Origin of the sequence: Pasteurella bettyae CCUG 2042 (assembly GCF_000262245.1) — a bacterium.
Taxonomy (GTDB): Bacteria; Pseudomonadota; Gammaproteobacteria; order Enterobacterales; family Pasteurellaceae; genus Basfia; species Basfia bettyae.
In genome coordinates this window covers 57,672-115,342 of sequence record NZ_AJSX01000047.1, presented here as the reverse complement: position 1 = coordinate 115,342, position 57,671 = coordinate 57,672, and the positions used below count along the sequence as shown (strand labels likewise).

Sequence of the window (57,671 nt, the reverse complement as noted above, 5' to 3'; positions counted from 1 at the left end):
TGAACTTGGAAGTGTTAATTCTTCTTTCTTTAAAAATAAAATTACTCGCCAATCTTTATTTATGCAAACTACGTTTGCTGTGCTTGGTCATTTAAGTAAAGCGAAAGGACGTATTACCGAAGACGATATTCAACTTGCTTCTAATTTAATGGCTCAAATGCAATTAGATAGCGCCCAACGTCAGCTTGCTCAAGAAGCCTTTAATCGAGGTAAAAGCATTGATTTTCCTGTTCGACAAGTGATTCGTGAGTTTCGTATTGGTTGTGGTCAGCGTGCTGATTTATTGCGAATGTTCCTCAGTGTTCAAGTACAGGCAGCATTTGCTGATGATCATCTGCACGATAATGAGAAAGAAATTTTATTTGTCATTGCTGAAGAGTTAGGCATTTCAAGACTCCAATTTGAACAAATGTTAGCGATGGAAATGGCTGCACGTCAATTCACTCGAAATGGTGGCTTCTACCGTCAACAACAATATCAATATGAACAAGCTGGTGGTCAACAATATCAACAGCAAGGAAATTATCATAATTCTTACCGCACTTCTTCAGGCCCCACAATTGAAGATGCTTATAAAGTATTAGGGGTAAATTCTACAGACGATCAACAGACCGTAAAACGAGCTTATCGCCGTCTAATGAATGAGCATCACCCTGATAAATTAGTCTCTAAAGGTTTACCAAAAGAAATGCTGGAAATGGCAAAAGAAAAAGCCCAACAAATTCAAGCGGCTTATGATCTAATTTGTAAACAAAAAGGTTGGAAATAATGAAAAACATTCGTTGGTTCCCTATAGCATTAATGATTTTTATTACGGTACTCTCTATTTGGTCTGCTATTGAGCCTCTATCACGTGCCGTTTGGTATGCTGAAGTATTACCAATTTTTACCGTATTTGGCCTATTAATCATTACCTACCCATGGTTCAAATTCAGTAATTGGGCTTATTTCTGTATGTCATTATGGCTCATTTTTCATTTAATCGGAGCCCATTACACCTTTGAGCATGTGCCATTTCAGTGGGCAAGTGATTTGCTTTCAGGTTGGTTAGGCGAAGGGCGAAATCACTTTGATCGTGTTGCGCATTACAGTATCGGTTTTTATAGTTTCCCAATGGCAGAATTCTTATTACGCCGTAAACTCACCGGCCCTATTGTTGCAGGATTCTTTGCGCTGTTCTTTATTATGTCAGTGGCAGCTAGCTATGAACTTATTGAATGGCAATATGCGGTCATTGCGGGTGGCGAAGAAGGCATTGCGTTTCTAGGTTCTCAAGGTGATATTTGGGATGCACAAAAAGATATTTTAGCTGATACACTTGGTGCCATTTCTGGATTGATACTGTTCTACTTTACTCGCCCCGATAAACAATATTCCTAATGCGTGTTATTTTAGCTCCCATGCAAGGCGTACTCGATCCTTTAGTACGCCAATTACTAACTGAAGTAAATGATTATGATCTCTGTATTAGCGAATTCGTTCGTGTCGTGGATCAATTACTTCCTGAGAAAGTCTATTATCGCCTTTGTCCTGAACTACAAAATTCAGGTAAAACCTGTTCTGGTACGCCAGTCAGAGTGCAATTATTAGGTCAATATCCAGAATGGTTAGCTGAAAATGCTAATCGTGCGATTGCATTAGGATCTCATGGGATAGATTTAAACTGTGGTTGTCCTTCAAAAACCGTTAATGGGAGTAATGGTGGTGCATCATTGTTAAAGCAACCAGAGCTCATTTATCAGGCAACGAAAGCCATTCGTATGGCGGTTCCACAAAACTTAGCGGTGAGTGTAAAAGTCCGCTTAGGTTGGGATTCTTATGATTTTGCCTTTGATATTGCCGATGCTGTGCAACAAGGCGGAGCCACTGAAATTACCATTCATGGACGCACTAAAACTGATGGTTACAAAGCAGAACGAATCAATTGGGCTAAAATAGGTGAATTACGTCAAAAATTAACGATTCCAGTGATTGCCAATGGTGAAATTTGGCATTGGCAAGATGGGCAAAATTGTCTACAAGTGACAGGTTGTGACGATTTAATGATTGGACGTGGAGCATTAAATATCCCGAATCTTAGTTTGGTACTCAAACATAATGTTGATAAGCTTGCTTGGGAACAAGTGATGCTTATCCTACAAAAATATGCACATCTAGAAAATATCTATGACTCTGGTTTCTATCATGTGGCACGAATTAAACAATGGTTACAATATTTGAAAAAAGAATATCCTGAGGCAAATACGCTTTTCACGCAAATTAAAACTGCTCAAAACGCAGATGACTTAAGAATGAGAATGGACCAATTATTATGAAATATGAATGGATCTTTTTTGATGCAGATGAAACTCTCTTTTCATTTAATGCATTTGAAGGATTACAAAAAATGTTTGCAGACCATAATTTAACTTTTTCGGAAGAAGATTTCTTAGCGTACGAAAAAGTCAATAAACCTTTATGGGTGAAATATCAAAATGCAGAAATTACAGCAGAGCAAATTCAAACGATTCGTTTTGAACCTTGGGAAAAACGTTTAGGTAAACCTGCTTCTGAAATTAATCAAGATTATATGAATTCTCTCTCAGACCTTTGCCATCCTTTAGAAGGCGTGGTCGAGACCATTAATCAGCTTGAGCAAAAAGCAAAACTAGCAATTATTACTAACGGTTTTACTGCGTTACAACAATTACGCTTAAATAAGACTGGGCTTGCAGAGCATTTCCAATTTATTACTATTTCTCAAGAAGTCGGCATTGCCAAACCAGATGCGCGTATTTTTGAATATAGTTTGAAGCGTGCTCATATTCAAAATAAAAGCAATGTTATTATGGTGGGAGATAATTTACATTCTGATATTTTAGGTGGACACAATGCAGGAATTGATACCTGTTGGATAAGCTATAATAAAACCAATGATACTGAAATCAAACCCACTTACAGTATTAATAAATTTACGGAATTACTTAAAATTCTTTAAAAACTGACCGCACATTAAAATTTCAAAGGATAGTTTACTGCTCTTTATTGAAATATTATTTCGTTATTGGTGCGGTACATTGCGTTACAGCACCAATTTTTACGCAATATGAAGCATCACTCGCATAAATATGCTTTCCTGTATCATAATATACTTTGCCTGTATTGCTATAGGTAGCTTCGCCCATCTGATGATAAATAACGCCATCTTGTCCATGGGTTGCCCCCACCTGCTGGCTAAAAGTGATATTTGATTGTGCCTGAGTAGGCAAATTCTCCCCTGCTGAAGGCATAGCACCCAACTGTCCAACATGGTTTCCCATTTTATTTAATGCAGATGACACTGCCAACACCAACATCGGTGCTGAAATAAACAAGATAAATAGACCTATTTTACTCACATCAACGTCCCCAAAAAGATGAAAAAAGATACATTAGTAGCTAACGTATCTTTTGACAATAGAATAAAGAAAAAATCAGATCCGATGTGTGAATAGTTCAATATTAAATATCTAATCCCAACACTTTACGTCCATTAATACTAGCAATATCCACCATCGCATCTAAATGTGGGAAACGACAACCTGCGGCTAATAGACTTAATTCTTGCCATAAATCTCCTTCACAAAGAGGCACCATATAATCACAAATATTATCGGTACCTAATGCAACAGTAATTCCCTCAGGAATCATTTCATCTGCGGGCGTTAAAGCATTATGGAAAGGTTGTAAATCATCTTTACGATGGCTATCAATCCATGCCATTGGGCAAGCGATCATCATCATTTGTGCTTGTCGCATTTTTTCATAGAGTTTGTAACGATATTCTTTTGAATGGGCACCAATTGAAATCCCATGAATACCCACCACTCTACCTTGCATACCATGCTCAATAGTTTTATCGCAAAGTTGTTCAGTTTCAATTTCAGTGGGAGTATTAAATTGATCAACATGCACATGACACATTATACCTAATGACTTCGCTTTATCTAACAGGATATCCATGGCTTCTAGGCCCCGTCCATAATCCACTTCATCACGATAAGGTAAACCACCAATCATATCCACCATCTCAGCACCAATATCAAACCATTTACGAGCAGTAGGTTCAATAACACCTTTTAGGGTTTGGTTTGCAAATTTCAGAATAATATCATTTTTATAAACATCTCGTGCTTTATGTGCCGCAATAATTGCTCTGTCTTCACAAATCGGATCAACATCCACAAAGGTACCAAATGCTGTTACACCTTGAGAAATCATTAATTCAATAGATTGACAGAAACGAGCATAATAATCCTCAACACTTGAAGTTCGTTTTACTTCATCCACCAAATCCCATTTTTGCTGAAGATTACTATTGTGATATATCCCAATTTTTTCAGGGGTCATGGTAAATGCACGATCTGCATGTGCATGTGAATTTACCCATCCTCCTTTTTTGATAATCTCATCACGAATATAGGTTTTAAAACTGCGAACATGATTTTTCATGATTACTCCATAACAGTATTTGAATGAATAAAAAAACTGATAGGATTGAACAGAACAAATGCGTTATTAATTAAAAAAAGACAGGCTGTTAATACAACTAAAAGTTGATTAGCTTTGAGGGGAAGAATGTTATGAAAAATTCTCTGATTTTTGATTAATAACATTGTTATCTAGTCCTTATCTAGTACTAGACTCGTAGTATAAATGTTTGGCTATAAAAAATACAGTCGATTTTAAAAAATGCCTATAGAATAAACAAAGACCTATTAAAAAATAGGTCTATGCTATTATTCTGCAACAAATGAACGACTTTGAGTAAAGACTTCAAGGAATAGCCCTAAAGGTGGACGAGTTGAAGATACCTTCTCATAATCAACGTTATATTTCTGATAACGACCTTTCCGATCAATATGATACTGATTGCCATTAGAGACAATAATCACATTCCAACGATAATTACCCACTAATACCCAATCCGCTTTACGTGCTTCCTGTGCAAGGTTTTCACCCTGTGCATAATCAGAAATTGGGTTGTTAACTTTAAAAAGTTCTGGCATTAACGTAGATACAATATCCGTATGACTGGTTAACTTACTTTGTTGTCCAGCGGGTAAAGCTTGCCAATGGATAATCAGCGGAACTTGGATTTCATCTAAACCAAAATAATCTTTACGAGATTCTTTAGACAAATGGAAAGCATGACCATGGCTTGAAGTAATCAACACAAGTGTATTATCTAATAAATTCCGATTGGTTAATTGCTCAATCACGGCATTCAGTTGCGTATCCGCATCTTTTAATTGATTGTCATATAATTCCATTTCAGCTTGTTCAGAAAGCTCAGTCTGAGATTCAATCGGCGTTAACAGATCCAAATCTAAATAGCTAAACCAAGGTTGCTCTTGATGTGCTACATCTAACCAATTTATCCAATTTTTAACCGCACTTTGATTGCCTAGTTGAATCTTAGGTAAATTCATTTTTTGGAAAATAGCTTGTTTAAATAAACTATCTTTAAAATTAGTTGCTGAAAAGATTCCCAATTGATAATGTTCAGCTTGAATTTTTTTAATGAGTTCAGGCTCAGCTTTATTTTGCAGTATCGAATCGGCATAACGTGAATTAAGCCCATAGAATAATCCGACCAAGCCTAAATTGTTATTATTACCACTACTATAGTGATTCATAAATTGTGTAGATTGTTTTGCAAATTGGGTAAGTGCAGGCATCTTACTCTCAATGATCGAATCATAACGCAAACCTGAAATATTAATAATTAAAATATTCGGTTTTTCTGTCATCACTTGATAGTTTAATTTGTGTTTTGGATAATCAATATTAGCCGCTTCTGGCCGACCTTGTTGCTCAACAGTCTCTTCATATTCAGATTTATCTAATAAGCCATTTTTCTCTAAAAAAGTACGGGCAGTCATTGGATGAGAGAGTGGGAAATTGGATTTTTGCATCGTAATAGGACGATAAATCATGGCATCTGCCCAAGCATAAATCAAATGCGTTGCAATAAACATAGCCACTAACGTAAAACCCACTTTACGAATCCATTTTTGACGTTCTAAGCTACGTAATTTATTCCAAGACCAACGAGAATAAATCATTTGTGCCAATAACAAAATTGGCATTGGTGCAAAGAAAATTTGCCAATCACGAGACAGCTCACCATCTTCAGGATTCACCAATAAATTCCAAACGAGTGAAGACAAATGTAGTGAGAAACGAGAAAAGACCTCAGTATCAATGACCAATAAGGTCAAACTAATACTTGCCAAAATAACCGAAACACCTCGAAAAGTGCGGTTATTTTTAATGAGAAAACTCAAAGGAAAAATAATCAATAAATAGCCAGTAAACACGACAAAACTAAAGTGTCCCAGAATACTGATAAAGAAATAAATCTTACCTAAAAGGGTGGCAGGCCAATCAATAATAAATGCATAACGAGAACCAATTAAAATTGCCCAAATAATATTAAAAAGCGTGAACCAATGCCCCCACGAGATTTTCTGTGAGATTGCTTCACGATATTGTTTGCCGTTTTTAATGAGCTTCACTATTGACTAAGCCTATGTGTTAATGATTTTTTGTTTTTACTGAATTTAAAAGCGCATCAGAAAATGCTTGTGCTAATGCAGTACGTTGGTTTGTTCCCACACTACTGGTCAGTAAATTTGTGACCATATGACCTAATACAATAAGAGATAAATCTACAGGAGCTTTATGCTTTTCTAGCACTTGAATCATGTCATTTAAAATTGCATCTACTTGTTTATCTTGATATTTTGAATGCGTTGCCATGTTTTAACCAATTAAAATTTGAGTAAATAAATATTTTACCTGATAATTTTTCAGATCCTAGCATATTTTCTACTTTATCGTAAAAAAAGTGCGGTTATAATAAAGTAAATTTTTTATATCATCTACTTGGAACAACAATGAGCATTACTGTTAATCAAATTGTTTTACATCAAATTATTAAATCAACATCCACCACAGCTAATACAACCGAATTGGCGTCAACTGAAGGAGAAACACATTCTCCATTGCATACTGTCCTACGTGAACAATTATTGCCGATTAACACAGAAATAGAGCAATTCATGTTGGAATTACATCAAGCCTATCAAAATAAAACTAAGGCTTATGGGATTTTCCAAGAACAATCAAACTTTGCTCAAGCACTTAATCGCTTATTAGAACAAGAAGTTGAGTTTCTTCCATTTAGCCATCATGCAGCACAACAATTAGCTAATGAACTAGCTCAATATGCCTTTGCTGAAAGTGGTACCTTTGTGCTTTGTCAATATAATTTTTTAGCCACAGATTATCTGTTTATTGCCCTACTTGATAGTCGCACAAGTGTATTAGTAGATGATAATCTTGAAATCCAACGTACTCAATATCTTAATATTAATCAATTTGATATTGCAGCACGGATTAATTTAACTGATCTACAAGTAAATGCACATTCTAATCGCTATCTTACTTTTATTAAAGGACGAGTTGGCCGTAAAATTGGAGACTTTTTTATGGATTTTCTGGGAGCAGAAGAAGGTTTGAATCCGCAATTACAAAACCAATGTTTATTACAAGCTGTGAATGATTATTGTGAACAAGGCGATCTCACAACGGCTCAATCTCAAGCCGTAAAAAAACAAGTTTTTGACTATTGTAAAGAACAAATCAATGCGGGAGATGATATTGAGTTAAGGGAACTTTCAGAAAGTATGCCGACTCTAAACGAACAACCTTTTGCCGATTTTGCAACCACACAGGAATATGGTTTAGAACAAAGCATCCCTCCTGTTCGATCTGCATTAAAATCACTCACCAAATTCTCTGGTTCAGGCAAAGGGGTAACAATTAGCTTTGATGCTGAACTCCTAAATAATCGGATTATTTGGAATGAAGCCCAAGATACATTAACCATCAATGGCCTGCCTGCAAATTTAAAAGATCAGTTACAACGGCTTATAAAGGAACAGAATTAATTTGGCAATTTAGCTAAGTTTAGGTATGATGAAAATGTTTTGCACAATAAATACAAAAAAGGTAAATACCATGCAAATTACCCCTATTATTACCACACTTGTTTTAGCATTAGGTGTAACCTCTTGCTCAACCATTAGTAAAGTGGTTTATCGAGTTGATGTTCCACAAGGAAACTATTTAGAAGCCTCCACAGTTTCTCAATTGCAAGCACGAATGACACGTCAACAAGTTCAATATTTACTAGGTACACCTGTATTAATTGATCCATTTACGACAAATACTTGGTATTACGTATACTTACAACAAAAAAGTTATGAAGATCCAATTCAACATACTTTACAAGTCAATTTTAATCAACAAGGTACGGTCACAAATTTTGATCTTGATAAACCTTTGCCTGATGAAGCAAAACAAAAGATCAATAACGTAAATATTACTGCACCTACACCAGAAAAATCGAGTTGGTGGCAATTTTGGAAATAATCCCATAACAAGGAATTAATTATGCCTAAACTTTTATTAGTGGATGATGATGTAGAACTGACAGAATTACTTTCTGAATTATTATCGTTAGAAGGTTTTGAAATCAATGTTGCTCATAATGGCGAAGAAGCATTAAAAAAACTTGATAATAGTTATGATTTAGTACTTTTGGATATCATGATGCCAGTACTAAATGGGATAGAAACATTAAAACGTTTAAGAAAGTCCTATATGACTCCCGTATTAATGCTTACGGCAAGAGGAGATGATATTGATCGAGTACTCGGTTTAGAACTTGGTGCTGATGATTACGTTCCGAAACCGTTTAACGATCGTGAACTTGTTGCTCGAGTAAAAGCGATTCTAAGACGTAGTAGCCAAACAGCATCAATGCAATCCTCAACAACAGAAGAAAATACCAACACTCAAGATGAACGAAAAACTATTGAGTTTTATGGTTTAACATTATATCCAGGACGCCAACAAGCTGTTTATCAAGATCAAAGCCTTGATTTGACTGGTACTGAATTTGCTTTACTACAAATTCTGATCAAAAATCCTGGTGAAGTCTTATCCCGTGAGTTGTTGAGTTTAGAAGCATTAGGTAAACGTCTTACACCATTTGATCGAGCAATTGATATGCATATGTCAAACCTACGCAAAAAACTCCCAGCTCGAAAAGATAATCTACCTTGGTTTAAAACCTTACGTGGTCGAGGTTACATCCTTTTAACGGAGTAACCTCGTTAATTCCTTTTAGTGATATACCAGCTAGTTGAAAAATCTATGTTAATTAGAAAAATGCAAAATAATTTACAATCTATTACTGCACAAATTTTTGCATTTTTCTGGTTTACCCTAACCATCTTATTGCTTTTAGCATTTTTTATTCCGAGTCTTGATAATCGTATATATAAAGAACTCAAAAATGACGAATTAGCAGCCTATCAAAAACAAATCGTCACCTCAATTCGAAATAACCAAATCTCGCATTTATTGATTGCCCCGTCTAAATTGTCAGTAGATTCAGCAGATTCTATTCACCCGATCTTAGTTGACAAAAATAATAGTATTATTGGTGCAAAAAATAATGAATTAAATGCAGTAAGACAATTTGTTGTGCAATCAAATAACACAGCTAGACCCTTAGTTAAAAACTTTGATAATATTCAGCTCGCAGGGCCTTTTATTGTGCATACCAATAGTCGAACAGATGAACCTTTTTTACTTTATTTCGTAAAAAAAGTGAATCCACAACAAGAAGCCTTAAGCTTTATGTTTGATCATCCTGCTATTATGATCTTGCTTATCATGTTGTTATCTTCTCCATTTTTATGGTGGTTAGCTTGGAACATTACTCGTCCAGTACGTAAATTACAACAGTTTGCTAGTGCCGTGACATTAGGGGACTTTACTAAACATAAAGAATTAGAGCAACAAGGCCCTGAAGAATTGCGCCAACTGAGCAGAAGTTTTAATAAAATGACAGAAGCACTTGATGATTTGCTTTCAACACGTCAGTCTTTACTGTATTCCATTTCTCATGAACTAAGAACACCACTAACACGCTTACAATTAGCGGCTGCACTTATACGTCGCTGTCAAGGAGAATCCAATGAAATAAAAAGAATTGAAACAGAAACTGAACGTTTAGATAATATGATTAATGATTTGCTGGCGTTATCTCGTAACCAATTAAAAGCACAGCTGGAACGTGATACCTTCCAAATTACTGAGTTCTGGGAAGAAGTCATTGAAGATACCAAATTTGAAGCAGAACAACGAAATATTAACTTTAATGTAATTTATAAAATTCCATCTCCTGAAAAATATACTATTACAGGTAACCAACAATCTTTAGCAAGCGCTTTAGAAAATATCCTACGCAATGCTTTAAAATATACCAATAATACTGTCAATATCACATTTTCATTAGAGCTCTATACCCTTTGCATTTGTATTGATGATAATGGACCGGGCATTCCTGATGAAGAATATAGTAAAATATTTATTCCATTCTATCGAATTGATACTGCTCGTACACGTAGTACAGGCGGAACTGGACTAGGCTTGGCTATCGTAAAAAATATTATTCAACAACATCATGGTGAAATTATGGCCTCTCGCAGTAAACTTGGTGGCTTAAAAGTGACCATGAAATTACCACTATAACTTATCACTAAACTAAATATCTCTTATTGATATTTGTTCACACGCAAATTTATCCTTGAGCAGATAATCATCAGTCAGTATTTATATTCCGAACTATTTATTTAAAAATTGGAATCTAAATCACAAAAAAGTGCGGTTAAAATTCTATAAATTTAAGGAAATTGATAGATTAGAGCTAAATAAATGAGTAGAATGTTCGCCTTTAAATACGTCGCAACGTGTAATAACGAGACCATTCGAGGCAACATGTCAGAAAAAATCAATTTAATGAACTTAACTCGCCAGCAAATGCGTGAATTTTTCAAAGAGTTAGGTGAAAAACCATTTCGTGCAGATCAATTAGTTAAATGGATCTATCATTTTGGCGAAGATAACTTCGACAATATGACGAATATTAATAAGAAACTTAGAGATAAATTAAAGACTGTTGCAGAAATCAAAGCCCCTGAAATTGCAGTAGAACAACGTTCTTCTGATGGCACTATAAAATGGGCTATGCAAGTAGGTGATCAACAAATTGAAACCGTATATATTCCTGAAGCTGATCGTGCCACTTTATGTGTTTCATCACAAGTAGGTTGTGCATTAGCTTGTACATTCTGTTCTACGGCACAACAAGGCTTTAATCGTAATTTAACGGTATCAGAAATTATTGGCCAAGTATGGCGTGCTTCCAAAGTGATTGGAGAATTTGGTGTCACCGGCATTCGTCCAATTACTAATGTGGTTATGATGGGAATGGGTGAGCCTCTATTAAATGTGGCAAATGTGGTGCCCGCCATGGAAATTATGTTAGATGATTTTGCATATGGACTATCAAAACGCCGTGTCACCCTTTCTACTTCAGGCGTAGTGCCTGCATTGGATAATTTAAGCGGAATGATTGATGTAGCTCTCGCTATTTCATTACATGCACCAAATGATGAATTACGTGATGAAATTGTGCCAATTAATAAAAAATACAATATTAAAATGTTGATTGATAGCGTAAATCGTTATTTAACAGTATCTAATGCAAACCATGGAAAAGTCACCATTGAATATGTGATGCTAGACCATGTTAATGATAGCATTGAACACGCTCATCAATTAGCAGAAGTATTAAAAAATACGCCATGTAAAATTAACTTAATTCCATGGAATCCGTTCCCTGAAGCCCCTTATGGCAAAAGTTCTAACACGAGGGTGGATAAATTCCAAAAAACATTAATGGAATATGGTTTTACTGTAATTGTACGCAAAACTCGTGGCGATGACATTGATGCAGCTTGTGGGCAATTAGCAGGTGAGGTTATCGACCGAACCAAGCGTACTGCGGCGAAACGTCAATTTGGTCAAAACATTAACGTACAAGTACAATAATACATATGAAAGGCTTCTCATTTAGAGGCCTTTTCTTTAAATGGATAAGGAGAAATGATGTTATATAAAATTTTTCAAATTGCTACCGCACTTTTCGCCTTATTTCTTGCTGCTTGTAGCTCTACACCTAAACTGAGCTCTGAACAACTTGCTAAACAACAAGCAGCCAAAGCTCGTATTGAATTAGGGCTGGCTTACCTAAACCAACAAAATCCCAGCCTCGCTAAACAAAATTTTGATAAAGCCTTAGAACATGCACCTCAATATTATTTAGTTTATTCAGCTTTAGCTTATTTTTATCAACAGCAAGGTAATATTCAACAAACCAAACAACATTATCAGAAAGCGTTAGATATAGATAATCAACAAGGTGACGTACATAACAATTATGGTGCATTTCTATGCACACAAGGTGAATATTCTGCAGCCTATCAACAATTTGAGCAAGCGCTAGCTTCTCCTAATTACTATCACCAAGCAGATAGTTATGAAAACATTGCACTTTGTTCAATTTCTGCAAAAAATACCGCACTTTTCGAACATGCGATTTCTCAACTGGAAAAATTAGATTCAGCACGCTCTAATCAACTAAAACACCTATTAAAATAATCAAGTTTTTTAGAAATGAAGAATTACTGAAGCTTATTATGGAATAATGTATAATAAATGTTGCAAAAGATGCATTACGACTTTAAACTTTACTAATTTCTGTATTGCTCCTATGAATAAAACATTTATCTTATGAATATCGAAAAAACTACTGAATCCACTTCTTCTCTTGGCGACAAATTTCGCCAAGCTCGTGAAAATTTAAACCTCTCAGTTGAGGATGTTGCACAAAAACTTAACTTACGTGCCTTTGTGATTGAAGCCATTGAAAATAATGAACTTGAGCAAAAATCTATTCCTGCTATATTCATGAAAGGATATGTGCGTAATTATGCAAAATTACTCAAATTACCAGAGCAGGCTTGGTCAACTGATATTGCAAAGATTGATGACACACCACATCATGATTTCACCAAAAATACGCAGGCTAAACATGCTGTTAGCCATCATGCTTCACATAATCGTTGGATTGGTTATCTTACTACATTAGTGACATTATGCGTATTAGGCATGACTGCACTTTGGTGGTGGGAAAACTATCAACAATCCAATTATGAACGTGATAACTTAGTCCAAAGTTATGTTGCAAATGAAGATAAATCTAACAAAGAAAGCAACTCATCTACAGATGCTGTTGTAATAGATACGCCTGTTCAGCCTGCAACAATCAGCCAAGACACTCAATCACCACTAGTGATAACACCTGCTCCAGCGCCTGTTACAACAACAGAAAGTTCACAAATAGAACACACAAACACGGCACAAGAAATGTTGCAACAACATACAACAGCAGAGCCTAGTACAGCAGAACAAGCCACTAATACAGAAACTATGCCCTCTGTTGCTGTCGCTGGTGATTTACAAATTGAAGTCACAGGAGCTAATTGTTGGATTAGTGTAAAAGATGTAAAACGTAAAGTTTTAGCACAAAAAGAATATAAACAAGGCGAAATATTAACCTTCAATGAAGGTTCACCCTATGCGGTTATTATCGGTGCACCAAGTAATGTAAAAATCACTTACAAAGGTGAAGTTTATCCATTAAAAGTTGACGGTCGTGTCGCTAAATTTAAACTACAATAAAATTATGTCTGCATTTAAACCAACGATTAAACGTCGTGAATCTAAAAAAATCTATGTGGGTAATGTGCCAATAGGTGGAGATGCGCCTATTGCTGTTCAATCAATGACAAATACTCGTACAACAGATGTACAAGCCACTGTTGCACAAATTAAATCGTTAGAACGTGTTGGTGCAGATATTGTGCGAGTTTCTGTACCAACGATGGATGCCGCTGAAGCATTCAAACTAATCAAACAACAAGTGAATGTGCCTCTTGTCGCAGATATTCATTTTGACTATCGTATTGCCTTAAAAGTCGCTGAATATGGTGTAGATTGCTTACGCATTAATCCTGGTAATATCGGGCGTGAAGATCGCATTCGAGCAGTGGTTGATTGTGCAAAAGATAAAAATATTCCTATTCGTATTGGTATCAATGCAGGTTCCTTAGAAAAAGATATTCAAGAAAAATATGGTGAGCCAACCCCTGAAGCCTTATTAGAATCTGCATTGCGACATGTAGAAATTTTAGATCGCCTGAATTTTGATCAATTTAAAGTGAGCGTTAAAGCCTCAGATGTATTCTTAGCTGTGGAATCATATCGTTTACTTGCCAAAGCTATTACACAACCTTTACACTTAGGCATTACTGAAGCTGGTGGTGCTCGTGCGGGTGCGGTAAAAAGTGCGGTGGGTTTAGGAATGCTTTTAGCAGAAGGTATTGGTGATACTTTACGAATTTCCTTGGCTGCCGATCCCGTAGAAGAAATCAAAGTTGGTTTTGATATTTTAAAATCCCTGCGTATTCGTTCTCGTGGAATCAATTTTATTGCTTGCCCAACCTGCTCAAGACAAGAATTTGACGTGATTGGCACAGTAAATGCGTTGGAACAACGTCTTGAGGATATTATTATGCCAATGGATGTATCCATTATCGGTTGTGTAGTAAATGGCCCAGGTGAAGCTTTGGTTTCTGATCTCGGCGTAACGGGAGGAAATAAAAAAAGTGGTTATTACCTCGATGGTGAACGCCAAAAAGAGCGTTTTGATAATGAAGCTATAGTAGATCAACTAGAAGCAAAAATTCGAGCGAAAGTTGCGGCTCAAGATCCAAAAAATCGTATTATTTAATTATTTTATTGCACGCACCTTTGTGCGTGCTTGTATTTTAACAATAGGGAAATTATCGTGGCGAAAACAATTCAAGCAATCCGTGGTATGAATGATTGTGCACCAACTGAAACACCATTATGGCAATGGGTTGAAAGTAAAGTTCGTGGTGTATTAGCAAATTATGGCTACTCTGAAGTGCGTATGCCTATCGTGGAAAGCACGCCTTTATTTGCTCGTGCTATTGGTGAAGTCACGGATGTTGTATCAAAAGAAATGTATACTTTCTGGGATAATGATGAGCAATTAACACTCCGTCCAGAAGGTACCGCAGGCTGTGTACGAGCAGCCATTGAACGAGGTTGGATTTATAACAACGAACAACGATTATGGTATATGGGGCCAATGTTCCGCCATGAGCGTCCACAAAAAGGGCGCTATCGTCAATTCCACCAAGCTGGTGTAGAAATCTTCGGTATTCCAAATGCGGAAGTAGATGCAGAATTAATTATTCTAACAGCACGCTTATGGAAAGCACTTGGCATTGATCAACATGTATCTTTACAACTTAATTCAATTGGCTCATTAGAAGCACGTGCTAACTATCGTTCAGTATTAGTAGAATTCTTACAACAATATACTGATTTAATGAATGATGAAGAAAAAGAACGCTTAGTAAAAAATCCATTGCGTATCTTAGATACTAAAAATGAAGCTTTACAAGATGCATTAAACGGTGCGCCTAAGTTATTAGATTATTTAGATGATGATAGCCGTGAACATTTTGCTCAACTTTGCTCATTATTAGATGCAATGAACATTCGTTATGAAATCAATCCTAAATTAGTACGTGGCTTAGACTATTACAACAAAACAGTATTTGAATGGGTTACTTCAGCATTAGGTGCTCAGGGTACCGTATGTGGTGGTGGTCGTTATGATGGTTTAGTAGAACAACTTGGTGGACATGCCTCTCCAGGAGTTGGATTTGCTATGGGCTTAGAACGTTTAGTATTATTAGTTCAAGAAGTAAATCACAATATCCCTGTCGAAAATGCAGTAGATATTTATATGGTTTACCAAGGGGAAGGTACCACAGTTGCCGCCTTTAAATTAGCAGAACAAATTCGTTCTGAGCAACCTCAATTACGTGTCATGCTACACTGCTCTGGCGGTAACTTTAAGAAACAATTTAAACGCGCTGATAAAGTAGGTGCTAAAATTGCTTTAGTTATTGGTGAATCAGAATTACAAAACAATCAAGTGGTAGTAAAACATTTACTCAGCGGTGCTGACCAACAAACTATCGCTCTTGATAACGTTATTGAACATTTAAAAACTGAATTTTGAGGAATAAAATATGGCTTATACCAGTTTAGAAGAACAAGAAATTAATGAAATTAAGAATTTCTGGAAAGAAAACGGCAAAACCATCATTGTTTCAGCAATTATTGCCATCGCTGGGGTATTTGGCTGGCGTTATTGGCAAGACTATCAAATTGCTAAAAACCACGAACTTTCAGCACAATATGATCGTGTTATTTATGAATTCCAACAAGATCCATCTAAAGCACCTGCATTAGCTGAATTTGTAAAAACAAATGGTAAAACTAGCTATGCCACCTTAGCACTATTTGAACAAGCTAAAGCAGCAGTAGATAAACAGGATTTTGCGCAGGCTGAAACTATTTTAAAACAAGCAATTACTGAATCCCCTGATGAAATTTTCTCATCTATAGCAGCATTACGCTTAGCTAATGTGCAATTCCAATTGAAAGAATTTGATGCTGCACAACAAAGCTTAGATTTAGTGAAAGATGCTACTTGGAATGTACGTAAACAATTACTAACAGGCGATATCTTATTTGCTAAAGGCGATAAAGCAGCAGCCAAAGCACAATATGAAGAAGCAAAAAAATCAGGAATGGCTTCTGCCTTAGAACAACAATTATTACAAGTACGTTTAAATAATTTGTAATCTAATCCATAAAAAATAGGCTTGAGATCGCTCAAGCCTTTTTATTATTCAATACCAATCAATTTATGAGTTTGAATACTCAACTGCCATTTTGGCTTATCTTTACGTTGATTTAATGCCCCTAGTAGCTGAATAGTTTCTAATAAGTTCATTTTACCATCAATCTCACAAGGCGAGAGATAATAGTGTTCAGCTTGAATCTGTTGTTCTATCTGCTGACAGAACTGCTTTGCATCAGCATCCACAACAATACGTACTTCATTGGCAATGGGAATACAACGGCGGCTATATTTCTGTGCATACATTGCCTTTGGACTAGTCGCAATATAATCAATTTGTGCTGGGATTTCTTTCAATCCATTCGTTTCAATAGCAAGAAAATACCCTTCTGCTTTTAATTGCTCAAGGAGTAATGAAAGTTTTGGCTGAATACTTGGTTCACCACCAGTGATAATAATATTTTTCGCCGAAAATGACCGCACTTTTTCCAAAATCTGTTGTAAGCTCATCATTTCAAACTGCTCATAATTAGTATCACACCAAGGGCAAGCTAAATTGCATTTACCAAAGCGCACAAAGATACTAGACATGCCTGTATTAAAGCCTTCTCCTTGTAAGCTTTGAAAAATTTCAACAATCGGATAGCTCGGATTAGAAATTAGCTGATTTCGCACCGCACTATTCTCGATATTCACAAAATGAAGTTGGAGTTTCCCATAAACGGATAGCAGACACAGGTAAGCCTACTTCATGTTTTAAGCGGTTAAATATAAAACGTGACATTTCTTCCGCTGTGGTACGCACTGGAATACCAAAGGTTTTAGATTTGAGTTCCACCAGCAGATTGGCAATCTTGGTTTCTCGTTCACTGTTAATATCATAAATAAATGCATGATCCATTGGATCGAGAATAAATGCTTTTACAATTTCCTTTACATCAGAAAAATCAATAACCATACCTTTTTTGGCACCTTCTGCATGTAAATTACCACTGACTTCTACTTGTAACTTATAGGTATGTCCATGTAAGTTTTGGCATTTACCATCATGTCCATCTAAGATATGCGCCATATCAAAACTAAATTCTTTTGAAACTTTAAACATAATGCTCACTCGTATTATTGTTTTGAAGATAAATATTCATTTAAACCGTTTTCACGTAATAGACAACTTGGACAGCTACCGCAGCCGCCCTCAACACCGAGATAACAAGTATGTGTATGCTCACGTATATAATCCAATGCACCTAATTCATCAGCTAATTGCCAAGTCTGAGCTTTGGTTAAATACATTAATGGTGTAATGATATTGAACTGATAATCCATTGCAAGATTTAACGTTACATTCATGGATTTCACAAACACATCTCGACAATCAGGATAGCCACTAAAATCGGTTTCACAAACACCAGTGATAATATCAGTAATGCCTTGTCCCTTAGCATAAATGGCTGCGTAAAGTAAAAAGATTGCATTACGCCCATCAACAAAAGTATTTGGCATATTATTTTTATCTTTTGTGATTTCAATATTTTCCATCATCGCATTAGTCGTGATAGCTTTAATTACTGAAGTATCAATAAGGGTTTGTTTAACACCAAGATCTTCAGCAATCCATTGTGCTTTTTCTAACTCAATAGCATGACGTTGACCATATTGGAAAGTGATCACTTCAACATTAGCAACCCCATAATCCGCAATGGCTTTAATTAAACAGGTAGTGGAATCTTGCCCACCAGAAAAGATAACAACCGCTTTACGATTATCATTTGGATTCAAAATATTCATTATTTTCCTTAGTTTTTTTGCGTGGGAGGTTCTCGAACCACGATTAATTGAAGCGACATTGTATCTATTTAGCTATCAACTTGCAAAAAAAGATGCCCAACCATAAAGTTTTGCAAAATTTTGTAATTTTGTACCGCACTTTTTAAATTGTTATTGTAGAATATTGACTTAATCGATTATTTCATTTTAACAGAAGGTAATATTATGCGTTGGCAAGGTCGTCGTGAAAGTACAAATGTTGAAGACAGACGCACAGATGGCAGCTCTGGTGGCTCAATATTTGGTGGCAAAAAAACAGGCGTATTAGGCTTTATTATTTTATTAGTGGGCGCTTATTACGGTGTGGATTTATCGGGTTTTGTTGGAGCAGATAGCAGTATTGGCGGTAATTCATCTTCATTAAATAGCAGTGAAGAAGCAGCCTTAAATAGTTTATCTCGTGTTGTTTTAGCGGATACAGAAAACACGTGGCAAACTTATTTCTCTCGTAATGGACAAACCTACCAAGCACCAACCATGGTGCTTTATACGGGAGCCACTCGTACTTCATGTGGAACAGGTCAAGCAGCAATGGGACCTTTCTATTGTCCAAATGATCATATGGTTTACCTTGATCTTTCATTCTATAACGATATGAAACATCAATTAGGCGCATCAGACGATGATCGTTTACAAAAACAAAGCCAAGGTTATGTCGTGCCTGATAGTTTCACTCACGGAACATCACAACAACGTTTAGCCTGGTTTAAACGCGGTTTACAAACAGGTGACCCTACGCAATGTAATACCTTTGGTAATTAGTTGTAAATAAAATAAGGGCGTAAAAAATCTTTCGCCCTTTTTCATATGGATACAATACAAAAGTGCGGTATTAAATTAAAAAATTTCATACCAACGTTCAAATATATGGAATAAGTAGAATAAATGGCACGCCCTATTGGATTCGAACCAATGACCTACGGCTTAGAAGGCCGTTGCTCTATCCAGCTGAGCTAAGGGCGCATTACATTGGATATCGATGTATGAAGTGGTCGGCGAGATAGGATTTGAACCTACGACCCACTGGTCCCAAACCAGTTGCGCTACCAAGCTGCGCTACTCGCCGACAGAATGTGTGCCATTATAGAGAGCTTTTTATTTCAGTCAATAATTTTTTCTATTTTTTTATTTAATCGATTAAATTTATTTCATATTAGGCTTACAATCTCCGCCAAAGTTTGCGAAAATAGCAGCCGTTTTATAACATAAATTTAACAAAACAAAAGGATGTATGCATGACTGCACAAATCATTTCAGGAACAGCCACCGCCAAACAGATAAAATCCGAACTAACTCAACAAGTTAAAGAATATGTAATGCAAGGTAAACGAGCGCCTGGGTTAGCCGTGATTCTCGTTGGTGAAAATCCTGCATCTCAAGTCTATGTTGCTAGTAAACGCAAAAGCTGTGCTGAAATAGGCATTTTTTCACAATCCTATGATCTTCCAGAAAGCATATCAGAAGAAGAATTACTTGAATTAATCAACCAGCTAAATCATGATGATAAGATTGATGGTATTTTAGTGCAGTTACCCTTACCTAAACATATTAATGGCACTAAAGTACTTGAAGCTATATCACCGAACAAAGACGTTGATGGTTTCCATCCATATAATGTTGGGCGATTATGCCAACGTATTCCTAAGCTCCGTTCTTGTACACCATTTGGTGTTATTAAATTATTAGAAAGCACGGGAGAAAACCTTAAAGGGCTACATGCTGTAGTTGTTGGAGCATCAAATATTGTGGGACGTCCAATGGCTATGGAACTATTATTAAAAGGTTGTACGGTGACCGTAACGCATAGTAAAACGAAAGATCTAGAATCTTTTGTTCGTCAAGCAGATATTTTAGTTGCTGCTCTTGGAAAAACTGAATTTATTCCAGGAAATTGGGTCAAAGATGGTGCTATAGTAATCGATGTAGGTATTAATCGTGGTGAAGATGGCAAACTCCGTGGTGATGTTGAATTTGCAACCGCTGCTGAACATGCAAGTTTCATTACGCCTGTACCTGGTGGTGTGGGACCAATGACTGTAGCTATGCTGATGTATAACACATTAGAAGCATATAAAAATAATACCCAACAAGTATAAATAATGAAAAGTGCGGTAGCTTTTAGGAAAATTTTCAATTAATGTAAATTTTATAGACGTCGCTATTTTATTTCGTTATGTTTACTCTGTCGTTATCAATCAACTTTAATAAAAGGAAAGAAAAATGGGTTTATTCGACTTCGTAAGTAATATTGGTAAAAAAATCTTCAACAAAGAAGAAGAAGCTTCACAAGCGGTCACTAATCACATTGCTGAAGATAATCCAGGTGTTGAAAATCTTAATGTCACTGTTGAAAATGGCGTTGCAAATATTCAAGGTACAGCAAAATCAGCAAGCGCATTAGAAAAAGCAATTTTAATGGCAGGTAACATTGCTGGCATTTCTTCCGTTAAAGCAGAAGGTGTTAACATCTTAAATGGTGATGTCCTTGGTGGTGATGATGAATTTTACGTTATCCAAAAAGGCGACACTTTATGGGCAATCGCTGAAAAATATTACGGCAACGGTGCAAAATATAAAGCCATTGTTGAAGCCAACAAAGAAGTGATTAAAGATGAAAACAAAATCTTCCCAGGTCAAAAAATCCGCGTTCCAAAAGCACTTTAATTGATTATCGAACCCTATTTTACAAAAGTAAAATAGGGTTTTTCTTTTATTTTAGTTCATTTTTTAAGCAAGTCTTTTTTTTTCTATCTCATTTCCTCGACTGTATCCTTGACTAGCGATATAATTCTCTAGTTTATATCAATTTAAACCCGTATTCGGTGTAAGCGTTCGCCGATTGCACATTCAATTCAATTCGAGGTAAAAGAAGAATGACAACTATTGAAACAACTCAAGGTCTTGAGCGTCGTGTCACTATCACCGTTCCGGCAGAAACTGTTGAAACAGCTGTACGTGAAGAATTAAAACGTGTTTCTAAAACTGCGCGTATTGATGGTTTCCGTAAAGGTAAAGTTCCTGCACAAATTATTGAAAAACGTTTTGGTGCTTCAGTGCGTCAAGATGTATTAAATGATTTATTACCACGCCATTTCTTTGATTTAGCGTTCCAAGAAAAAGTCAACCTAGCTGGTCGCCCAACATTCGCTGTTGAAAGTTATGAAGTTGGTAAAGATTTACAATTTACAGCAACATTTGAAGTGTACCCAGAAGTAATATTACAAGGCTTAGAAAATATCAAGGTTGAAAAAACAACTGTTGAAATCTCAGATGCTGACGTGGACAACATGGTTGAAGTACTACGTAAACAACAAGCAACTTGGGCTGAAACAGATAATGCTGCAAATAAAGAAGATCGTGTCACTATCGACTTTGTTGGTTCAGTAGACGGTGAAGAATTTGAAGGCGGCAAAGCTAATGATTTCGTTTTAGCAATGGGTCAAGGCCGAATGATTCCAGGTTTTGAAGAAGGTATTTTAGGTCATAAAGCTGGCGATAAATTTGACATTGATGTGACATTCCCTGAAGAATATCACGCAGAAAACTTAAAAGGTAAAGCAGCTAAATTTGCTATTACCATGAAAAAAGTCGAAGTTATGGTATTACCTGAATTAACAAACGAATTCATTGCTAAATTTGGTCCAAATACAAAATCAGTTGATGATTTACGTACTGAAATTCGTAAAAATATGCAACGTGAATTAAAAAATGCTTTAACTGCAAAAGTAAAAAAACAAGTTATTGATGGCTTAATTGAACAAAATCCAATTGATGTGCCTGCCGCAGCGGTTGATCAAGAAATTGAAACTTTACGTGCTCAAGCAGCTCAACGTTTTGGTGGCAATACTCAACAAGCTGCTCAATTACCACGTGAGTTATTTGAAGAACAAGCAAAACGTCGTGTGCAAATTGGCTTATTATTATCTCAAGTGATCTCTTCAAATGAATTAAAAGCCGATGAAGATAAAGTTAAAGCAATGATTGAAGATATTGCATCAGCTTACGAACAACCTGCTGAAGTGGTTGAATACTATAGCAAAAATAACGAATTAATGAATAACATTCGTAATGTTGTATTAGAAGAACAAGCTATTGATGCCGTTCTTGCAAAAGCACAAGTAACAGAAAAAGCGTCCACTTTTGATGAAGTAATGAATCCACAAGCATAATTTGCTGTAGATTCCTACTTTTCTTAGTATTAAAGTGCGGTAGAATTTTTTAAATTTTCACCGCACTTTTTTCTTCTATCTAAACCCTATTATCTGCTTATAATGCAATAAGCTATGCATTCAAACTTTTCACTAGATAATTAAAGTTAGAAAAATTCTATTTTTCAGGTAGAATAACCGAACGCTTTGTATATATGCTAGTCAAAAATTATTAGCTATTTAAATTTGATTTAGAGGTACCTATGGCTCTTATTCCTATGGTGGTAGAACAAACATCTCGTGGTGAACGTTCTTACGACATTTATTCTCGCTTATTAAAAGAACGCATTATTTTCTTAAGCGGTGAAGTTGAAGACAACATGGCAAACTTAATTGTTGCTCAACTGCTTTTCTTAGAATCGGAAAGTCCTGAAAAAGATATCAATTTATATATTAACTCTCCTGGTGGTTCTGTTACAGCGGGCATGGCAATTTACGATACCATGCAATTTATTAAGCCTGATGTCCGTACATTATGCGTTGGTCAAGCTTGCTCAATGGGGGCATTCCTATTAGCAGGTGGTGCTGCAGGTAAACGAGCAGCGTTACCAAATGCACGGGTGATGATCCACCAACCATTAGGTGGTTTCCGTGGACAAGCTTCTGATATTCAAATTCACGCACAAGAAATTTTGAAAATTAAAAATACATTAAATCAACGCTTAGCTTTCCATACTGGACAAGCTATGGATATTATTGAACGAGATACTGACCGTGATAATTTCATGTCAGCAGAAGAAGCAAAAAATTACGGTCTTATTGATAGCGTATTAGAAAAACGTTAATCCATTAGTATTGGAAAAATAAAATGGCAAAAGAAAAAGATACAACTTGCTCATTTTGTGGCAAATCACAAGATGAAGTGGGTAAATTAATTGCTGGTGTAAATGGCTATATTTGTGGCGATTGCATTGATTTATGCCACGATTTATTACACGATAATCAAGCAGAGCAAACTGCAGAAGAATATTTAGAAGTAGAAGAAAAACTGCCTACTCCACATGAAATCCGAGCCCATTTAGATGATTATGTAATTGGTCAGGAGTATGCCAAGAAGGTTTTATCCGTTGCTGTTTATAATCATTATAAACGTTTACGCTCAAGTAATGGTATCGGAGATGTTGAACTTGGTAAAAGTAACATTTTGTTAATTGGCCCTACAGGAAGCGGTAAAACTTTACTTGCAGAAACCATGGCTCGTATGCTGAATGTTCCCTTTGCAATGGCTGATGCAACCACTTTAACTGAAGCAGGTTATGTTGGTGAAGATGTTGAAAACGTCATTCAAAAACTACTACAGAATTGTGAATATAATACTGAAAAAGCTCAACAAGGTATTATTTACATTGATGAGATCGATAAAATCACACGTAAATCAGATAATCCATCCATTACTCGTGATGTCTCTGGCGAAGGTGTTCAACAAGCTTTATTAAAATTAATTGAAGGGACAGTAGCTTCTATTCCACCTCAAGGGGGACGTAAACATCCACAACAAGAAATGTTACGTGTTGATACCTCTAAAATTTTATTTATCTGTGGTGGTGCATTTGCAGGTTTAGATCGTGTGGTACAAAAACGCATTTATAAAGGTAGTGGTATCGGTTTTGATGCTGAAGTGAAAGGTGAAGCCGATGAGGCAAGCCTCACTGACTTATTCAAACAAATTGAAACTGAAGATTTGATCAAATATGGTTTAATTCCTGAATTTATTGGTCGTCTTCCTGTAGTTGCTCCACTTAGTGAGCTGGATGAGAATGCATTAATTCAAATTTTAACCGAACCTAAAAATGCACTGACTAAACAATACCAAGCACTATTTAGCTTAGAAGATGTTGAACTAGAATTTACTCATCAAGCACTTAAAGCAATGGCAGAAAAAGCTCTTGCTCGTAAAACAGGTGCACGAGGCCTACGTTCAATTGTAGAAAGCGCATTGTTAGATACGATGTATGATTTACCATCATTAAAAGATCTAACAAAAGTGATTGTTGATGAGGATGTCATCAATAAAAATCAAGCACCAAAATTAGAATACAAGTAATCATTCTATAAAAAGTGCGGAATTTCTACCGCACTTTTGTTTAATGATACTTGAAGTTCTCTCTACTACCCCCATATAAGCTAAACAAATCTGAAATTTCAAATAAAGAGTAACTTATGAGCACTAGAAAAATTCAACAGAAAGAATTACCCGTTCTCCCATTGAGAGATGTTGTGGTATTTCCTTTTATGGTAATGCCATTATTTGTTGGTCGTGCGAAATCAATTCGTAGTCTAGATGAAGCCATGGAATCAGGCAAACAATTATTATTGGTCTCTCAAAAACAAGCAGAACTTGAAGAGCCAACAATTAATGATGTTTATGGAATAGGGACAATTGTTAATATTATTCAACTATTAAAACTACCTGATGGTACAGTTAAAGTATTAGTTGAAGGTCAACAACGTGCTAATATCCTTAAGTTGACAGATGAAGAATATTTTTCTGCCACAGTCACACCTATTGAAACCACTCTAGGTGACAAAAAAGAATTAGATGTTTTACGTGATACTGTTCTCACTGAATTTGAAAATTATGCAAAACAAAATAAAAAAATTCAGCCTGAATTATCAAAAGCATTATCAGATATTACTGAATTTGATCGTTTTGCCGATACCTTAGCTGCACATTTACCTATTTCTGTCAGTCACAAACAAGAAGTGCTTGAACGTGAAAATGTTGTTGAACGTTTAGAGTACTTACTTGGCACGATGGAAAGCGAAGCCGACTTATTACAAGTGGAGAAACGCATTCGTAACCGTGTGAAAAAACAAATGGAAAAAAGCCAACGTGATTACTACTTGAATGAGCAAATGAAAGCTATTCAAAAAGAACTTGGTGATGGTGAAGGTGCACCTGCGAACGACGAAATTGAACAATTACGTCAAAAAATTGAAGAGGCTAAAATGCCTCAAGAAGCATATGAAAAAGTTAATGCTGAACTGCAAAAACTGAAAATGATGTCACCAATGTCTGCAGAGGCAACCGTTGTTCGTAGCTATATTGATTGGATGATTCAAGTGCCTTGGCATAAACGCACAAAAGTAAAAAAAGATATTGCCAAAGCAGAAGAAATCCTAAATACCGATCACTATGGATTAGAACGAGTAAAAGAACGTATTTTAGAATACTTAGCGGTACAAACTCGTTTAAATCAATTAAAAGGTCCGATTCTCTGCTTAGTCGGTCCTCCTGGTGTAGGGAAAACATCTTTAGGTCAATCTATTGCTAATGCAACGGGGCGTAAATACGTCCGTATGGCATTAGGTGGTGTACGTGATGAAGCCGAAATTCGTGGTCACCGTAAAACTTATATTGGTTCATTACCAGGGAAATTAATCCAAAAAATGGCAAAAGTTGGGGTAAAAAACCCACTCTTCTTGTTAGATGAAATTGATAAAATGGCATCGGATATGAGAGGAGATCCAGCTTCAGCACTCTTAGAAGTATTAGATCCTGAACAAAACTCACACTTTAATGACCATTATTTAGAAGTAGATTACGATTTATCTGATGTTATGTTTGTTGCGACATCTAATTCGATGAATATCCCGACACCATTATTAGATCGTATGGAAGTCATTCGTCTTTCTGGCTATACAGAGGATGAAAAACTAAATATTGCAACACGTCACCTAGTTAACAAGCAAATGGAACGCAATGGCTTAAAAGCAGGTGAATTAACTATTGATGATAGTGCGATTATTGATATTATTCGCTACTATACTCGTGAAGCTGGAGTCCGTGGGCTTGAACGAGAAATCTCAAAAATTTGCCGTAAAGCAGTAAAAAACTTACTATTAACTAAGGGACTAAAATCCATCACTATTGATGCAAAACATTTACAAGATTACCTTGGCGTAAAACGTTTTGACTTTGGTTTAGCCGATACTCAAAACCGTATTGGTGAAGTCACAGGCTTAGCTTGGACGGAAGTTGGAGGAGATTTACTGACAATTGAAACAGCCTCTGTTATTGGTAAAGGCAAATTAACCTTCACTGGCTCATTAGGCGATGTTATGAAAGAATCTATTCAGGCCGCAATGACCGTTGTACGTACCCGTGCCGAAAAACTAGGAATTGCAACGGATTTTCATGAAAAAAGAGATATTCATATTCATGTTCCTGACGGCGCAACACCAAAAGATGGTCCAAGTGCAGGTATTGCCATGTGTACAGCATTAGTTTCTTGCTTAACAGGAAATCCTGTAAAAGCTGAAGTTGCGATGACTGGAGAAATTAGTTTACGAGGTAAAGTATTACCTATCGGAGGGCTAAAAGAAAAATTACTAGCCGCTCATCGAGGAGGAATTAAAACAGTTCTTATTCCAAAAGAAAATGTTAAGGATCTAGAAGAAATTCCTGATAATGCAAAATCAGCCTTAACAATTATTCCAGTGGAAACTATTGATGAAGTACTAACAATTGCTTTAGAAAATCCACCGACAGGAGTTGAATTTGTAAAAATCCAACCGACAACTAAAGTAAAAACCACAAAACCAAGAAAAGTACTGTCAAAACGGACAACCTCAACCGTAAATTAAGGTCATAAAATAAAGGAAAATGGCACGATAAAAACTCGTGCCTTTTTTATTTTTAACGTGCCAATTCAGGTCATTTCGATTATAATTCGAAAACCTTTTTAATTAAAATTTATAGGATGAATGCTAATGTCAATGGAAAAAATGCGTAATGCATCGAACAGCCTATTTTCAAAATTTCTTTTTGGTCTTATTGCTGTCGCATTCGTTATAAGTGGTATGGCGGGTTATATGGTTGCAACCACAGATACTTCCGCAGTCAAAGTGAATGGTGAAGAAATTTCACAACAGTTATTCCAACAAAGATATAACGATGAATACCAACGTTTAAGCCAACAATTAGGTGCACAATTTTCTGCGGTAGCAGATACGCCAGAGTTCTTAACAGGATTAAGAAAGTCAGTATTAAATACCCTAGTCGATCAGGAATTAGTTCGCCAATATGCTTCAGGTTTAAAATTAGCAGTTAGCGATGCCCGAATTAAGCAAGAAATTGTTAATACTCCAGCATTCCAAAAAGAAGGTAAATTTAACAACGAATTATATCAACAAACATTACGTTCTAATGGTATGACTACCGATTCCTATGCTGCCTATCTTCGAGAAGCATTACGTTTAGATCAATTACAAGTTGGTTTAAGTGGAACTGAATTTCTTTTACCCTCCCAACAAGAGCAATTCACAAATCAAATTTTTCAGAAACGTACTGTTCGTTTAGCAAATCTTCCATTAACGGCGGAAATTGCCAAACAGAATGTGACAGAACAAGAGATTGTAGATTACTATAATGCGAATAAAACAGCATTTATGGTACCAGAATTAGTAAAAGTACAATATCTTGATTTAACTAAAGAAAGTGCATCAAAATTAGTCAATGTCACTGATGTTGAGATTCAACAATATTACCAAGATAATAAAGCTCAATTTATCTCAAAAAACCAAGAACATTTATCTCATATTCAATTTGCAAATGAAAATGATGCTTTAGATGCCTATCAAGCATTACAAGCTGGCGCTGATTTCGCCACGTTAGCAAAAGAAAAATCCTTAGATAAACCCTCTGCCGCTCATAGTGGCGATTTAGGTTGGGTTAATGCAAATGATTTACCAAAAGCTTTTGCTGATGCAACAGCCTCATTATCTGTAAATCAATATAGCACCCCAATTAAAGTGGATAATAACTATCATATTATTAAATTAATAGAGAGAAAAACTGCAAACGCTTTATCTTTAGAGGAAGTCAAAGATCAAATTGCTAATCAGATTCGCCAAGAATTATTAAATAACCAATTCTATTCAATAGAAAAACAAGTGGCAGAAAAAGCATTTGAAGACCAATCTTCACTGGAAGCAGCCGCTAAAGTTGCAGGTTTAAAAGTCAAAGAAACTGACTATTTCTCACGTAAAGATATTCCTGAGGCATTAAATTTCCCTTCTGTGGCAAATGCCATTTTTGATGGTGAAGTTTCTCAAGGAGGTCAAAACTCAGAACCAATGAATGTTGCCGATCAGCATTCTATTGTTGTTCGAGTAGTAGAACATAAACCTGAAGGGATAAAATCACTAGAAGACTCTAAAGCTGAAATTAAAGCCTTCCTTGCACGCCAAAAAGCAGAAAATGCTGTATTGACTCAGGCAAATAACATCGTTGAAGCGCTCGAAAAAGGTCAACAACCAACAAGCTTAAATTTTGGTGCGTCAGAAACATGGGTATATGCAGAAAATAAAGATCCCGTATTAAATGATGTGATCTTCTCAATGCCAAAACCAGATGCAGGTAAAACCAGCTATAAAGCGGCGAAAGCAAATAATGGTGATGTTATGATTATTGCATTAAGTGCGGTAGAAAATGGTCAAGTTTCAAAGCAACAAAGCCAACAATTTGCAGCGCAAGTCATGCGTGCTCAACAAGCTGAATTACAAACTAACTTGTTAAAAGCATTACGTTCAAAAGCCAAAATTGAAGTAAATGAAGAATTCATGAAACAAAGCCAAGAATAAGTTGTTTGATTAATCCATAAAGCCTACTGTAAAAAGTAGGCTTTTTTCATTTATGGACAAAATTTTCTAGTTTTTAACCGCACTTTATGGTATAAAGAGCGCCGTTATTTTGTCTTTTTAAAATAACAAAACAATTTTATTTAAATCACACACATATCGCACGGGTAAATCGGGGTGCCAAACGGTCGATTTGCTTGGTATGTGGAGGCAAAACCCCAATTAAAAGGAAAAATATTATGGCACAAGTTTCAATGCGTGACATGCTACAAGCTGGCGTTCACTTCGGTCACCAAACTCGTTACTGGAACCCTAAAATGAGAGCATTCATCTATGGTCCACGTAATGGTGTTCACATCATTAACTTAGAAAAAACAGTTCCTATGTTTAATGATGCATTAACTGAATTAACACGTATTGCTAGTAACAATGGTAAAATCTTATTCGTTGGTACAAAACGTGCAGCTCAAGAAGCTGTTCAAACAGCAGCATTAGACTGTCAACAATATTTCGTAAATCACCGTTGGTTAGGTGGTATGTTGACTAACTGGAAAACTGTTCGTCAATCAATCAAACGTTTAAAAGATTTAGAAACTCAATCTCAAGACGGTACATTCGAAAAACTAACTAAAAAAGAAGCTTTAGTTCGTACTCGTGAGATGGAAAAACTTGAGTTAAGCCTTGGCGGTATCAAAGATATGGCTGGTCTTCCAGATGCATTATTCGTAATCGGTGCTGACTACGAACACATCGCAATCAAAGAAGCTAACAACTTAGGTATTCCAGTATTTGCCGTAGTTGATACTAACTCTAGCCCAGATGGCGTTGACTTCGTTATTCCTGGTAACGATGATGCGACTCGCGCAATTCAGTTATACGTAACAGCAGCAGCTGCAGCTGTTAAAGAAGGTCGTAGCGAACAAACTACAACTGAAGAAAAATTTGCTGAAGAAGCGGCAGAGTAATTCTGAGCCACTTTTGGTGATAGCGGCGAAAGCCCTTATTAATCACAACGATTAATTAATTAGCAGGGGCTTTAGTAGTTCCCTGCTTTTTATTTAGCTTATCAATAAAGTGCGGTCTATTTTAAAATAGTTCGCATGCCAATCCAAAGAATATAGAGGACAACAAAATGGCTGAAATTACAGCATCATTAGTAAAAGAACTTCGTGATCGTACTGGTGCAGGTATGATGGAATGTAAAAAAGCGTTAGTTGAAGCAAACGGCGATATCGAATTAGCAATCGACAATATGCGTAAATCTGGTCAAGCTAAAGCTGCTAAGAAAGCAGGCCGTGTGGCTGCGGAAGGTGTTATTCTTGCTCGAATCAACAACGGTTTCGGTGTATTAGTAGAAATGAACTGTGAAACTGACTTCGTAGCAAAAGATGCAGGTTTCTTAGGTTTAGCAAATGAAGTGGTAGATTTTGCAGCAGCAAATAAAGGTACAACTATCGAAGTATTAGCTGCACAATTTGAAGAAAAACGTGCTGCATTAGTGGCTAAAATCGGTGAAAACATGACAATCCGTCGTGTTCAATACTTAGATGGTGCTGTTGCTTCATACTTACACGGTGCGAAAATCGGCGTATTAGTTGCTGGTCAACCTGCTGATGAAGATTTATTCAAGAAAGTGGCAATGCACGTTGCAGCAAGCCGTCCAGACTATGTAAATCCATCTGATGTTCCTGCTGACGTTGTTGAACATGAACGTAATATTCAAGTTGATATTGCAATGCAATCTGGCAAACCTCGTGAAATCGCAGAAAAAATGGTTGAAGGTCGTATGAAAAAATTCACTGGTGAAGTTTCATTAACTGGTCAACCATTTGTTATGGACCCATCAAAATCTGTTGGCGAATTCCTAAAAGAAGCTGGCGCTACTGTAACAAACTTTGTTCGTTTCGAAGTAGGTGAAGGTATCGAAAAAGCTGAAACTGATTTTGCAGCAGAAGTTGCAGCAATGCAAAAAATCTAATTCAGATTAGAGTCTATTACAGATCCATATAGCAAAAAGCCCGCATTATGCGGGCTTCTTTTTATGATAAATTAGACCTTATTTTTTATTTCTTAGGTCGAATATCAATGGCAGGATCTGCATCTTTACGATATTTCTGCTTAATACGTTCAGCTAAGCCATAATCATCAGGATCAGGTTGATTAGAAAACAAATCTGTATCACCTTGGAGTTTAGGGTTTTTAATTTCCATCCAATGGGCTACTCCATCAATAAAATTCAATCCAGACTTAAATACTTTATAACGTATTTGCTCTTTATCATCAGAAGAAAATTTCATTAATGGCACTTGATGATGAAATTGGCTAAAACAGTTTTGGTTAAATAAGATACCTGCTCTATTATCATCTTGATGACATAAACCATGATCTGAGAAATAAATCATAGAAAAACTGCGGTGCGTTTTTTCATAATTTTTCTCTAACTGATTATAAACACGGCTTAAAAATTCATCGGTCTTTTTAATAGAGGAAATATAGCAATTAAGATAATCATATTTTTTGTCAATCTCACCATCTTTAAAGATCTTTTTATAATCCTCAATACGATCACAAGCAAGAGGATGCGAACCATACAGATGCAATAAGATAAAACGCTTACCCTGCTCTTTATCTTCTAATACTTGAGCAAATTTAGGTAATAATTCAAAATCACTATAATTAGTTGAATTAAAACTTCCACCTTTTTTCAAGAAGACCATCTGATCAGATTTAGAAGCTAATGATGCCACTGGCGTATCATATTCGCCTAAATAACCTTGATTAGAAATCCAATAAGTTTTTATCCCTGCAGATTTGATCAAATCGACTAAACTAAGATCATAATTAGGTGTACCTTCTCGTTTATTAGACTCTGTAAACATTAAACGCAATGAAGCAACAGTATTGGTACCAGCCACTGAAAAACCATCAATCATAACGCCCTTAGCATTTGACATAAATGGTGTATTCTCAATTGGATAACCATAAGCATGATGATAATCCTTACGTGCACTTTCACCTAATACGATCACATAATCTTGATAAGGTGAATTCTCTAAGGTTGAAGTTCCCCAACTGCTTGCTTGTGACATATTTTTTAACTTATCAAGCTCATCTATAACCTGTACAGTAGAATTAACCGCTTCTTTTAAGGGGTTGGCAATGGGTAAATGGAAAGCCACCAATAAAGCAGATAACGTTAAAAAAGTTTTATTACGATAAAATTGAACATTAAATCTTCTTGCTATTTTATATTGTAAGAAAATTAATACTAAAATAGCTAACGCGGCTACATAACTTAACAGAGGAATCTGAAAAAGGAATTCTTTAGTTTCCAGAATATCTGTAGAAAAAATAGAGGCAATATATTGGTAACTAGGTGGACCAAAATTCAAGCCAGCTGGTGTATAAATAGCATGTAGTAATGCAATAGGCACCAAGATAAAATAAAAGCTTTTCTTGCTACTGCTCAAGAATAAAATAATCACTGTAAATAAAAGTATTAACGCGATACTTGGAACAGCAAAAACACCTGAGCCTTTTAACATCAAGAAGCCAGCAAGTGCTGCACAAATTACACAAAAAAGTGCGGCATAAATTTGAGAAATTTTAAATAAACGCATAATATTGATATATGTTGCCATCAAATAAATCAAGGATGAGTATTTTATCCTAGATTATCCACTAATTTCTAGCATTAACTTCTTCACAGCCTGTCTGGAATCTTATAAAATAAACCAATTTTGTAGCACAAAAAGGAAAAAATAATGAGCCAACCAATTTATAAAAGAATTTTACTTAAATTAAGCGGTGAAGCATTACAAGGTGAGGAAGGCTTTGGTATCGATCCTTCTATTCTCGACCGAATGGCACTTGAAATCAAAGAATTAGTTGAAATGGGTGTTGAAGTTGGAGTGGTGCTTGGAGGTGGTAACTTATTCCGTGGTGCAAAACTAGCCAAAGCAGGCATGAATCGTGTTGTAGGTGACCATATGGGTATGCTTGCAACCGTGATGAATGGTTTAGCAATGCGTGATGCCCTGCATCGTGCTGAAGTCAATGCAAAATTAATGTCAGCTTTCCAATTAAATGGTATTTGTGATACTTATAACTGGTCTGAAGCAATCAAAATGTTACGTGAAAAACGTGTTGTTATTTTTTCAGCGGGTACAGGAAGTCCATTCTTTACTACAGATTCGGCGGCTTGTTTACGAGGTATCGAAATTGAAGCCAATGTGGTATTAAAAGCCACTAAAGTTGATGGTGTATATGATTGTGATCCAGCCAAAAACCCTAATGCTAAATTATTCAATCAATTAACCTATGCTGAAGTTATCGATCAAGAACTTAAAGTGATGGACTTAGCGGCATTTACCTTAGCTCGTGATCATAATATGCCAATTCGTGTATTTAATATGGTTAAACCAGGTGCATTACGTAAAGTGATTTTAGGAACTGACGAAGGCACAACAATTAGCGGTTAAAATTTCTAGGAAAAACATAAGAATTTAGCTAAAATTCCTCTGTTTTGATATTTATTTAAAAGGAAAAAATTTTAATGATTAATGAAATCAAAAAAGATGCTCAAGATCGTATGGAAAAAAGCTTAGAAGCACTTCGTGGTCATATTGCGAAAATTCGTACAGGTCGTGCTCAACCAAGTTTATTAGATGCGATTCAAGTTGAATACTATGGTTCTGCGACTCCACTTCGTCAACTAGCTAACGTGGTGGCTGAAGATGCTCGTACTTTAGCCGTAACGGTATTTGATCGTTCTTTAATCCAAGCGGTTGAAAAAGCAATTTTAACTTCTGATTTAGGTTTAAACCCTTCATCAGCAGGGACTACTATCCGTGTTCCACTTCCGCCATTAACGGAAGAACGTCGTCGTGATTTAATCAAATTAGTTAAAGGTGAAGGTGAACAAGGTAAAGTCGCTATTCGTAACGTACGTCGTGATGCAAATGATCAAATCAAAGCCTTATTAAAAGATAAAGAAATCAGCGAAAACGATCAACGTAAAGCAGAAGAAGATATCCAAAAAATTACTGATACTTATATCAAAAAAGTAGATGAAGTATTGGCGGATAAAGAAAAAGAATTAATGGATTTCTAATTTCTATTTAATGATATAAAAAGACGCAGTTCCTACTGCGTCTTTTGCTGTTTATTGTCATCATCAAAGTGCGGTCAAAATTATGAAAAAAACAAAAAACATTGTGATTCTAGGTTCAACAGGTTCTATAGGTGCAAGCACTCTTTCCGTTATTGAGCATAACCCTGAACAATATCGAGCGTTTGCCTTGGTGGGCGGATGTAATGTCGACTTGATGGTCGAACAATGTTTAAAATTTCAACCGCAGTTTGCTGCTTTAGACAATAAATTAGCAGCTAAACAACTTTCAGAAAAATTAAAAACGGTAGGCAGTAAAACCGTCGTTTTAGCAGGACAAAAAGCCATATGTGAATTAGCTGCACACCCAGATGCTGATCAAGTTATGGCAGCTATTGTTGGTGCAGCTGGATTACTCCCAACACTTTCTGCTGTGCAAGCAAGCAAAACGGTATTACTTGCAAATAAAGAAACATTAGTTACTTGTGGTCAATTATTTATTGATGAAGTAAAACGCACAAAAGCACGCTTATTACCCGTGGATAGCGAACATAATGCGATTTTCCAATCCTTACCGCCTGAGGCACAGCAACAAATAGGCTTTTGTCCACTCAAAGAACTTGGTATTTCAAAAATTGTTTTAACAGGATCTGGTGGCCCATTCCGTTATACGGATTTAAATGAATTCAATAAGATTACGCCAAAGCAAGCAATAGCTCATCCTAATTGGTCCATGGGTAAGAAAATTTCTGTAGACTCGGCAACTATGATGAACAAAGGCCTAGAATATATTGAGGCACGTTGGTTATTCAATGCAAGTGCGGATGAAATGGAAGTAATTATTCATCCTCAATCTATCATTCATTCCATGGTACGATACATTGATGGTTCAGTAATTGCACAAATGGGCAATCCAGATATGCGAACACCAATTGCAGAAACCATGGCCTATCCAAAACGTATTATTTCAGGTGTATCACCATTAGATTTCTACCAACTCAATGGATTAACCTTTTTAGCTCCTGATTCTCATCGTTATCCTAATTTGAAATTAGCTATAGATGCCTTTACAGCTGGTCAATATGCAACTACTGCAATGAATGCAAGTAATGAAATTGCTGTAGATGCATTTTTAAACAAAATGATTAAATTTACAGATATTGCTACAGTAAATAAAAAAGTTGTGGAACTTATTCAGCCTCAAGTTATCAATAGTATAGATGATGTATTAGAGGTAGATAAACAAGCTCGTTTAATGGCCAAAAAAGTAATTTACTCAATCTAATGAATAAGAATATGGGGAGAATCTACCCTATACTCATAACTTATGATATATTCATCGCCAAATAAAAGTGCGGTAAAAATCTAAAAAATTTAAATGAAAGAACTTGATCCAAATAAGATTCCTCAACATATTGCCATTATTATGGACGGTAATGGACGTTGGGCAAAACAAAAAGGCAAAATGCGTATTTTTGGTCATAAAAATGGTGTGATGGCTGTACGTAAATCTGTCTCATATGCCCTAAAAATTGGGGTTAATGCGTTAACCTTATACGCTTTTAGCAGTGAAAATTGGAATCGTCCAGAGCAAGAAGTCAGTGCATTAATGACTCTTTTTATGCATGCACTAGATAGCGAAGTCAAAAAACTACATAAAAATAATATTAAATTACGGATTATTGGTGACACTTCTCGTTTTAGTGATAAATTACAAGAAAAAATTGCTGATGCAGAAGCATTAACCGCAAATAATCAGGCATTAACACTGAATATTGCAGCTAATTATGGTGGTTGTTGGGATATTGTACAAGCTACACAACAAATCGCTCAGCAAGTAAAAGAAGGAAAGATTGATACTACTGATATTAATGAAGCCTTTTTTCAACACCATTTAGTTACTCAAGAACAACCACCTGTGGATTTATTAATTCGAACTAGTGGTGAACAGCGTATAAGCAATTTTTTATTATGGCAAATTGCTTATGCTGAACTTTATTTCTCAGAAGTACTGTGGCCAGACTTTAATGAAGAAGCATTCAATCAAGCTATTTATGCTTATCAACAACGCGACCGCCGTTTTGGAACGAGCGAATAACACAAAGAGGAACATCTTTTGCTTAAAGAACGTATTTTATCTGCTATTGTTTTAATTGCGATTGTATTTGCTGCATTATTGCTATTTTCTCCATTCTATTTTGGATTATGTTTGGTAGTAGTGATCACTTTGGGCATATGGGAATGGACACAATTTCCTAAAATTAAGACTGAGGTTTGGCGTTATGTCATTACGGCAATCTCTGCAACGTTCTTATTCTTATTCATTTATAGCCATTCTGATTATCTCAATGCTGGTCGAGTATTCGATGATTTAGCAGAACCATTGATGCTATGTGCGGTCATTTGGTGGATTGTGGCATTCTTCTTAGTAATAAACTATCCTAAATCCGCAATGGTATGGGGGAAATCACTGATTCTGCATGCTATTTTTGCTTTCTTTACATTAGTTCCGTTCTTAATCGGTGTATTAAAACTACGCTTAGATAACTATGTGACTAATGTTCATCATGGCATTATGTTATTACTTTATGTATGTATTTTAGTCTGGGCGGCAGATAGTGGTGCTTATTTTGCTGGGCGAGCTTTTGGTAAACATAAACTTGCCCCTAAAGTTTCTCCAGGTAAAACATGGGAAGGTGTCGTAGGAGGATTAATTACAGCTTGTATTTTTGCTTATGGTTTCCAAATGATAGTAGGAGAATCTCTATTTAATCATGGCAATAAGCTATCGCTAACGATACTATCAGTGGCAACAGTTACAATTTCAGTATTAGGTGATTTAACTGAAAGTATGTTTAAGCGAGAAAGTGGTATTAAGGATAGTAGCCATTTAATTCCAGGTCATGGTGGCATTTTAGATCGTATTGATAGTTTAACAGCTGCAACACCATTTTTTGCCTACTTCTACTTCTTTGTATTATAAGCATAAGGAATTAGTCAATAATGTCATTCTTATGGTCGTTACTCTCATTTATTGTTGTTATTAGTGTGCTGGTATCAGTACATGAATATGGACATTTTTGGGCGGCAAGAAAGTGCGGTATAAAAGTACATCGTTTTTCCATCGGTTTTGGTAAAGTGATATGGCGTAAAATAGATAAGCAAGGGACAGAATTTGCTATTTCAATGCTTCCCCTCGGAGGCTATGTCAAAATGCTTGATGAACGCAATGAACAAGTACCCGAAGTACTAAAGTCACAAGCATTTAATAATAAGTCGGTTTTACAACGTGCCTTTGTGATAGCGGCAGGACCTTTAGCAAATTTTTTATTTGCAATCTTAGCTTACTGGGTGATTTATTCAATTGGCATTCCAAGTGTTAAACCTGTTATATCATCTATACAAGCTCAATCTATTGCCGCACAAGCGGAAATTCCTAGTAATACACAAATTATTGCAATAGATGATACACCTACAGCAGATTGGGAATCCATTAATATGCTATTAGCTTCTAAACTTGGAAATCAACAAGTGAAGCTAACCTTGACACCTTTTGGTGAGACATCTGAGATACATAAAACCTTAGATCTTACCACTTGGAAATATGATCCTGAAAAAGAAAGTGCATTCGGCTCTTTAGGTATTGAGCCAATTTCAGGTAAAGTTGAGATGAAGATCTCTAAAATTATTGATAATTCTCCTGCGGCTAAAGCAGGATTGCAGATAGGTGATGTTATTCGTCAATCTTCTGGTACAGAATTTAATTGGCAAGATTTTGTTAAGCTGGTTCAAGCAGGAAAAACAATTGATGTACAAGTAGATCGTGCGGGTCAAATATTTAACACCAGTATCACGCCAGAATTTACAGAAAAACGTTGGATGGTTGGCATATCTCCTACATTTGAACCGATTAATGAGAAGTATCGTACTGAACTAAAATATGATATGCTTAATGCCCTACAAAAAGGAGCAGAAAAAACATTTCAGCTTTCTTGGTTAACGATTAAGGTAATTGGTAAATTATTTACGGGTGATTTATCTATTAATAATTTAAGTGGACCGATTTCCATTGCGAAAGGCGCAGGTATTTCCTCTAGTTATGGCTTGGTGTATTATTTAAGTTTTATGGCACTTATTAGTGTCAACCTCGGAATAATGAACTTATTTCCTTTGCCTGTTTTAGATGGTGGACATCTTGTTTTTCTTGCAGCTGAAGGAATTATGCGAAAACCCGTTTCTGAACAAATTCAAAATGTAAGTTATCGAATTGGAGCAACACTCTTGTTATTGCTAACAATCTTTGCTCTATTTAATGATTTCTTACGTTTATAATAAAATGTATTGATCTTATTTGGGATAATATTAACGATGAAAAAACTCTTAATTGCTAGCTTATTACTTAGCGCAACAAATGCGATAGCGGCGCCTTTCGTTGTTCAAGATATTCGCATTGATGGGGTTCAAGCAGGATCTGAAAGTGCCATTATCGCTGGCCTACCTGTACGAGTTGGTCAACGTGCAACAGATAGTGATCTTGCTAATGTTGTCAAAACACTCTTCGCACGAGGTTATGAAGACGTAAGGGCTGGACGAGATGGTAATACCCTTGTTATTGCAATATCACAAAAGCCAATTATTTCAGATGTTACCATTGATGGTAATAGTGCAATTCCAACAGATGCGCTTAAACAAAATTTAGAAGATAATGGTTTTAAGCCAGGCGAACGGTTGAATCGAGAAAAACTTGAAGCATTTCGCCAAGGAGTTCAAGACCACTATACCAGCACGGGGCGATATAACGCTAAAGTAGAAACTATCGTTAATCAACTTCCTAATAATACAGCTGAAGTCAAATTACAAATTAAAGAAAATGATGTAGCTTTATTAGACTCAGTTACTTTCGAAGGCAATAACGCATTTGATAGTGATACCTTACAAGAACAGATGGAACTCCAGCCTGATGCTTGGTGGAAACTGTTTGGTAATAAATTTGAGAATGTACAATTTGGTAAAGACTTAGATACCATCACTAATTATTACCAAAACCGTGGCTATGCAAAATTCCATATCACAGGGACAGACGTCAAATTAGATGATTCAAAAAAACATGCTACAGTAAAAGTCATGATGAATGAAGGTGATTTATATAACCTCAAAAGTGCACGGATCATCGGTGATGTAGCTGGTATGCAAGATGAATTACAGCCAATTTTAAAAACCTTACATATTGGCGAGATATTTCGTCGCAATGAGGTAAAAGCTGTTGAAGATCAAATTAAAACAAAATTAAGTGAACGTGGTTATGCAAGTGCAACCGTCAATAGTCATCCTGAATTTGATGAAAATAATAAAGAGATTGCACTAAGTTTTATAGTTGAAGCTGGCCGTCGTTATAGTGTTCGTCAAATTCGTTTTGAAGGAAATACTGTCAGTGCTGATAGCACATTACGCCAAGAAATGCGTCAACAAGAAGGTACATGGTTATCATCTCAATTAGTAGAATTAGGGAAAATTCGCCTAGATCGTACTGGTTTCTATGAAACTGTTGAACACCGTACAGAGGCTGTACCAGGTACAGATGATCAACTTGATGTCATTTATAAAGTAAAAGAACGTAATACAGGTAGTATTAACTTTGGTATTGGTTATGGTACAGAAAGTGGCTTTAGTTACCAAGCAAGTATAAAACAAGACAACTTCTTAGGTATGGGATCATCAGTCAGTTTATCAGGTTCTCGCAACGACTATGGTACAAGTGTCAGTTTAGGTTATACCGAACCATACTTTACTAAAGATGGTGTTAGCCTTGGTGGTAATATCTTCTATGAAAAATATGATAATTCAGATAGTGATACCGAAGCAGCATATGCTAGAACAACATATGGCGTAAATACAACCTTAAGCTTCCCTGTAAATGAAAATAACTCATATTACTTGGGATTAGGTTATGCATATAACAAACTTAAGAATATTACTCCTGAATATAATCGTGCTCAATATCTTAAATCTATGAACTATGATAAATGGGTATTTAAATCTCATGACTTCACGTTCTCTACAGGTTGGATATATAACAATTTAAATCGTGGTTTCTTACCAACTGAAGGGGTTAAAGCAACACTGGGTGGTATCATCACTATCCCTGGTTCTGATAATAAATACTATAAAATTAGTGCAGATATCGCTGGCTATTATCCTTTAGATCGTGCCCATACTTGGGTACTTTCTGGTAAAGCTGGAGCCGCCTATGCAAATGGTATGGGAGGTAAAAAATTACCGTTCTACCAAAACTACAATATTGGTGGTATATCTAGCTTGCGTGGTTTCTCTTATGGGGGTGTAGGCCCGAATGCAATTTACTATTCTGAAAACTGTACTGATGCTGCTGGTCATACAGTAAAAGGATATTGTGGCTACAGTGATGATGTTGTAGGTGGTAATGCAATGGCGACAGCTAGTGTGGAACTTATTGTACCAACACCATTTGTTGCTGAGAAAAACCAAAATTCAGTACGTACCTCATTCTTTGTTGATGCAGGTAGTTTATGGAACACACACTGGTCTTCAAAAGATAAAAGTAAATATCCAAACTTACCTGATTATAGTGATCCATCACGTATTCGTGCATCTGCTGGGATAGGTTTCCAATGGCAATCACCAATTGGACCTTTGGTATTCTCTTATGCAAAACCGTTCAAAAAATATGCACGTGATGATATTGAACAGTTCCAATTTACTATCGGTGGAACATTCTAATACTATAGGGAACTTATTAATCTTTCGTTAGTCAAATAGTTCGACGTCTGCCTTAAACATCACTTAGTTTAAGGCAGCATATTAACACTTACTTAAAGGAAACATAATCCAATGAAAAAAGTCGTAAAAGCAACCGCACTTTCTTTAGCTTTAGCATTCACTTCATCAATGGCAATCGCAGCTGAAAATATTGCATTTATTAATGCCGGTTATTTATTCCAAAATCACCCAGATCGTGAAGCAGTAGCAAAAAAATTAGATGCTGAATTTAAAGAACAAGCAGATAAATTAGCCGCAAATAAAAAATCTATCGATGGTAAAATTGCAGCACTAGAAAAAGATGCTAAAAATCCTAAAGAACGTCCTTCAGATTTAAAAAAACGTGAAGAAGAAATCAATAAACTAATGCAAAAGCACGATCAACAAGTACGTAAATTCCAAATGGAAAATGAAAAACGTCAAACTGAAGAACGTGCTAAAATTTTAGAAAAAATCCAATCTGCAACAAATAAATTAGCTAAAGAAAAAGGCTATACTTATGTGTTAGATGCCAATTCTGTAGTATTTGCCGTAGATGGTAAAGATATTACTACTGATGTATTAAAAGCAATTGGTGGTAAAGTTGAAGAACCAGCAAAACCAGCAGAAGCTACTAAATAATGCGATACTATTCTCTTAAAGAATTAGCAGAACAAATCGGCGCTACCATTCGTGGTAACGCCGATGTTACAGTTGAAAGTATTGCACCATTAGATAAAGCAACTCCAAACCAACTTACTTTCATTTCTAATGCTAAATTTCGTCCTCTTTTATCTAAATCAGAAGCAGGAATTTTGGTTATTTCTGAAGCAGATATAGAATTCTGTAGAGAAAATAGTAATTTAATCATTACTAAAAACCCTTATGTAGCTTATGCTATTCTTGCTCAATATATGGACACTACACCTAAAGCTGCTACAAACATCGCACCTAGTGCGGTTATTTCAAACTCAGCAAAATTAGGTAAAAATGTCTCTGTCGGTGCCAATGCTGTTATCGAAGATAATGTTGAAATTGGTGATAATGCTATTATTGGGGCAGGCTGTTTTATCGGTAAAAACACTAAAATTGGGGAAAATACTCAATTATGGGCAAATGTCAGCATCTATCATAATGTACAAATTGGTACAAATTGCCTTATTCAGTCGGGTGCAATCATTGGTTCTGATGGTTTTGGCTATGCTAATGAACGTGGTCGTTGGATTAAGATTCCTCAAACAGGTAGCGTACATATTGGTAATCATGTAGAAATTGGAGCATGCACATGTATTGACCGAGGAGCCCTAGATGCAACAGTCATTGAAGATAATGTTATTATCGATAATCTTTGCCAAATTGCCCACAATGTACATATTGGTACTGGTACCGCCATAGCTGGTGGTGTAATTATGGCTGGTAGTTTAACTGTAGGCCGTTATTGCCAAATCGGCGGAGCAAGTGTCATCAATGGTCATATGGAAATTTGTGACCAAGCAGTTATTACTGGTATGAGTATGATTCTTCGTCCTATTACAGAGCCAGGTATTTATTCATCAGGTATTCCAGCTCAACTCAATAAAGAATGGCGCAAAACTGCGGCATTAACCTTAGATATTGATAAAATGAATAAACGCTTAAAAGCACTAGAGAAGAAATTCATCAAATAAATCACAAAAACGTACTTTAGAAAGTACGTTTTTCTTTTTCTCCCCTATAAATTTTTGACTAACTGACGTATAATTTACATCTATTTCATATCATAAATAACAAAAGGTAAAGTCGTGACAACAGAAACTAGAGCACCAAGAATTATTGAAGCGCACGAAATTATGACATTATTACCACACCGTTATCCTTTTCTATTAGTGGATCGTGTTGTGGATTATGAAGAAGGCAAATGGCTAAAAGCATATAAAAATATCAGTGTAAATGAGCCTTGTTTCACTGGACACTTTCCAACCAAACCTATTTTACCTGGGGTATTAATTTTAGAGGCACTTGCACAAGCAATGGGCTTATTAGCATTTAAAACCCATGAACTCCAAGGCGGTCAATTATTTTATTTTGCGGGTATTGATGATGCCCGTTTCAAGCGTCCTGTTTTGCCTGGTGATTGCCTTGAATTAAATGTAGAAGTGATCAAAGAACGCCGAGGTGTCACATCTTTCATTGGTATAGCAAAAGTTGGTAACGAGATAGCTTGTGAAGCTAAACTAATGTGTGCTCGCAGATAGGCTAAAGAAAGGAGCTTTTTAGATGATTCATTCTAGTGCAAAAATTCATCCAAGTGCAATTATCGAAGATGGCGCAATCATTGGGGAAAATGTCGTTATCGGGCCTTTCTGTTTAATTGGCTCAGAAGTCGAAATTGGAAAAGGTACTATATTGCATTCTCATGTGGTTGTGAAAGGTATTACACGTATAGGGGAAGATAATCAAATTTATCAATTTTCCAGTATAGGCGATACAAACCAAGATTTAAAATATCATGGTGAACCAACCAGAACAGTAATAGGTAACCGTAACCATATTCGAGAAAGCGTGACTATTCATCGAGGTACAACGCAAGGTGGCGGAGTAACCAAAATTGGTGATGATAATTTATTTATGGTTAATGCCCATATTGCTCACGATTGTATTATCAAAAATCGTTGTATTCTTGCGAACAATGCAACCTTGGCTGGTCATGTACAATTAGATGATTTTGTCATTGTTGGGGGTATGTCAGCTATTCACCAATTTGTTATCATTGGTGCTCATGTAATGTTAGGCGGTGGTTCCATGGTTAGCCAAGATGTTCCGCCATATGTGATGGCTCAAGGTAATCATGCTAGACCATTTGGTGTAAATATTGAAGGATTAAAACGTCGTGGATTTGATAAACCTACTCTGCATGCAATTCGCAATATTTATAAGCTAATTTACCGTGGTGATAAAACCTTAGAAGAAGTTTTACCTGAAATTGAACAAGTTGCACAAAAAGAATCATCAATTAGTTTCTTCGTTGATTTCTTTAAACGTTCAACTCGTGGAATTATTCGTTAATAGCTCTATTATTCTGCTCCTGAGTTAAATTAAATAATTAAGGAGCAGATTTTAATATCTAGAGCCAACGTCTCACTTTCTTACGATAATTTAGATAATCCTCAGTAAACTTATCGGTTAGTATTTTTTCTTCTTCCTTGATCTGCCCCATATTCATCCATAAAATAAAAATAATAATCCCCAATAAACCCGTTGGTTTTCCAAGCCATAATACCTCTGCAACTAAAAATAATAGTAAACTTAAATACATTGGATTACGGCTAACACGATAAATGCCAGAAGTAACTAGTCTATCTGTTTTTTCAAGATCATATGGATTAATTGTAGTTTGATGTTTATAAAACTCCCATACACCTAAACTTGCGACAATAACTGCAACAATAGCCACCACACTAGCGGTAAAGTGCATTGGTAATAATAAACCTAAGTGCGGTAGAAATTTAATAAAAATTCCTGCAAATACAAAAATTAATGGTGGAGGGATAAATAACATAAATATATTATATTGACTGATCTTAAAATAAAAATAGGTTCTCAAAAAAGAACCTATTCATTATATTAAATAAATTATACTAGCTTATCAGCAATGGCTAATAATTCAGCCTTAAATGAACGACGCATATTATTAATTGCATCAATAATATCATGGTGAACTAAATGCTCATTTTGGATACCTACACAATATCCACCTTTACCCTGTAATAAAAGTTGAACAGCATACACACCCATACGTGAAGCTAAAATACGGTCAAAAGCACAAGGTGATCCACCTCGTTGAATATGACCTAATACTGTTGCTCGGGTTTCATGATTAACGCGTGCTTCAATTTCTTTTGCTAATGCATGTACATCTGTGATCAATTCAGTAATCGCAATAATCGCATGGCGTTTGCCTTTTTTAATACTATCTTCAATTTCTTGAATTAATTCTTCACGATTAAATTCTACTTCTGAGGCAACAATATATTCACATCCACCTGAAATCGCCGCATTAATGGTTAGATCACTGCAATGACGCCCCATAATTTCTACAATAGAAATACGTTGGTGAGAGCTTGACGTATCACGTAAACGGTCAATTGCATCAACTGCTGTTTGTAATGCGGTTTGATAGCCAATAGTATAATCTGTACCTGGTGCATCATTATCAATTGTACCTGGAATCCCAATGCACTGAATACCATGTTCTTCTGTAAGTAATTTTGCCCCCGTATAAGAACCATCTCCTCCAATCACTACCAAGGCATCAATACCATGAGATTTCAATATCTCTGCGCATTTTCTACGAACTTCTGGCTTTTTAAATTCAGGAAAACGTGCTGAACCTAGAAATGTACCACCACGAGTAATCATATCAGAAACACTATAGCGATCTAATTGCTTAATCTTATCATGATAGAGCCCATAGTAACCATCGTAAATGCCGAAGACTTCCAATCCTTCCACTAATGCAGTACGAACAACACCACGAATAGCGGCATTCATACCAGGCGCATCACCACCACTTGTCAATACAGCAATTTTTTTAATCATAGGCTTTTTTACCTTAATATATCAATCAATAATAATTTCGGGGTATAAGATACACGAATCAGTGTTTCTCTTCTATAAAAATTTAGGGATTTCTGACAAAAATTATACTAAGATCAAATTTCAAATTACATCATCTTCTTTTCTGCTTGAACAATACTTGTTGGCTCATGGTGAATAACGACTTCCACCGTAGGAAATGCCTGTTCTAAACGACTTTCCAGCTTTTCAGTAATTTCATGTGCTTGCAAAAAACTAAGATGATCATCAAGCTCTAAATGCATTTGAATAAAACGGACTTCACCCGCACGTCTGGTACGCAAATCATGAAAACCAAGAATACGTTTATCTTGCATAATGAGTTGCTCAATCTGTTTAATTTCTTCATCAGGTAATGCTAGGTCTAATAATAATTGAACTGCATCAAACATCATTTTTGCCCCATTTATACAAATATAAATAGCAATCAAAATCGCAAAAATGGCATCGGCAGAATTAAATCCTAAATAGCCTAATAACAACGAAATTAAAATTGCTGCATTCATAACTAAGTCAGTTTGATAATGTAATTGATCGGCTTTTATTGCGGGGCTATCTGTAAATCTAATCACTCGCCCTTGATACAAAACAAGAATAAAAGTAATAACGACTGAAAACATCGTAATACTGATCCCTATGCCTGTATTTTCTACAGGCATAGGATTATTTAAACGATGAATGCCTTGTAATAAGAGAAAAAATGCAGAGCCTGTAATAAAAGCCCCTTGAGCCATTGAAGCCAATGACTCCGCCTTGCCATGGCCAAAAGAATGATTATGATCAGCAGGCATTAATGCAAAGCGCAGAATCAATAAACTAGTAAATGAAGCTAATAAGTCTAAAGTAGAGTCTGTAATGGATGCCAACATACTCACTGAGCCTGTTTGCCACCAAGCAAATAATTTGACCACAATTAACGTTATTGCAGTAAAAATTGCAGCAAAAGAAGCCCTTTTGACTAAATCAGAATATTGAGAACTCATGATTTATTATTTACTTTACAAACCCAATTCCACTCCATTGAGCTAATTCGTTGCATTTCTTTATCAACAGCATATTTTTTCAAATAACCAATAAGTTTTACTTTTCCCATATTCATTAATTTCTTCGTTTTAGGAATCTTTAATGCATATTGATATTGAACGAAACCACAGCCTTCCACATTTTCACCTTTGGCCACGTTCACTTGCCAATTATTATATTGAGCAGAAGGCGCATAAATCACAAAAGAATACAGCGAATGATCTTTTTCAAATAATTGGAAGTGTTCAACTCCTGTATTATTATATACTTTCTCACGAAGCTTCTTACGCTCTTCTAATGAACGTTTTTCTGCATTGACATCATGTAATACTTCAATTTCACTTTTCCAATTAGTCGGCGTTTCTTTTTTCTCAAAATAAATATAACGAGACATACTACCTAAATCACGCTGCGCTTTTAGATAATAAGTTTTAGCATTATGATTAATCTCTTTTGGAACGACTAAGTGCGGTCGTTTTTCAAGATTTTCTACATGTTTTGTATTAACACAACCTGTTAATAAACCAATGAGGACAAAAATAAAATATTTTTTCATGAATTATTTACCTAAATCACGCTTAAATACAAATTCACTGGTAGAAGATGCTTTTTCATCAAACCAATACCCAGCGAGATCAAATTCTTTAAGTTGTTCAACCTGAGTTAAACGATTTTGAATCATATAACGACACATTAGTCCTCTTGCTTTTTTAGCATAGAAACTAATAACTTTATATTTACCTGCTTTATTATCTAAAAATATCGGTTTAATTATCTGAGCCTTTAAACTCTCTGCTTTTACTGATTTATAATATTCATCAGAAGCCAGATTGACTAGAATATTATCACCTTGCTCATCTAAGGCTGTTTGAACAGACTCAGTAATAATATTGCCCCAGAAACTGTATAAATCCTTGCCTTTAGTATTTACTAACTTAGTCCCCATTTCTAAACGATAAGCTTGCATTAAGTCTAAAGATTTTAATAGTCCATATAAGCCAGATAACATTCTCAAATGTTTTTGTGCAAATAACACATCATCATTAGTTAATGTTTCCACTTCTAACCCTGTATAAACATCCCCCTTAAAAGCGTAAATGGCTGCTCTAGCATTTTGTTCATTATGATCAATTTGCCATTCAGCAAAACGAGCCATATTTAAGCCCGCTAGTTTATCACTAATAGACATTAGCGAAGCAATTTGTGCAGGTGATAATTTACGACAAATATCGATAAGTTGTTGGCTATATTGGGTCAAATGCGGTTGAGTAAATTCAAATTTAGGAACCGCACTTTCGTAATCAAGAGTTTTCGCAGGAGAAATAATTGCTAACATTAATATTCCCTTTCTAGTGCTGAGATATTCTTCATATTATACATTAAACTTGCTTTAAAGTGCGGTCAATTGCCAATCAATTTCTGGAATATGATGTGCTTTTAAATATTCATTAGTTTTCGAAAAATGATGACAACCTAAGAAACCTCTATGGGCTGATAAAGGAGAAGGATGAGGAGCAGTTAATACACAATGACGTTGACGATCAATAAATTGTCCTTTTTTCTGAGCATGACTTCCCCATAATAAAAATACTAAATTATTACGATGTTCATTTAGGCTGGCAATAACTCGGTCAGTAAAGGTTTCCCAACCAAATTGAGCATGAGAATGAGCTTGACCTCGTTCTACGGTAAGAACAGTATTAAGCAACAATACGCCTTGTTCTGCCCAATGAATTAAATAGCCATGATTCGGAATCTTAAATCCAACAATATCAGTGGATAATTCTTTATACATATTCATTAATGAAGGCGGTGGAGTAATACCAGGTAATACAGAAAAAGCTAATCCATGGGCTTGATTAGGGCCATGATAGGGATCTTGCCCTAAAATAACGACCTTTACTTGTTCAAATTCAGTCAATTTAAAAGCATTAAAAATATCATGTTGAGGAGGATAGATTGTTTTACCTGCCATACGTTCTGCATGAACTTGCTGTAGAATATTCTTAAAGTAAGCTTGTTCTTTTTCTGCACCAATAACATCTTTCCAGGTTGCCATAATTTTCCTCTCCATAAATATTTTTTATAAATTATAAATAACTTTAATTCCAGTGAATATAAAAAATATGCTTAAATTTTTATAAAATACCCCGAAAAGATGACATAAAAAGTTGATATAGAAAAGTTAAATAGATTAATAAGCAATCAAAAAATCTTGTTTTTATCAAATTAAGATAGTTTTTATAAAATATTTTTATATTACTTATCAAAAATAGTTGAATTTTTAAAAAAAATTGATAAACTGTACAACACTTAAACAATTTATATTAACAATGCCAATATTTGGGAGGCAACTTTATGATTAAAGGTATTCAAATTACTAAAGCAGCAAATGATAATTTATTAAATTCATTTTGGTTATTAGATAGTGACAAAGGTGAAGCTCGTTGTTTAGTCGCTAAAGCACAATTTGCAGAAGACCAAATTGTTGCAATTAATGAATTAGGTCAAATCGAATATCGTGAATTACCTGTCAATGTTGCTCCAACTGTAAAAGTTGAAGGTGGTCAACATTTAAATGTTAATGTATTACGTCGTGAAACTTTAGAAGATGCCGTTAACAATCCTGACAAATATCCACAATTAACTATTCGTGTTTCTGGTTATGCCGTTCGTTTCAACTCATTAACACCAGAGCAACAACGCGACGTTATTACTCGTACTTTCACTGAAAGTTTATAATTTAGAACTTAGTTTAACAATTTTTAACACCTCAATTGCCTGGCATTTGGGGTGTTTTTATATATATTTTTAATTATTTTAATGACTCAATATTGCCATCATTTGATAATAAAAGTGCGGTCGCATTTTTAAAAAATTTTTTAATTAAAAGGCGTAAATTCAACGATAATCCTAGCACTCTTATGCACTTTCAGGTAAAATCAGCCGATTAAACTTTAGCACAATTCTAAAATCACCTTATATAAAAATAACTATTTAGAACATAGAACATTTAAGATGAAAAATATTCGTAACTTTTCAATTATTGCACATATTGACCATGGTAAATCAACCTTATCTGATCGTTTAATCCAAACTTGTGGAGGCTTATCTGATCGTGAAATGGAAACTCAAGTATTAGATTCAATGGATCTTGAACGTGAGCGTGGTATTACCATTAAAGCACAAAGTGTTACCTTAAACTATAAAGCAAAAGATGGTGAAACTTATCAATTAAACTTTATTGATACTCCAGGACATGTAGACTTTTCTTATGAAGTATCTCGTTCTTTAGCGGCTTGTGAAGGTGCTTTATTAGTGGTAGATGCAGGACAAGGCGTTGAGGCTCAAACCTTAGCTAACTGTTATACTGCGATTGAAATGAATCTTGAAGTAGTTCCTGTGCTTAATAAAATTGATTTACCTGCTGCTGATCCTGAACGAGTCGCCGAGGAAATTGAAGATATTGTTGGAATTGATGCAATAGATGCCGTACGTTGTTCAGCTAAAACCGGTGTTGGTGTCGAAGATGTATTAGAAGAGATCGTAGCAAAAATTCCAGCACCAGAAGGCGATCCTGAAGCACCATTACAAGCTTTAATTATTGATTCTTGGTTCGATAATTATTTAGGTGTCGTTTCTTTAGTTCGCATTAAAAATGGAACTTTAAGAAAAGGTGACAAAATTAAAGTGATGAGTACAGGTCAAACTTATAATGTTGATCGTTTAGGTATTTTTACTCCAAAACAAGAAGATACTACGCAGCTAGGATGTGGTGAAGTTGGTTGGGTAGTCTGTGCAATTAAAGATATTTTAGGGGCGCCTGTAGGCGATACCCTCACACTACAACATAACCCAGCATCCTCTGCATTACCAGGTTTTAAGAAAGTAAAACCTCAAGTCTATGCGGGATTATTTCCAGTCAGTTCTGATGATTATGAAGCTTTCCGTGATGCGCTAGCAAAACTGAGTTTAAACGATGCCTCATTATTTTACGAGCCAGAAACATCAACTGCATTAGGTTTTGGTTTCCGTTGTGGTTTCTTAGGTTTATTACATATGGAGATCATTCAAGAACGTTTAGAGCGTGAATATGATCTTGATTTAATTACTACAGCCCCCACTGTAGTATATGAAGTAGAATTAACAAATGGTGATATCGTTTATGTGGATAGCCCTGCAAAATTACCACCATTAAATAATATTGCTGATATTCGTGAACCGATTGCAGAATGTAATATTTTAGTGCCACAAGAATATTTGGGTAATGTCATCACATTATGTGTAGAAAAACGTGGCGTACAAACTCATATGGTTTATCATGGCAATCAAATTGCTCTAACCTATGAAATCCCAATGGGTGAAGTGGTTCTTGACTTTTTTGACCGTTTGAAATCCACTTCTCGAGGCTATGCTTCCTTAGATTATGGCTTTAAACGTTTCCAATCTGCAGATATGGTGCGGGTTGATATTATGATTAATTCTGAACGAGTTGATGCTTTAGCCTTAATTGTCCACAAAGATAATGCCCCTTATCGTGGTCGTGATTTAGTGGAAAAAATGAAAGAACTTATTCCACGTCAACAATTTGATATTGCGATTCAAGCGGCAATCGGTAACCATATTATTGCACGTTCAACAGTTAAACAATTACGTAAAAACGTATTAGCAAAATGTTATGGTGGCGACGTCAGTCGTAAGAAAAAACTTTTACAAAAACAAAAAGAAGGTAAAAAACGCATGAAACAATTAGGAAATGTTGAAGTTCCTCAAGAAGCGTTCTTAGCCATCTTACACGTAGGTAAAGACTAAATAAGGAAAACATTTATGTCTAACTTTTTTTTACCGATTCTTTTAGTAGTCGGTTTTGGGCTCTGGAAAGTATTAGATCATTTTGCATTACCTAATACCTTCTCTATCCTATTAATTATCCTAACCGTTATTTCTGGGATTTTATGGTGCTATAACCGTTTTGTACATCAACCAAAACGTAAACGTCAAATTCTACGTATTGAACAACGTTCAGGCAAAGTTTTAACTGAAGAAGAAAAACAAAACATCGAACCAATTTCTGAAGGTTCTGAATTTGTTGCATCAATTTTTCCAGTATTAGCTTTTGTATTAATTTTGCGTTCATTTATTATAGAACCATTCCAGATTCCCTCTGGCTCTATGGAACCTACTTTACGTATTGGTGATTTCTTAGTGGTTAATAAATATGCATATGGCATCAAAGATCCTGTATTTCAAAATACCTTAATTGAAACAGGTAAGCCAAAACGAGGGGATATTGTGGTGTTTAAAGCGCCTCCACAACCCAATGTTGATTATATAAAACGCATTATTGGGATTGGTGGTGACCGCGTTCAATATAATGAACTGGATCGTAAAATTACAATTATTTATGGTAAAAATGGTAAACCTTGTACTGAGAACTGTGATGTGAAAGAATTTACCTATACTGTTCCTGTAGAAAATAAAGAATTTCAATTTGTCGTCGGACAAAATCCTGATGGTAGCTTGCTCTATGGACCTAGCCCACTAGAGACAACTGAAACAGGGGATGTTGAGCATAAAATTCACTGGTTCCCTGAACCGATTTCTGAAGGTTATCGTTATAAAGCATATAGCTCACAAGATAATTATGTTACTGAATGGACGGTTCCTGAAAATCATTATTTTATGATGGGAGATAATCGTAATAACAGTGAAGATAGCCGTTTCTGGGGATTTGTGCCTGAAAAAAATATTGTAGGCAAAGCCACTTATATTTGGCTGAGTTTAGATAAAAAACAAAATCAATGGCCTACTGGCATTCGTACTGAGCGAATCTTCCAACAAATTAAATAATAATGTTTAAAAAAATCGCTCAGCTAATTGTTTTATTAGCTATGCTACGTGGCTGCATTGCTTATGTATTTAATCTTGTGCCCACTGCAAGTATGGCTCCAACAATCATGCCGAGAGATTTTATTGTTGTAAATCGTCTTGCTTATAACTTGAAAGTACCAATGATAGACTCAACTATCGCAACACTTAATCAAGCTAAGCGTGGCGATATTGTAATTTTTAAACAGCCCAATACTCTAGAACCACAAGAAGAATTTGTGAAACGTGTTATTGGTATTGAAGGTGATCATATTCAGTATGATCAAAAAACAGGATTGGTTAGTATTATCCCTAATTATGAGCGTAATAACTGCAAAATTAATCATTGTGAAATTCAAACCTATAGACAACAAGGTGAATTAAACTACATTAATTCAGAAACATCGCTCCAATCACGACAAGGTGAAGACTTAACATTAATTGAACGTACCGAACAAATAGGCAATATTCTACATTCCATTTTATTGACCAAAGTACGTTATGACCAATCCGCACATTACTTTAAACAAAATAATCTTTCTTTAGGCGAATGGATTGTCCCTGAAGGGCATTATTTTGTGATGGGTGACTTTCGAGAAAATAGTATTGATAGTCGCTTCTTTGGATTTGTTCCACAGGACAACTTAATGGCAAAAGCAATCACAGTTGCTTTCAACCCAAGACAGCAAAATCGTGTTTTAAGAAAAATTCAGTAATATGAACCAGTTAGATAGATTACAACGCCACATTAATTATCAATTTAAAGATGTAGCATTGTTAAAACAAGCATTAACACACCGCAGTGCGGCGACTAAGCATAATGAACGCCTTGAGTTTTTAGGTGATGCGATTCTAAATTACACTATCGCAGATGCTTTATATCATCAATTTCCTCATTGTAATGAGGGTGAACTCAGCCGTATGCGTGCGACTTTAGTACGTGAACCGACTCTAGCAATTTTAGCTCGCCAATTTGAATTAGGTGAATATTTACTGCTAGGACAAGGGGAATTAAAAAGTGGTGGTTTTCGCCGTGAATCTATTTTAGCGGATTGTGTAGAAGCAATCATTGGTGCTATCTCATTAGATAGTAATCTGACAACCGCAACTCAAACTACCTTACATTGGTATGAAGATCTATTAAATAAAATCAAGCCAGGTGAAAATCAAAAAGATCCCAAAACTCGCTTGCAGGAATATTTACAAGGACATCGCTTACCTTTGCCAACTTATGAAGTCAAAGAAATCAAAGGTGAAGCACATTGCCAAATATTTAAAGTAGAATGTAATGTTCCCAATCTTGACCGCACTTTTATCGGCGTAGGAAGTAGTCGCCGTAAAGCAGAACAAGGTGCCGCAGAACAAATTTTGACAGAACTAGGAATTAAATGACAGAAACAAACTTAAATCCCCTTACCAAGGATAAAAATGAAAATCCCACTGAGCAAGAAACTTATTGTGGTTTCATTGCTATTGTTGGTCGCCCTAATGTAGGTAAATCTACCTTATTAAATAAAATTTTAGGGCAAAAAATTTCGATTACTTCACGTAAAGCACAAACGACTCGTCACCGTATTATTGGTATTCATACAGAAGGGCTTTATCAAGCTATTTATGTAGATACTCCAGGATTACATATTGAGGAAAAACGAGCAATTAATCGTTTAATGAATCGTGCTGCAAGCAGTGCGATTAGTGATGTTGATTTAGTCATTTTTGTCGTTGATGGAACACATTGGAACGATGATGATGAAATGGTACTTAATAAACTACGTGAAACGAAAGTACCTGTTGTGCTTGCCATCAATAAAATTGATAACATCAAAAATAAAGATGAAATGTTGCCTTTTATTACTGAATTAAGTAGTAAATTCAACTTTAAAGAAATTATTCCTATTTCAGCGCAACGTGGTAATAACGTCCATAATCTGCAAAAGATTGTACGTCAATCTTTACGTAAAGGGGTGCATCACTTTCCTGAAGATTATGTTACTGATCGCTCACAGCGTTTTATGGCATCAGAAATCATTCGTGAAAAATTAATGCGTTTTATGGGTGAAGAATTACCTTATTCTGTTACAGTGGAAATTGAGCAATTTAAAACCAATGAACGAGGCACTTATGAAATTAATGGCTTAATTCTAGTGGAACGTGAAGGTCAAAAGAAAATGGTGATAGGCCAAGGTGGTCAAAAAATTAAAACTATTGGTATTGAGGCCCGAGCGGATATGGAACGCTTATTTGATAATAAAGTTCACCTTGAATTATGGGTAAAAGTAAAATCAGGCTGGGCTGATGATGAAAGAGCATTACGTAGTTTAGGTTATATGGAAGAATATTAAGCTAAATAAAAATATAACTTAGTCCATTAGATGGTTTTATTATAAAAGTGCGGTTAAAATTTCGAAAAAATTAACCGCACTTTTTATTTATCTGCACTAATATTTAAACAAATTAGTACAAAGCACCTGCGCTAAAGTATTCAGAGATGATCCTGAACGTAAATTAACTGTATTTTTACGTTGGTGAGGTAATGAAACTCTCTCTCCTACTCCCCAAAATTCGCTATAGTAATCTGTATTTAAATGCGTTAAACGCATCGTCTCACAATTGATAATCTTTGCTTGACGCATAGATCTTGCAAATTGAGTTTTATCTTGATAGAGATAAGTCCCTTGGGTTAGATTAATTACAGCATCAAAATGAATCATATGCTTTTTCTTCGTATCAAGCCATACCGAATTAATATCTGCATAATATTGTGAATCTGGTGACATTCTTACAAAGCCAGGTCTTACTAGCGCTGGCGGTTGTAGTGGTTTGGTAGGCAACGGTTTCTCATCTACAGGAGCACTACAAGCAACAATCATCATTGTCATCATAGATAATAATATGAGTTTTTTCATTTTGGACTCCTTAAACCATAATACAATGGGGTTATTAAGGTTACCTTATTTTTACATATTTTTTGATGAACTGCTAATTAAATTAAAATATTTACTCCAATCAAAGTATTGACCTGGGTCAATCTTACGTCCTGGTGCAATATCACTATGTCCCACAATACGATTTGTAGTAATTTGAGGATAAGTTTTTTGAATTTGTTTGGTCAATTGTGCCAAACTTTGATATTGAGATTCTGAAAAAGGTTGTGTATTGCTACCCTCCAATTCAATTCCAATGGAAAAATCATTACATTTTTCTCTCCCCTCAAAAGAAGAAATGCCAGCATGCCAAGCACGATCATTAAAATTCACAAATTGAGTAATACGCCCATTTCGATCAATGAGACAATGTGCTGAAACTCTCACCTGATGAATCTCAGCAAAATAAGGATGCCCCATTGGATCTAATCTACCTTGAAAAAAATCCTCAATATAGCCACCACCAAATTGTTCTGGTGGCAGGCTAATATAATGAATCACCAATAAAGAAATATCCTGATTATCCGGTCGTTTATCAAAATGAGGTGAAACCACTTTTCTTACACTGGTAATCCACCCATCTTTTATATTTAATTGCTGTTTTTCTACCATAAATTTTATATTTTGCGAGTTAGATCGAGAAATTCTGCCAAGCCTTTTGCCTCTTTTCTCCATTTATTAGATTGTAGAATCATTTAACACTAGAGGAAAATTTCATGAAAAACTACCGCAGTTTATCTCCATCTTATCGACTTCAAAAAGGCTTTACGCTTATTGAGTTAATGATTGTTATTGCTATTATTGCAATTCTTGCCAGCATTGCAATTCCTTCTTACCAAAATTATACAAAAAGAGCCGCGATTTCAGAATTGCTCCAAGCATCTGCACCTTACAAAGCTGATGTAGAATTATGTGTTTATGAAAAAGGCAAAACAGATGAATGTAGCTCTGGTAGTCATGGCATTGCAAATTCACAAAAAATCAAAGGAAAATATGTCGACAATATTCAAGTCACATCTGGAGAAATAAAAGTCACTGGTAAAGAGAGTTTAAGCGGGGTTAGTTATACATTAAAAGCCACAGGTGACGCTTCAAAAGGCATTACTTGGGAAACCACTTGTACACCAAATAAAGATGATTTTCCAGCAGGTTTTTGTGATAAATAAGTGATCATATGAGTATTCCATTCAAAACTTGCTACCAAGAAGAAATGTTCATAGAAGACAGTCTATGGCATAAAAATCAGCAGCAACACCAAACGCTATTACGATATTTTGCTATTCCTGTAAAAGAAGATCAGCAACGTTTATGGCTAGCGATTGATAACCTCAATAATATTGCAGCCTGTGATGCTTTTGCATTTTTGTCTGGTAAAAACATTGAACCGATTTTGGTTCCAACTGAAGTATTAAAGGGCTTACTGCAAGCCCTTGAACCACAATATCTAAAAGTAGAAGAAACTGTACTTGAATATACTAATATGGCGATACCTCAAGATTTTTCAGAACAAGGAGATGAGCCAACTATTCGATTACTAGACAATATTTTTGAACAAGCACTGGCTCAAAATGCCTCAGATATCCATTTTGAACCCCTCCCTGATCATTTACAAGTGAGGTTCCGTATTGATGGCGTATTGCAAGTACAACCACCAATTAACATAACTTTAACTAGCCGTATTATTTCTCGCCTTAAATTACTAGCAAAATTAGATATTAGTGAAACCCGTTTACCTCAGGATGGTCGCTTTCAATTCAAGACGACTTTTGCGGATATGCTAGATTTTCGCATATCAACCCTAGCAACACATTTAGGAGAAAAAATTGTTCTACGTTTACAACAGAATAAACCTGTTGATTTATCCTTTAGTGAATTAGGGATGGAAAAATCTCAACAGCAACAATTTGAACAGGCGCTTAATCAACCACAAGGTTTAATATTAGTTACAGGGCCAACTGGCAGTGGCAAAAGCATTACTCTTTATACAG

The 57,671-nt window shown here is 35.6% G+C and carries 59 protein-coding genes, 2 tRNA genes and 1 riboswitch (2 of these 62 cut by a window edge); of the genes, 43 read left to right on the top strand and 18 right to left on the bottom strand.

The features are described from left to right. The 4 genes in view from djlA to yjjG are tightly spaced (each overlapping or abutting the next) and all read left to right on the top strand, a layout consistent with a single transcriptional unit that may run on beyond the window. On the top strand, positions 1–769 hold the 3' portion of the coding sequence (gene djlA / locus HMPREF1052_RS10560) for a co-chaperone DjlA (RefSeq protein ID WP_005761801.1). Its footprint begins 110 nt before the window's first position; the window shows 769 of its 879 coding nt (coding positions 111–879); its start codon lies off the left edge, out of view; its stop codon occupies positions 767–769. Beyond that, positions 769–1,380: a DUF2238 domain-containing protein gene (locus HMPREF1052_RS10555; RefSeq protein WP_005761755.1), complete on the top strand. Its 612-nt coding sequence runs from the start codon at positions 769–771 to the stop codon at positions 1,378–1,380. The genes djlA and HMPREF1052_RS10555 overlap by 1 nt, the downstream gene beginning before the upstream one ends. Next, positions 1,380–2,315: a tRNA dihydrouridine(16) synthase DusC gene (gene dusC, locus HMPREF1052_RS10550; protein ID WP_005761727.1), complete on the top strand. Its 936-nt coding sequence runs from the start codon at positions 1,380–1,382 to the stop codon at positions 2,313–2,315. Before HMPREF1052_RS10555 ends, dusC begins: the two co-directional genes overlap by 1 nt. Beyond that, complete coding sequence (gene yjjG / locus HMPREF1052_RS10545) at positions 2,312–2,977, top strand: pyrimidine 5'-nucleotidase (protein WP_005761856.1); 666 nt, start codon at positions 2,312–2,314, stop codon at positions 2,975–2,977. The genes dusC and yjjG overlap by 4 nt, the downstream gene beginning before the upstream one ends. Before the next feature lie 55 nt (positions 2,978–3,032). On the opposite strand, the gene HMPREF1052_RS10540 is transcribed toward yjjG, so the two are convergent. The 4 genes from HMPREF1052_RS10540 to HMPREF1052_RS10525 form a co-directional block, all read right to left on the bottom strand. Then, the gene (locus tag HMPREF1052_RS10540) at positions 3,033–3,377 is read right to left on the bottom strand and encodes a hypothetical protein (RefSeq protein ID WP_147280366.1); all 345 of its coding nucleotides are present in this window, start codon (positions 3,375–3,377) and stop codon (positions 3,033–3,035) included. 103 nt (positions 3,378–3,480) lie between these two features. After that, entirely contained in the window at positions 3,481–4,470 is a 990-nt protein-coding gene (locus tag HMPREF1052_RS10535) for an amidohydrolase family protein (RefSeq protein ID WP_005761807.1), read from the bottom strand. 287 nt (positions 4,471–4,757) lie between these two features. Then, a complete protein-coding gene (locus HMPREF1052_RS10530) occupies positions 4,758–6,539 on the bottom strand; it encodes a DUF3413 domain-containing protein (protein ID WP_005761855.1) in 1,782 nt (593 codons plus the stop codon). A 19-nt stretch (positions 6,540–6,558) separates the two neighbouring features. After that, positions 6,559–6,783, bottom strand: coding sequence for a YejL family protein (locus HMPREF1052_RS10525; protein WP_005761715.1), 225 nt, complete (start codon positions 6,781–6,783; stop codon positions 6,559–6,561). A 137-nt stretch (positions 6,784–6,920) separates the two neighbouring features. Here HMPREF1052_RS10525 and yejK point away from each other — a divergent pair, with 137 nt between their 5' ends. The 10 genes from yejK to HMPREF1052_RS10475 all read left to right on the top strand — a co-directional run bounded on the left by yejK (position 6,921) and on the right by HMPREF1052_RS10475 (position 16,754). Further along, on the top strand, positions 6,921–7,976 hold the full coding sequence (yejK, locus tag HMPREF1052_RS10520; RefSeq protein WP_005761752.1) for a nucleoid-associated protein YejK: 1,056 nt from the start codon (positions 6,921–6,923) through the stop codon (positions 7,974–7,976). 70 nt (positions 7,977–8,046) lie between these two features. Further along, complete coding sequence (bamE, locus tag HMPREF1052_RS10515; RefSeq protein ID WP_005761877.1) at positions 8,047–8,460, top strand: outer membrane protein assembly factor BamE; 414 nt, start codon at positions 8,047–8,049, stop codon at positions 8,458–8,460. A 21-nt stretch (positions 8,461–8,481) separates the two neighbouring features. Beyond that, positions 8,482–9,201 carry an envelope stress response regulator transcription factor CpxR gene (cpxR, locus tag HMPREF1052_RS10510; protein WP_005761787.1) on the top strand — a complete coding sequence of 240 codons (720 nt, stop codon included), beginning with the start codon at positions 8,482–8,484 and terminating at the stop codon, positions 9,199–9,201. 45 nt (positions 9,202–9,246) lie between these two features. After that, on the top strand, positions 9,247–10,632 hold the full coding sequence (gene cpxA, locus HMPREF1052_RS10505; protein ID WP_005761879.1) for an envelope stress sensor histidine kinase CpxA: 1,386 nt from the start codon (positions 9,247–9,249) through the stop codon (positions 10,630–10,632). Between the two features lie 246 nt (positions 10,633–10,878). Continuing rightward, the gene (locus tag HMPREF1052_RS10500; RefSeq protein WP_005761723.1) at positions 10,879–11,994 is read left to right on the top strand and encodes a bifunctional tRNA (adenosine(37)-C2)-methyltransferase TrmG/ribosomal RNA large subunit methyltransferase RlmN; all 1,116 of its coding nucleotides are present in this window, start codon (positions 10,879–10,881) and stop codon (positions 11,992–11,994) included. Positions 11,995–12,051: 57 nt separating this feature from the next. Further along, positions 12,052–12,603 carry a type IV pilus biogenesis/stability protein PilW gene (pilW, locus tag HMPREF1052_RS10495; protein WP_005761876.1) on the top strand — a complete coding sequence of 184 codons (552 nt, stop codon included), beginning with the start codon at positions 12,052–12,054 and terminating at the stop codon, positions 12,601–12,603. A gap of 132 nt (positions 12,604–12,735) precedes the next feature. Beyond that, positions 12,736–13,686: a RodZ domain-containing protein gene (locus HMPREF1052_RS10490; RefSeq protein WP_005761854.1), complete on the top strand. Its 951-nt coding sequence runs from the start codon at positions 12,736–12,738 to the stop codon at positions 13,684–13,686. A 4-nt stretch (positions 13,687–13,690) separates the two neighbouring features. Beyond that, positions 13,691–14,797, top strand: coding sequence for a flavodoxin-dependent (E)-4-hydroxy-3-methylbut-2-enyl-diphosphate synthase (gene ispG, locus HMPREF1052_RS10485; protein WP_005761708.1), 1,107 nt, complete (start codon positions 13,691–13,693; stop codon positions 14,795–14,797). Between the two features lie 57 nt (positions 14,798–14,854). Then, the gene (gene hisS, locus HMPREF1052_RS10480; RefSeq protein ID WP_005761814.1) at positions 14,855–16,126 is read left to right on the top strand and encodes a histidine--tRNA ligase; all 1,272 of its coding nucleotides are present in this window, start codon (positions 14,855–14,857) and stop codon (positions 16,124–16,126) included. A 10-nt stretch (positions 16,127–16,136) separates the two neighbouring features. Further along, entirely contained in the window at positions 16,137–16,754 is a 618-nt protein-coding gene (locus tag HMPREF1052_RS10475; protein ID WP_005761716.1) for a YfgM family protein, read from the top strand. Between the two features lie 44 nt (positions 16,755–16,798). On the opposite strand, the gene HMPREF1052_RS10470 is transcribed toward HMPREF1052_RS10475, so the two are convergent. Genes HMPREF1052_RS10470 through queC form a run of 3 tightly spaced genes read right to left on the bottom strand, consistent with a single transcriptional unit; the run spans position 16,799 to position 18,541 of the window. After that, positions 16,799–17,428, bottom strand: coding sequence for a 7-carboxy-7-deazaguanine synthase QueE (locus HMPREF1052_RS10470; RefSeq protein WP_005761721.1), 630 nt, complete (start codon positions 17,426–17,428; stop codon positions 16,799–16,801). A 4-nt stretch (positions 17,429–17,432) separates the two neighbouring features. Further along, the gene (queD, locus tag HMPREF1052_RS10465; RefSeq protein WP_005761816.1) at positions 17,433–17,858 is read right to left on the bottom strand and encodes a 6-carboxytetrahydropterin synthase QueD; all 426 of its coding nucleotides are present in this window, start codon (positions 17,856–17,858) and stop codon (positions 17,433–17,435) included. A 14-nt stretch (positions 17,859–17,872) separates the two neighbouring features. Then, complete coding sequence (queC, locus tag HMPREF1052_RS10460) at positions 17,873–18,541, bottom strand: 7-cyano-7-deazaguanine synthase QueC (RefSeq protein ID WP_005761706.1); 669 nt, start codon at positions 18,539–18,541, stop codon at positions 17,873–17,875. Between the two features lie 2 nt (positions 18,542–18,543). Continuing rightward, positions 18,544–18,588, bottom strand: a riboswitch (PreQ1 riboswitch). A 157-nt stretch (positions 18,589–18,745) separates the two neighbouring features. On the opposite strand from queC, the gene HMPREF1052_RS10455 reads away from it, so the two are divergent. Beyond that, positions 18,746–19,342 (top strand): neutral zinc metallopeptidase, encoded by a 597-nt coding sequence (locus HMPREF1052_RS10455; protein ID WP_005761735.1) that lies wholly within the window; start codon positions 18,746–18,748, stop codon positions 19,340–19,342. 124 nt (positions 19,343–19,466) lie between these two features. Here HMPREF1052_RS10455 and HMPREF1052_RS10450 read toward each other — a convergent pair. Further along, positions 19,467–19,543: transfer RNA gene (locus HMPREF1052_RS10450), tRNA-Arg, on the bottom strand. Positions 19,544–19,569: 26 nt separating this feature from the next. Next, positions 19,570–19,646 (bottom strand) — tRNA-Pro (locus HMPREF1052_RS10445). A 169-nt stretch (positions 19,647–19,815) separates the two neighbouring features. Between HMPREF1052_RS10445 and folD the strand changes: the two genes are divergently transcribed. From folD to tsf, 9 genes are all read left to right on the top strand, one after another. Continuing rightward, complete coding sequence (gene folD / locus HMPREF1052_RS10440; RefSeq protein ID WP_005761829.1) at positions 19,816–20,676, top strand: bifunctional methylenetetrahydrofolate dehydrogenase/methenyltetrahydrofolate cyclohydrolase FolD; 861 nt, start codon at positions 19,816–19,818, stop codon at positions 20,674–20,676. A 124-nt stretch (positions 20,677–20,800) separates the two neighbouring features. Beyond that, complete coding sequence (gene lysM / locus HMPREF1052_RS10435; RefSeq protein WP_005761746.1) at positions 20,801–21,244, top strand: peptidoglycan-binding protein LysM; 444 nt, start codon at positions 20,801–20,803, stop codon at positions 21,242–21,244. A 209-nt stretch (positions 21,245–21,453) separates the two neighbouring features. Then, a complete protein-coding gene (gene tig, locus HMPREF1052_RS10430; protein WP_005761873.1) occupies positions 21,454–22,749 on the top strand; it encodes a trigger factor in 1,296 nt (431 codons plus the stop codon). A 242-nt stretch (positions 22,750–22,991) separates the two neighbouring features. Next, on the top strand, positions 22,992–23,573 hold the full coding sequence (gene clpP / locus HMPREF1052_RS10425) for an ATP-dependent Clp endopeptidase proteolytic subunit ClpP (RefSeq protein WP_005761686.1): 582 nt from the start codon (positions 22,992–22,994) through the stop codon (positions 23,571–23,573). 23 nt (positions 23,574–23,596) lie between these two features. Continuing rightward, complete coding sequence (gene clpX / locus HMPREF1052_RS10420; protein WP_005761683.1) at positions 23,597–24,832, top strand: ATP-dependent protease ATP-binding subunit ClpX; 1,236 nt, start codon at positions 23,597–23,599, stop codon at positions 24,830–24,832. 116 nt (positions 24,833–24,948) lie between these two features. Then, positions 24,949–27,375, top strand: coding sequence for an endopeptidase La (gene lon, locus HMPREF1052_RS10415; protein WP_005761764.1), 2,427 nt, complete (start codon positions 24,949–24,951; stop codon positions 27,373–27,375). Between the two features lie 126 nt (positions 27,376–27,501). Beyond that, complete coding sequence (ppiD, locus tag HMPREF1052_RS10410; protein ID WP_005761688.1) at positions 27,502–29,373, top strand: peptidylprolyl isomerase; 1,872 nt, start codon at positions 27,502–27,504, stop codon at positions 29,371–29,373. 236 nt (positions 29,374–29,609) lie between these two features. Beyond that, positions 29,610–30,335 (top strand): 30S ribosomal protein S2, encoded by a 726-nt coding sequence (gene rpsB, locus HMPREF1052_RS10405; RefSeq protein ID WP_005761806.1) that lies wholly within the window; start codon positions 29,610–29,612, stop codon positions 30,333–30,335. A gap of 167 nt (positions 30,336–30,502) precedes the next feature. After that, entirely contained in the window at positions 30,503–31,348 is an 846-nt protein-coding gene (tsf, locus tag HMPREF1052_RS10400; protein WP_005761792.1) for a translation elongation factor Ts, read from the top strand. Positions 31,349–31,433: 85 nt separating this feature from the next. Here tsf and HMPREF1052_RS10395 read toward each other — a convergent pair whose 3' ends face one another. Next, positions 31,434–32,990 carry a phosphoethanolamine transferase gene (locus tag HMPREF1052_RS10395; protein ID WP_040596620.1) on the bottom strand — a complete coding sequence of 519 codons (1,557 nt, stop codon included), beginning with the start codon at positions 32,988–32,990 and terminating at the stop codon, positions 31,434–31,436. Between the two features lie 144 nt (positions 32,991–33,134). On the opposite strand from HMPREF1052_RS10395, the gene pyrH reads away from it, so the two are divergent. The 11 genes from pyrH (at position 33,135) to lpxA (ending at position 44,299) form a co-directional block, all read left to right on the top strand. Beyond that, entirely contained in the window at positions 33,135–33,851 is a 717-nt protein-coding gene (gene pyrH / locus HMPREF1052_RS10390; RefSeq protein WP_005761788.1) for a UMP kinase, read from the top strand. A 74-nt stretch (positions 33,852–33,925) separates the two neighbouring features. Then, on the top strand, positions 33,926–34,483 hold the full coding sequence (frr, locus tag HMPREF1052_RS10385; protein ID WP_005761777.1) for a ribosome recycling factor: 558 nt from the start codon (positions 33,926–33,928) through the stop codon (positions 34,481–34,483). An 82-nt stretch (positions 34,484–34,565) separates the two neighbouring features. Further along, entirely contained in the window at positions 34,566–35,765 is a 1,200-nt protein-coding gene (gene ispC, locus HMPREF1052_RS10380) for a 1-deoxy-D-xylulose-5-phosphate reductoisomerase (protein ID WP_005761744.1), read from the top strand. A gap of 93 nt (positions 35,766–35,858) precedes the next feature. Beyond that, positions 35,859–36,578, top strand: coding sequence for a polyprenyl diphosphate synthase (gene uppS, locus HMPREF1052_RS10375; protein WP_005761860.1), 720 nt, complete (start codon positions 35,859–35,861; stop codon positions 36,576–36,578). 18 nt (positions 36,579–36,596) lie between these two features. Beyond that, a complete protein-coding gene (locus tag HMPREF1052_RS10370; RefSeq protein ID WP_005761682.1) occupies positions 36,597–37,463 on the top strand; it encodes a phosphatidate cytidylyltransferase in 867 nt (288 codons plus the stop codon). Positions 37,464–37,483: 20 nt separating this feature from the next. Further along, complete coding sequence (gene rseP / locus HMPREF1052_RS10365; RefSeq protein WP_005761800.1) at positions 37,484–38,812, top strand: sigma E protease regulator RseP; 1,329 nt, start codon at positions 37,484–37,486, stop codon at positions 38,810–38,812. A 36-nt stretch (positions 38,813–38,848) separates the two neighbouring features. Further along, complete coding sequence (gene bamA / locus HMPREF1052_RS10360) at positions 38,849–41,236, top strand: outer membrane protein assembly factor BamA (RefSeq protein WP_005761762.1); 2,388 nt, start codon at positions 38,849–38,851, stop codon at positions 41,234–41,236. Positions 41,237–41,347: 111 nt separating this feature from the next. Continuing rightward, entirely contained in the window at positions 41,348–41,896 is a 549-nt protein-coding gene (locus HMPREF1052_RS10355) for an OmpH family outer membrane protein (protein WP_005761891.1), read from the top strand. Then, on the top strand, positions 41,896–42,921 hold the full coding sequence (lpxD, locus tag HMPREF1052_RS10350; protein WP_005761815.1) for a UDP-3-O-(3-hydroxymyristoyl)glucosamine N-acyltransferase: 1,026 nt from the start codon (positions 41,896–41,898) through the stop codon (positions 42,919–42,921). Before HMPREF1052_RS10355 ends, lpxD begins: the two co-directional genes overlap by 1 nt. 114 nt (positions 42,922–43,035) lie before the next feature. Next, the gene (fabZ, locus tag HMPREF1052_RS10345) at positions 43,036–43,488 is read left to right on the top strand and encodes a 3-hydroxyacyl-ACP dehydratase FabZ (protein ID WP_005761810.1); all 453 of its coding nucleotides are present in this window, start codon (positions 43,036–43,038) and stop codon (positions 43,486–43,488) included. A 22-nt stretch (positions 43,489–43,510) separates the two neighbouring features. Continuing rightward, a complete protein-coding gene (lpxA, locus tag HMPREF1052_RS10340; protein WP_005761711.1) occupies positions 43,511–44,299 on the top strand; it encodes an acyl-ACP--UDP-N-acetylglucosamine O-acyltransferase in 789 nt (262 codons plus the stop codon). Between the two features lie 58 nt (positions 44,300–44,357). Here lpxA and HMPREF1052_RS10335 read toward each other — a convergent pair whose 3' ends face one another. The 6 genes from HMPREF1052_RS10335 to ung all read right to left on the bottom strand — a co-directional run bounded on the left by HMPREF1052_RS10335 (position 44,358) and on the right by ung (position 48,950). Further along, positions 44,358–44,792 carry a methyltransferase family protein gene (locus HMPREF1052_RS10335; protein ID WP_005761786.1) on the bottom strand — a complete coding sequence of 145 codons (435 nt, stop codon included), beginning with the start codon at positions 44,790–44,792 and terminating at the stop codon, positions 44,358–44,360. A 74-nt stretch (positions 44,793–44,866) separates the two neighbouring features. Beyond that, positions 44,867–45,832 carry a 6-phosphofructokinase gene (gene pfkA / locus HMPREF1052_RS10330; RefSeq protein ID WP_005761793.1) on the bottom strand — a complete coding sequence of 322 codons (966 nt, stop codon included), beginning with the start codon at positions 45,830–45,832 and terminating at the stop codon, positions 44,867–44,869. A gap of 125 nt (positions 45,833–45,957) precedes the next feature. Then, on the bottom strand, positions 45,958–46,851 hold the full coding sequence (locus HMPREF1052_RS10325; RefSeq protein ID WP_005761695.1) for a cation diffusion facilitator family transporter: 894 nt from the start codon (positions 46,849–46,851) through the stop codon (positions 45,958–45,960). Next, complete coding sequence (locus HMPREF1052_RS10320) at positions 46,848–47,447, bottom strand: hypothetical protein (protein ID WP_005761775.1); 600 nt, start codon at positions 47,445–47,447, stop codon at positions 46,848–46,850. Before HMPREF1052_RS10320 ends, HMPREF1052_RS10325 begins: the two co-directional genes overlap by 4 nt. Before the next feature lie 3 nt (positions 47,448–47,450). Beyond that, positions 47,451–48,227: a peroxide stress protein YaaA gene (gene yaaA, locus HMPREF1052_RS10315; protein ID WP_005761882.1), complete on the bottom strand. Its 777-nt coding sequence runs from the start codon at positions 48,225–48,227 to the stop codon at positions 47,451–47,453. A 54-nt stretch (positions 48,228–48,281) separates the two neighbouring features. Next, the gene (ung, locus tag HMPREF1052_RS10310; protein WP_005761799.1) at positions 48,282–48,950 is read right to left on the bottom strand and encodes a uracil-DNA glycosylase; all 669 of its coding nucleotides are present in this window, start codon (positions 48,948–48,950) and stop codon (positions 48,282–48,284) included. A gap of 299 nt (positions 48,951–49,249) precedes the next feature. On the opposite strand from ung, the gene grcA reads away from it, so the two are divergent. The 6 genes from grcA (at position 49,250) to era (ending at position 55,101) form a co-directional block, all read left to right on the top strand. Continuing rightward, entirely contained in the window at positions 49,250–49,633 is a 384-nt protein-coding gene (gene grcA, locus HMPREF1052_RS10305) for an autonomous glycyl radical cofactor GrcA (protein ID WP_005761890.1), read from the top strand. Between the two features lie 276 nt (positions 49,634–49,909). Then, a complete protein-coding gene (lepA, locus tag HMPREF1052_RS10300) occupies positions 49,910–51,703 on the top strand; it encodes a translation elongation factor 4 (RefSeq protein ID WP_005761848.1) in 1,794 nt (597 codons plus the stop codon). 15 nt (positions 51,704–51,718) lie between these two features. Beyond that, a complete protein-coding gene (lepB, locus tag HMPREF1052_RS10295; RefSeq protein ID WP_005761757.1) occupies positions 51,719–52,741 on the top strand; it encodes a signal peptidase I in 1,023 nt (340 codons plus the stop codon). A 2-nt stretch (positions 52,742–52,743) separates the two neighbouring features. After that, complete coding sequence (lepB, locus tag HMPREF1052_RS10290) at positions 52,744–53,475, top strand: signal peptidase I (protein WP_005761729.1); 732 nt, start codon at positions 52,744–52,746, stop codon at positions 53,473–53,475. A gap of 1 nt (position 53,476) precedes the next feature. Then, positions 53,477–54,151, top strand: a complete 675-nt coding sequence (gene rnc / locus HMPREF1052_RS10285) for a ribonuclease III (RefSeq protein ID WP_005761841.1) — start codon at positions 53,477–53,479, stop codon at positions 54,149–54,151. Beyond that, positions 54,148–55,101 (top strand): GTPase Era, encoded by a 954-nt coding sequence (era, locus tag HMPREF1052_RS10280; RefSeq protein ID WP_005761774.1) that lies wholly within the window; start codon positions 54,148–54,150, stop codon positions 55,099–55,101. The genes rnc and era overlap by 4 nt, the downstream gene beginning before the upstream one ends. Positions 55,102–55,197: 96 nt before the next feature. Here era and HMPREF1052_RS10275 read toward each other — a convergent pair whose 3' ends face one another. Together HMPREF1052_RS10275 and ampD are read right to left on the bottom strand one after the other, a co-directional pair. Next, the gene (locus HMPREF1052_RS10275; RefSeq protein ID WP_005761843.1) at positions 55,198–55,665 is read right to left on the bottom strand and encodes a surface-adhesin E family protein; all 468 of its coding nucleotides are present in this window, start codon (positions 55,663–55,665) and stop codon (positions 55,198–55,200) included. A gap of 51 nt (positions 55,666–55,716) precedes the next feature. Beyond that, positions 55,717–56,295: a 1,6-anhydro-N-acetylmuramyl-L-alanine amidase AmpD gene (ampD, locus tag HMPREF1052_RS10270; protein ID WP_005761809.1), complete on the bottom strand. Its 579-nt coding sequence runs from the start codon at positions 56,293–56,295 to the stop codon at positions 55,717–55,719. Positions 56,296–56,399: 104 nt separating this feature from the next. Between ampD and ppdD the strand changes: the two genes are divergently transcribed. Both ppdD and HMPREF1052_RS10260 read left to right on the top strand, forming a co-directional pair. Beyond that, positions 56,400–56,849, top strand: coding sequence for a prepilin peptidase-dependent pilin (gene ppdD, locus HMPREF1052_RS10265; RefSeq protein ID WP_005761853.1), 450 nt, complete (start codon positions 56,400–56,402; stop codon positions 56,847–56,849). Positions 56,850–56,857: 8 nt separating this feature from the next. Then, positions 56,858–57,671: the 5' portion of a GspE/PulE family protein gene (locus HMPREF1052_RS10260; protein ID WP_005761784.1), read on the top strand. Its footprint extends 584 nt past the window's final position; 814 of the gene's 1,398 nt are visible here — the first part of the coding sequence; its start codon is at positions 56,858–56,860; the stop codon falls past the right edge of the window.

What these genes read in the sequence shown, in the direction of transcription:
- cpxR (WP_005761787.1), top strand. Translation starts at nt 8,482, where the DNA reads ATGCCTAAACTTTTATTAGTGGATGATGATGTAGAACTGACAGAATTA.
- ung (WP_005761799.1), bottom strand. Translation starts at nt 48,950, where the DNA reads ATGGCAACCTGGAAAGATGTTATTGGTGCAGAAAAAGAACAAGCTTAC.
- dusC (WP_005761727.1), top strand. Translation starts at nt 1,380, where the DNA reads ATGCGTGTTATTTTAGCTCCCATGCAAGGCGTACTCGATCCTTTAGTA.
- queC (WP_005761706.1), bottom strand. Translation starts at nt 18,541, where the DNA reads ATGAATATTTTGAATCCAAATGATAATCGTAAAGCGGTTGTTATCTTT.
- pyrH (WP_005761788.1), top strand. Translation starts at nt 33,135, where the DNA reads ATGAGCCAACCAATTTATAAAAGAATTTTACTTAAATTAAGCGGTGAA.
- lepB (WP_005761729.1), top strand. Translation starts at nt 52,744, where the DNA reads ATGTTTAAAAAAATCGCTCAGCTAATTGTTTTATTAGCTATGCTACGT.
- rpsB (WP_005761806.1), top strand. Translation starts at nt 29,610, where the DNA reads ATGGCACAAGTTTCAATGCGTGACATGCTACAAGCTGGCGTTCACTTC.
- rnc (WP_005761841.1), top strand. Translation starts at nt 53,477, where the DNA reads ATGAACCAGTTAGATAGATTACAACGCCACATTAATTATCAATTTAAA.
- HMPREF1052_RS10320 (WP_005761775.1), bottom strand. Translation starts at nt 47,447, where the DNA reads ATGAAAAAATATTTTATTTTTGTCCTCATTGGTTTATTAACAGGTTGT.
- cpxA (WP_005761879.1), top strand. Translation starts at nt 9,247, where the DNA reads ATGTTAATTAGAAAAATGCAAAATAATTTACAATCTATTACTGCACAA.
- HMPREF1052_RS10535 (WP_005761807.1), bottom strand. Translation starts at nt 4,470, where the DNA reads ATGAAAAATCATGTTCGCAGTTTTAAAACCTATATTCGTGATGAGATT.
- HMPREF1052_RS10335 (WP_005761786.1), bottom strand. Translation starts at nt 44,792, where the DNA reads ATGTTATTTATCCCTCCACCATTAATTTTTGTATTTGCAGGAATTTTT.
- HMPREF1052_RS10455 (WP_005761735.1), top strand. Translation starts at nt 18,746, where the DNA reads ATGCGTTGGCAAGGTCGTCGTGAAAGTACAAATGTTGAAGACAGACGC.
- HMPREF1052_RS10490 (WP_005761854.1), top strand. Translation starts at nt 12,736, where the DNA reads ATGAATATCGAAAAAACTACTGAATCCACTTCTTCTCTTGGCGACAAA.
- era (WP_005761774.1), top strand. Translation starts at nt 54,148, where the DNA reads ATGACAGAAACAAACTTAAATCCCCTTACCAAGGATAAAAATGAAAAT.
- clpX (WP_005761683.1), top strand. Translation starts at nt 23,597, where the DNA reads ATGGCAAAAGAAAAAGATACAACTTGCTCATTTTGTGGCAAATCACAA.
- lpxA (WP_005761711.1), top strand. Translation starts at nt 43,511, where the DNA reads ATGATTCATTCTAGTGCAAAAATTCATCCAAGTGCAATTATCGAAGAT.
- lon (WP_005761764.1), top strand. Translation starts at nt 24,949, where the DNA reads ATGAGCACTAGAAAAATTCAACAGAAAGAATTACCCGTTCTCCCATTG.
- yejK (WP_005761752.1), top strand. Translation starts at nt 6,921, where the DNA reads ATGAGCATTACTGTTAATCAAATTGTTTTACATCAAATTATTAAATCA.
- yjjG (WP_005761856.1), top strand. Translation starts at nt 2,312, where the DNA reads ATGAAATATGAATGGATCTTTTTTGATGCAGATGAAACTCTCTTTTCA.
- pfkA (WP_005761793.1), bottom strand. Translation starts at nt 45,832, where the DNA reads ATGATTAAAAAAATTGCTGTATTGACAAGTGGTGGTGATGCGCCTGGT.
- pilW (WP_005761876.1), top strand. Translation starts at nt 12,052, where the DNA reads ATGTTATATAAAATTTTTCAAATTGCTACCGCACTTTTCGCCTTATTT.
- HMPREF1052_RS10275 (WP_005761843.1), bottom strand. Translation starts at nt 55,665, where the DNA reads ATGAAAAAACTCATATTATTATCTATGATGACAATGATGATTGTTGCT.
- bamE (WP_005761877.1), top strand. Translation starts at nt 8,047, where the DNA reads ATGCAAATTACCCCTATTATTACCACACTTGTTTTAGCATTAGGTGTA.
- ppiD (WP_005761688.1), top strand. Translation starts at nt 27,502, where the DNA reads ATGTCAATGGAAAAAATGCGTAATGCATCGAACAGCCTATTTTCAAAA.
- HMPREF1052_RS10395 (WP_040596620.1), bottom strand. Translation starts at nt 32,990, where the DNA reads ATGCGTTTATTTAAAATTTCTCAAATTTATGCCGCACTTTTTTGTGTA.
- tig (WP_005761873.1), top strand. Translation starts at nt 21,454, where the DNA reads ATGACAACTATTGAAACAACTCAAGGTCTTGAGCGTCGTGTCACTATC.
- rseP (WP_005761800.1), top strand. Translation starts at nt 37,484, where the DNA reads ATGTCATTCTTATGGTCGTTACTCTCATTTATTGTTGTTATTAGTGTG.
- lepB (WP_005761757.1), top strand. Translation starts at nt 51,719, where the DNA reads ATGTCTAACTTTTTTTTACCGATTCTTTTAGTAGTCGGTTTTGGGCTC.
- lepA (WP_005761848.1), top strand. Translation starts at nt 49,910, where the DNA reads ATGAAAAATATTCGTAACTTTTCAATTATTGCACATATTGACCATGGT.
- ispG (WP_005761708.1), top strand. Translation starts at nt 13,691, where the DNA reads ATGTCTGCATTTAAACCAACGATTAAACGTCGTGAATCTAAAAAAATC.
- tsf (WP_005761792.1), top strand. Translation starts at nt 30,503, where the DNA reads ATGGCTGAAATTACAGCATCATTAGTAAAAGAACTTCGTGATCGTACT.
- ppdD (WP_005761853.1), top strand. Translation starts at nt 56,400, where the DNA reads ATGAAAAACTACCGCAGTTTATCTCCATCTTATCGACTTCAAAAAGGC.
- folD (WP_005761829.1), top strand. Translation starts at nt 19,816, where the DNA reads ATGACTGCACAAATCATTTCAGGAACAGCCACCGCCAAACAGATAAAA.
- grcA (WP_005761890.1), top strand. Translation starts at nt 49,250, where the DNA reads ATGATTAAAGGTATTCAAATTACTAAAGCAGCAAATGATAATTTATTA.
- lysM (WP_005761746.1), top strand. Translation starts at nt 20,801, where the DNA reads ATGGGTTTATTCGACTTCGTAAGTAATATTGGTAAAAAAATCTTCAAC.
- HMPREF1052_RS10325 (WP_005761695.1), bottom strand. Translation starts at nt 46,851, where the DNA reads ATGAGTTCTCAATATTCTGATTTAGTCAAAAGGGCTTCTTTTGCTGCA.
- ampD (WP_005761809.1), bottom strand. Translation starts at nt 56,295, where the DNA reads ATGGTAGAAAAACAGCAATTAAATATAAAAGATGGGTGGATTACCAGT.
- ispC (WP_005761744.1), top strand. Translation starts at nt 34,566, where the DNA reads ATGAAAAAAACAAAAAACATTGTGATTCTAGGTTCAACAGGTTCTATA.
- uppS (WP_005761860.1), top strand. Translation starts at nt 35,859, where the DNA reads ATGAAAGAACTTGATCCAAATAAGATTCCTCAACATATTGCCATTATT.
- HMPREF1052_RS10555 (WP_005761755.1), top strand. Translation starts at nt 769, where the DNA reads ATGAAAAACATTCGTTGGTTCCCTATAGCATTAATGATTTTTATTACG.
- HMPREF1052_RS10525 (WP_005761715.1), bottom strand. Translation starts at nt 6,783, where the DNA reads ATGGCAACGCATTCAAAATATCAAGATAAACAAGTAGATGCAATTTTA.
- lpxD (WP_005761815.1), top strand. Translation starts at nt 41,896, where the DNA reads ATGCGATACTATTCTCTTAAAGAATTAGCAGAACAAATCGGCGCTACC.
- frr (WP_005761777.1), top strand. Translation starts at nt 33,926, where the DNA reads ATGATTAATGAAATCAAAAAAGATGCTCAAGATCGTATGGAAAAAAGC.
- yaaA (WP_005761882.1), bottom strand. Translation starts at nt 48,227, where the DNA reads ATGTTAGCAATTATTTCTCCTGCGAAAACTCTTGATTACGAAAGTGCG.
- HMPREF1052_RS10500 (WP_005761723.1), top strand. Translation starts at nt 10,879, where the DNA reads ATGTCAGAAAAAATCAATTTAATGAACTTAACTCGCCAGCAAATGCGT.
- HMPREF1052_RS10355 (WP_005761891.1), top strand. Translation starts at nt 41,348, where the DNA reads ATGAAAAAAGTCGTAAAAGCAACCGCACTTTCTTTAGCTTTAGCATTC.
- bamA (WP_005761762.1), top strand. Translation starts at nt 38,849, where the DNA reads ATGAAAAAACTCTTAATTGCTAGCTTATTACTTAGCGCAACAAATGCG.
- HMPREF1052_RS10475 (WP_005761716.1), top strand. Translation starts at nt 16,137, where the DNA reads ATGGCTTATACCAGTTTAGAAGAACAAGAAATTAATGAAATTAAGAAT.
- queD (WP_005761816.1), bottom strand. Translation starts at nt 17,858, where the DNA reads ATGTTTAAAGTTTCAAAAGAATTTAGTTTTGATATGGCGCATATCTTA.
- clpP (WP_005761686.1), top strand. Translation starts at nt 22,992, where the DNA reads ATGGCTCTTATTCCTATGGTGGTAGAACAAACATCTCGTGGTGAACGT.